Genomic DNA, 55,499 nt, shown 5'->3' with positions numbered 1-55,499 from the left:
TCGCCGATCACCGCGACGACGTTGCGCGTATCGCCTTTCAGGTCGCGCGCCACCGCCATGCCGAGGCCGGCGCTGATCGAGGTGGAGGAATGCGCCGCGCCGAAGGGATCGTATTCGCTCTCGCTCCGCCGCGTGAAGCCGGACAGGCCGCCTTCCGTGCGCAGCGTGCGGATGCGGTCGCGCCGCCCGGTCAGGATCTTGTGGGGATAGGCCTGATGGCCGACATCCCAGATCAGCCGGTCGCGCGGCGTCTCGAAGATCGCATGGATCGCGACGGTCAGCTCCACCACGCCGAGCGAGGCGCCGAGATGCCCGCCCGTCACCGACACCGCGTCGATCGTCTCCGCCCTCAGCTCCGCGGCCAACTGCTTGAGCTGCTCGGCGGAGAAATTGCGCAGGTCGGCCGGGATGCGGACGCGATCGAGAAGCGGCGTGGCGGGAGGTGCCATGGTCAACTCTTCCTTTGCACCGTGTAGGCGGCGAGCGCGCGCAGCAGATCCGCGCGCTCGCCGAAACTGTCGAGATGGTTGATGGCCTGTTCCACCAGGCGTTCCGCCTGCAGCCGCGCGCGCTCCACGCCCAGCAGCGAGACCAGCGTGGCCTTGCCGGCCTCGGCGTCCTTGCCGGTGCGCTTGCCGGTCTGTTCCGCGCTCGCGGTGGCATCCAGCAGGTCGTCGGCGATCTGGAAGGCGGCGCCGAGCTCGCGCCCATAGGCGGCGAGCGCTTGGCGCTGTGCGGACGGCGCCTTGCCGAGGATGGCGCCGGCCTCGGCCGAGAACTCGATCAGCCGCCCGGTCTTGAGCAACTGCAGCCGGCCGATGGCGGGCTCGTCCAGCGGTTGGTCCGATTCCTCCGCGAGCATGTCCAGCATCTGCCCGCCGCACATGCCCCGCGCGCCCGCGGCGCGCGCCAGGCAGCGCACCAGCTCGGCGCGCACGGCGGGATCGGAATGCGTGTCCTCCTCGGCCAGCACCTCGAAGGCGCGGGCCTGCAGCGCGTCGCCGGCCAGGATGGCGGTCGCCTCGTCGAAGGCGCGGTGCGCCGTCGGCTTGCCGCGGCGGAGATCGTCATCGTCCATCGCGGGCAGATCGTCATGCACCAGCGAATAGGCGTGCAGCATCTCGATCGCCGCCGCGACGCGCAGCGCCGCGGCGCGGGAGACGCCGAACTGCGCCGCGCCCTCCAACACCAGGAAGCCGCGCATGCGCTTGCCGCCGCCCATGGCGGCGTAGCGCATCGCCTCGAACAGGCGCGATTCCGCGCCCTCCGGCGGCGGCAGCAGGGTGTCCAGTGCCACCTCGACCTCCGCCGCGGCGGCGGGCAGGGCGGCCGAAAGGCCGTCGAGCGGGGCGAGTGTTTCTGACATCAGCCGGCGTCCCGCAATGTCGGGCCGCCGGGCGAATCGACAATGGCCTGGACCTTCTGTTCCGCTTCTGCGAGCAGCGCCTCGCAATGCCGGCGGAGGGCGGCGCCGCGCTCGTACTGCGCGACGGCCGTCTCCAGCCGGCCCTGGCCGGCCTCCAACTCGCGGACGATCCCCTCCAGTTCCTGCAAGGCTTCCTCGAAGGACAGCGTGTCAACCGGACGAGACGCTTCTGTGGTCGGAGTGTCAACCATTCTTGACATGATGCACCAATCCCGGCCGGTGGGCCATGAAAAACCGCAGGGCTGTCCGAGGGGAGGAGCCGCCGCAAAACAGCCTTGCGCCGCATACCGGGATAAGGGGCGCAGCTGGGGGCGGCAACCGGGCGTCAGGCCCGCATCAGCGCCCGCACATGCGCCGCGGCGGAACTCGCCAGCGCGTCCAGGTCGTAGCCGCCCTCCAGCAGGCTGACGAGCCGGCCTTCGCAGTGGCGGTCCGCCAGGCGGCACAGCTCCTCGCTGAGCCAGGCGAAATCGGCCTCGCGCACGCGCAATTGTGCCAGCGGGTCGCGCGCATGCGCGTCGAAGCCGGCGGAAATCACCAGCAATTCCGGTGCGAAGCGGTCCAGCGCGGGCAGCAGCGTGTCCTGCCATGCCGAGCGGAACGCCGCGCCATCGGCGCCGGGCGGCAACGGCGCGTTCACGATGTTGCCGACGCCGGTCTCGCTGGCGTCGCCCGTGCCCGGATAGCAGGGCGACTGGTGGGAGCTGGCGTAGAACAGGGTTGCGTCAGCCTCGAAGCAGGCCTGGGTGCCGTTGCCGTGATGCACGTCGAAATCCACCACGGCGATCCGCGTCAGGCCGTGCATCGCCTGGGCGTGGCGGGCGGCGACGGCGGCATTGGCGAAGAAGCAGAAGCCCATCGGCCGCGCCGGCTCGGCATGGTGGCCGGGCGGGCGCACCGCGCAGAAGACGCGGCGCACCTCGGCCCGGCACACCGCATCCACCCCGGCCACGGCCGCGCCCGCGGCGCGCAAGGCGGCCTCGGCGCTGCCCCAGTTCATGGCGGTATCGGCATCGAGCTGCACGATGTCGTCCGGCTCCGGTCGGATGCCGAGGATCGCGTCCACATACTGCGCCGGGTGCACACGGATCAGCTGCTCCACCGTCGCCTGCGGCGCCTCATCGCGGATGAGGTCCGAGAATTCCTCGCTGTCGAGCGCCCGCAGCACGGCGCGCAGCCGGTCCGGGCATTCCGGATGATGCGGCCCCATGTCGTGATGCAGGCAGGCGCGGTGGGAAAACAGCAGGACAGTCACGTCGGCTCCTCCCGCTTCTTCAGGGTGAAGCGGTAGACGCCCTTCTCCTCGCTGAAGGCGACCAGCGCATGCCCGGTCTCCTGCGTATAGGCCCGGAAATCCTTCACGCTGGCGGGGTCGGTGGCGAGCACGGTCAACCTTGCCCCGGCCGGAAGGCTGCGGAGCGCCTTGTTGGCCTTCAGCACCGGCAGCGGGCAGGTGAGCCCCTGCACGTCGAGCAGCGTATCTCCCATGCCGCGGAGTCCAGCACCGCCGACCCCGCGGGGCAAGGCGCTTGCCTGCCGGGTGCCGGCCGCGCGACTGTCGGGGCATGGATTGGCGCATCGGTGTGGATCTAGGCGGGACCAAGATCGAGGTCGCCGCGCTGGACTCGTCCGGCACGGTGCGGCTGCGCCGCCGCGTCGCCACGCCGCGCGACTATGCGGCCGGGATCGCCGCCATCGCCGGCCTTGTCGAGGGCGCGGAGGCCGAGCTCGGGGCGCGGGGCAGCCTCGGCATCGGCATCCCCGGCAGCGAGAACCCAGAGACCCGGCTGATCCGCGGCGCCAATTCCACCTGGCTGAACGGCAGGCCGCTCGGCGCCGACCTCGCCGCCCGCCTGGACCGTCCGGTGCGGCTGTCCAACGATGCGAACTGCCTTGCGATGAGCGAGGCGGCGGATGGCGCCGGCGCCGGCTTCGGCAGCGTCTTCGCGGTGATCCTTGGCACCGGTTGCGGCGGGGGTCTCGTGGTGAACGGGCGGCTGGTCGAAGGACGCAACCGTGTGGCGGGCGAATGGGGCCACAATCCGCTGCCCTGGATGACGGCAGCGGAACATCCCGGCCCGCGCTGCTGGTGCGGACAGCGCGGCTGTCTCGAGACGTTTCTTTCGGGACCGGGCCTCGCCGCCGATGCGGATGGTCCTGGCGCGCGCGACGCGAGCGCGCTGCCCGCCCGCGCCGCCGCCGGTGACGCGACGGCACGGGGCGCGCTGGACCGCCATGCGGACCGGCTCGCCCGGGCGCTGGCCGCCATCGTTAACATCGTCGATCCCGAGGTGATCGTGCTGGGTGGAGGCCTGTCCAACATGGTGCATCTCTATACGGTGCTGCCCGGGCTGATCCCCCGCCACGTCTTCTCCGACGCCTTCTCCACCCCGGTGCGGCAAGCCATGCATGGCGACAGTTCCGGCGTGCTGGGCGCCGCGCGGCTGTGGGACGGGGGCGGCTGATGGAACAGCTCATCAAGCTGATCGAGGCGCTGGCCTGGCCCGCCGTGGTGCTGTTCGTCGCCTGGCGCTTCCATGACGCGGTCGCGGCGCTGGTGAAGCCGGCCGATGCCGGCCAGACCACGGTGAAGGTTGGGCCGACCGGGGTGGAGATCACCCGCATCGCCAGCTCCGCCGCCGCCGCCGCCATCGCCGCTTCCGCCCAGCGGGCGGGCGAACCCGCTGCGGATGGCGCTGCGCAGGAGCAGATCGTGCGCAATATTGCCGGCGCCGCCGCAGCCGGGCTGGTGGCCAGCGGCACGGGCACCAAGGCGCTGCGCCTGCTCTGGGTGGACGACAACCCCGCCAACAACCGCCTGCTCGTCACCGCCTTCCGCGAACTGGGCATCGAGGTGACGGAACGGACCAGCACGGAAGCGGGGCTTGCGGCCCTGCGGGAGGCGCGGTTCGACCTGGTGATCACCGACATGGCGCGCCCGCCGGACGAGGAGGCCGGGCTGACCCTGCTGCGGGCGATCCGCGCCGAGCATCCCGCGCTGCCGGTGGTGATCCACGCCGCGCGCTGGGCGATGGCGCATCGCGGCGAGGAACGTGCCCTCGGCGCCGACCTCATCACCAGCAACGTGGACGAGGTCTACGCCTTCGTGCTGAAGGCCGCACGGCGGACCGGGTGAGCATGGCCGGGGCGGCAGCGGCGGGCGCGTTGTATTTCGCCGTGCTGTTCGGCCTGGGCTTCCTGCTCGGCCCGTTCCGCATCCTGGTGCTGGAGCCGCGCATCGGCGCGGTTGGCGCCATCCTGGTGGAGGCAGTGCCGATGCTCGGGGCCATGATCGTCGTCGCCCCCTGGGCCGCGCGGATGCTCGATGTCCCGCCCACCCCCGCCGCACGCTTGACGATGGGAATCGTCGCCCTGCTGCTGCTGGTGGCGGCGGAAAGCGCGCTGGACGCGCTGCTCGGTGGGCGCGCGTTCTGGGCGCAACGGGTGCGCACGCCGGATGGCCGCATCGGCCTGACGCTCATGGCGGCCTTCGCGCTGATGCCGCTGGTGCGGCGGCGCGCCTGACATGCCGGCGCTCTGCCGCGATTGCGATCACGCCGCCGCAGCCGCCTTCGCCGCATGCCCGGCCTGCGGCTCACGGCGCGTGGTGGCGCATGACGAATTGTTCGCCCTCTCGGTCGCGCATGTCGATTGCGATGCCTTCTACGCCTCGGTCGAGAAGCGCGACCGGCCGGAACTGCTGACGAAGCCGGTGATCGTCGGCGGCGGCAAGCGCGGCGTGGTCTCGGCGGCCTGCTACGTCGCGCGCACCCGCGGGGTGCGCAGTGCGATGCCGATGTTCAAGGCGCTGGCCGCCTGCCCGGACGCCGTGGTGATCAAGCCGGACATGGCGAAATACGTCGCCGCCGCACGCCAGGTGCGCGCGCTGATGGAGGCGCTGACGCCGCTGGTGCAGCCGCTGTCCATCGACGAAGCCGCGCTCGACCTCTCGGGCACCGCGACGCTGCACAAGGCGCCGCCGGCCGTCGTGCTCGCGCGCTTCGCGCGGCAGGTGGAGCGGGAGATCGGCATCACCGTATCGATCGGCCTGGCGCGCAACCGGCTGCTGGCGAAGCTCGCGGCCGAGCGCGACAAGCCGCGCGGCTTCGCCGTGCTGGGCAGCGAGGCGGCGGAGTGGCTCGCCGACAAGCCCGTCGGGCTGCTGCCCGGTGTCGGGCCTGCGCTCGCCCGGCGCCTGGAAGGGGCGGGCTTCACCCGGCTCGGCCAGCTTGCGCTGCTCGACCCGCGTGAGGCGGCCCGGCGCTTCGGCGAGGAAGGCCCGGGCCTGGTCGCACGTGCCCGCGGCGAGGATGCGCGGCGCGTCACACCGGATCGCGAGGCGAAGTCCATCTCGGCCGAAACCACCTTCGACACCGATCTGCGCACCCTGGCCGAGCTGGAACGCCCGCTGTGGAGGATGTGCGAGAAGCTGGCCCGCCGGCTGAAGGAGAAGGACCTCGCCGCCGGCGGCGTCGTGCTGAAGCTCAAGACCGCCGGCTTCGAGACGCGCAGCCGCCACGCTCGCCTGGCGCGCGCCACACGCCTGCCGGAGACGCTGTTCCGCGCGGTGCAGCCGCTGCTGGCGAAGGAGGCGACGGGCGCGGCGTTCCGCCTGATCGGCATCGGCGCGCAGCCGCTGGTGGCGGGCGACACCGCCGACCTGCCGGACCTGGCAGACCCCGATTCGGCGCGGCGGGCGGCGAAGTGGCAGGCGGTGGATGCGCTGCGTGCGCGCTTCGGCGCCGAAGCCGTGGTCAGCGGCCGCGGGCTGCCGAAGCGCGGGCCGGGCTCAGCTTAGGCCCGCGCAGGGATCGCCGCCGGCGCTGCCGCGCAGCGCGCCGAAGCCCGGCGCGGTGCCGCGGATCTGGTTGATCCAGCCGGAGGTGGCGACGCTGCGCGGCGTGGACGCCAGCACCGCCTCGGCACCTTCCGTGCAGCCGGTCAGCATCAGCGACAGCGCCAGGTTGCCGGTGATCACGGCGTTCTGCGGATCGGCCGCCTGCGCCGTGCGATAGGCGGCGCGCGCTTCCGCATGCCGGCCCAGCATGTCGAGCGCGATGCCGCGGCCGTTCAGCGACTTCGCATCAGCGCGCGACCAGCGCAGATGCTCGTCGAACAGCGCCAACGCCTGCTGCGGCTGACCGACTTCCAGCAGCACGCGCGCTTCGGTCTGCAGCAGCACCGGGTCGCGCGGGTTGCGGCGGCGCGCCTCGGCCAGCACGTCGCGGGCGCGCTCGGGGTCCCCGTTCTGCAGCAGCATCTTGCTGTAGCGCGCGGCGACCTCGGCGTCGTCGGGATGCTGCTGGTAGGCGCTCGCATAGACCTGCAGCGCCATGCCTGCATTGCCCCCGCGTTCCGCCGCGGCGGCGACGCGAAGCTGGCGCTCGACATCGGGGGAGGAGGCGGTGCGCTGCGCGCCGGCACAGCCCGAGAGCAGCAGCACGGCGATCAGCGGCGTGGCGAGGCGGCGCATCATTGCATGGCTCCGACGGCATCGAAGAGCTGGAGGATCGAAGGGCCGACCAGCACGAGGAACAGGGGCGGCAGGATGAACAGGATCAGCGGCAGCACCAGCAGCGCGGGCAGCCGCGCGGCCTTTTCCTCCATGCGGATCAGCCGTGCCTGGCGCTCATCGGCGGCGAGCGCGCGCAGCGCGGTGCCGAGCGGCGTGCCGTAGCGCATCGCCTGGGACAGCGTGGCGGCGACGCGGCGCAGGCCGTCCACCTCGGCGCGCTCCGCGAAGCGCTCCATGGCGGAGCTGCGGTCGGGCATCAGCCGCATCTCCTGCGAGAGCTGGGCGAATTCCAGCGACATCGCGGGGTTGGCGCGGCGCAGGTCGTTCGCCACGCGGTCGATGGCGCTTTCCAGGCCAAGGCCAGCTTCGGCGCAGACCACCAGGAGGTCCAGCGTATCGGCCATGCCGCGGTTCAGCGCGGCGACACGCCGCTTGCGCAGCTGCGAAAGGATCATGTTCGGCGCCAGCACGCCGACGCCGGCGCCGACCAGCAGCGGCAGCATCGGGCTGCCGCCGGAGCCGTTGGCCGCATGGTAGGCCATCGCGACCGCCGGGCCGGCCACCAGGAAGACCAGCTTCAACGCCACCAGCAGCGGCGCCGCCATCGTCGCGGGCACGCCGAGCGGCACCAGCGTGCGCTCCACCTGAACCCGGTCCTGCTGCGAAGCCATGAAGCGCACCAGGCCGCTGACATCGAGCAGGCGCAGCATGGAAGCGCCCATGCTGGCGAAGCTGCGCTTCGGCGCGGCCTCCGGCGTGACGCCGATGGCGGCGCGGCGCACGCGCTCGGCCATGCGGTGCTCGGTGAGCTCGTTGGCGGCCAGCGCGATCGCCACGATCGCAAGAAGGCCGGCCGCGATCAGCCCGGCGAGGAGCGGGCTCATCGGGTCTTCCGCTTCAGGCAGGCCAATGCCTTCAGCCGCCAGCGGCGCTGCGCCGCGCGCGTGGCGCGCAGCTGCGCGACGCCGAGATCGGCCTCGGGCACCAGGATCGCCGCCCGCGCGGCCCGGCCGGCGGCGGAAATGCGGGCGTCGTGGCGCTTGGTGACGGTGATCATTCCGAGGTGCTCCGCTTGATCATGGTCCGGATCACGAGCAGGCCCATGCTGAGCAGCACGACAGCCGTCGTGAGCAGGCTGTTGCCGCGGGAATCGACGAAGAGCGCGTCGAGATAGCCGGGCTTGATGAAGGAGACGGCGGTGCCGGCGAAGGGCGGCAGCGCCACCAGGATGCCGGCTGAGGCCTTGGCCTGCCCTGCCAGCGCCTGCGCCTTCGCCGCCATCGCCACGCGCTTGCGCACGATGTCGCCGATGTTGTCCAGCGCCTCCGCCAGGCTGCCGCCAGTCTGCGACTGCAGGCCGATGACCACCGAGAGGAAGGCGTATTCGCGCAGGTTGGTGCGCTCGTAGATGCCCCACAGCGCCTTGTCGAGCGGCGTGCCGATCGCCGTCTCGCCCAGCAGGCGCTGGAACTCGGCGCGTGTCGGGTCCGGCATCTCGCGCGCGACGCTGCGCACCGCCTCGCCGATCGGCAGGCCCGCGCGCACCGCGCGGACCATCAGCCCGATCGCGTCCGGAATCTGCCGGAACGCCTCGTCGCGATGCTTGCCGAGCTCCCACAGGAAGATCATGCGCAGCGTGCCGAGCGCGCCGACCAGGCCGAGGATCACCGCCGGGAAACCGCCGACCACCATGGTGCCGCCCCAGGCCGCCAGACCGCCCACGGTGCCGGCCAGCACCAGAACGATCGGGATGGGCATGCGCCGCATCGGCAGGACGCCCGGCGCGACGCCGACCCAGCCGGAGATCCGCATGCCGAAGCCGCCCCGCGCCACCGGTCGCGCGATCACCGATTGCTCGGCGACGGCGCGACGGAGTTGCGCGCGGCCGGACTGCAAGGCCAGCCGCTCCTTCAGCGTGCGGTCGTCGCGGTTGCTGAACAGCAGCGCGAGCCCGGCGAGCAGCAGCACCACGGCGCCGGCGGCGAACAGCGGGTTCATGCGACGATCTCCATCGCCTGAGCGAAGGCGCTGTCCAGGCCGAAGTAGCGCAGCTTGTTCATGAAGCCCGGCCGCACGCGGGAGGAGACCCAGCGGCCGATCAGGTTGCCCTGCGCGTCCTCGCTCTCGAACTCGTAGGTGAACAGGTCGTTCAGCGTGATCACGTCACCTTCCAGGCCGCAGACCTCGGTCACCTGCTGCACGCGGCGCTTGCCGTCGCGCATGCGCTCGAGCTGGACGATCACGTCCACCGCACTGACGATCTGCGTGCGGATGGCGCGCAGCGGCAGGCTGACGGTGCCCATCTGCACCATGTTCTCGATGCGGGTGATGCCGTCGCGCGCGTTGTTGGCGTGGATCGTGCAGAAGCTGCCGTCATGGCCGGTGTTCATGGCCTGCAGCATGTCGAAGGCCTCGGCGCCGCGCACCTCGCCGACGATGATGCGATCGGGGCGCATGCGCAGCGCATTCTTGATCAGGTCGCGCTGCGTGATCTCGCCGCGGCCTTCGAGGTTCATCGGGCGCGTCTCCAGCCGCACCACATGCGGCTGCTGCAGCTGCAGCTCCGCCGCGTCCTCGATGGTGACGATGCGCTCGCCATGGTCGATCATGCGGCTCATCGCGTTCATCATCGTGGTCTTGCCGGAGCCGGTGCCGCCGGAGACGACGATGTTCAGCCGGCAGCGGGAGGCGATCTCCAGCACCCGCGCGATCGGGTTGGAAAGGCTGCCGAGCTCGACCATGCCCTGCAGATCGACCTTGCGCTTGGAGAATTTGCGGATCGAGATGCAGGGGCCGTCCAGCGCCAGCGGCGGGAACACCACGTTCACGCGGCTGCCATCGGGCAGGCGGCAGTCCACCAGCGGGCTCGATTCGTCCACGCGCCGGCCGACGGTCGCGGCCATCTTCTGCGCGATCGAGGCGACATGCGATGCGCTGCGGAAGTTCAGCTTCACCTGCTGCAGCTTGCCGCGCTTCTCGATGAAGATGTTCTCCGGCCCGTTGATCATGATGTCGCTGATGCCGTCGTCGCGCAGCAGCTCCTCGATCGGGCCGAAGCCGAGCATGTCGTCCACCAGCTCCTGCGCCAGCAGGGCCTGGTCGGTGGCGGAGATCTCGATGCGCTGCGCGCCGGCGACCTCATGCACCAGGCGCTCGAGCTGCTCGCGCACGCGCGCCTGCGGCATCTCAACCGCGGCGCGCGGGTCGATCCGCTCCATCACCTGGGTGCGCAGCGCCTGCAGCGGCGCCGGCGTCTCCGCCGGTTTCGCGGCAGGGGCATGCGGCGCCGGCGGCGGCGCCTCCGCCTCGGGCGGCGGCAGCGGCACCGCGCGCAGCGCGGCCTCGGTACGGCGCCCGAAGGTCTTCATGCGCGGCGCAGCCAGCCGAACAGGCCGCCCCCGCCGCGGCGCCGCTCGGTCGCGGTGCCGGACACCTCGCGCACCAGTGGCGCCAGCGCGCGCTTCAGCGCGGGGGAGGCCGCGTTGGCCGGCTTGCCCAGGTTCAGCGCGCGCAGGATCTGCTTGGGCTGCCAGGGCAGCACGCAATCCGGCCGCCCACCGAGACCCTCCTCGACCAGCGGCAGGGTCAGTCCGCCGGGGATGCCGAGGCGGTTCAGCACCAGCAGCGGGTGTGCGCCCGCGCCCTGCGCCAGCACCAGCCGCTTCAGCGCCAGCGCATCGCGCACGCCGGCGACATCGGGGCCGAAGGTCACCAGAACCTGGCGCGACTGCGCCAGCACCGCCTTCTCCACCCCGCCGGGCGGCGAGCGCAGATCCACCACGATGGTGTTGAAGCGGTGCCGAAGCAGTTCCAGCAGCCGCTTGACGCTCTCGGCGCTCGCCATCGGCGCCGCGTCCATCGGCTCCTCCGCAGCGATCACCCGCACGCGGTCGCCGACCGGGATGGCCGCGCGTTCCAGGAACAGCGCGTCCACGCGGTCGGGATGCTCCAGCGCGATGCGCAGGCCGCTGCCCGGCTTCACGCCGAGCGAGAGGCCGATGGTGCCGCCGCGCAGATGCAGGTCCACCAGCGCGACATGGCTGCGCGTGATGCTGGAGATCTCGAGCGCCAGGTTCGCGGCGACGGTCGTCGCGCCCGACCCGCCGCGGGCATTCAGCACGGAGACCACGCGCCCGCCGCGGCTGCTGGTTTCGCGCTCCACCACCGCGCCGGCGATGGCTGGCCCGAACAGCCGTGCCACGTGGTCGCGGGTGAGAGGCTTGTAGATGTACTCATGCACGCCGAGGTCGTGCGTCAGGCGGCGATAGAGCGGCAGGTCGTCGCGGTCGCCCACCACCAGCACGCGCACATCCGGCTCGCAGACCGAGGCCAGCGCCTCGAGCTGCGGCGTGGGATCCTCCATGCCGGCGACGTCCACGATCAGCACCTTGGGCGTCGGCTCGCGCTCCATCGCGCGGATCGCCGCGGCCACCGCGCCGCGACGGACCTGCAAATCCTCCACCATGGCGCCGAGGCCGCCGCGCAGCGCCGCCTCGCTCTGCTCGTCGGAGAGAAAGGCGAGGACCTCGATGCGGTCCGTCGCGCCGGTCTCGTTGCTGCGCGTCGCGAGATTAGTTGCTGACATAGCTGCCCGATAGCGGCGGCAAGGCCGGTATCCCCCTCACTGGTTGCGCACCCGCATTCGCCCCGCCCTGGCCACCCGCGCTCAGCGGCCCGCCCAGCCTGGCCGCGGCCAGAGCCGCCGCCTCGCCGGTGGAGGGCACGGCGGGTGCGACGCCCTGGGTGAGCTGGGCGGGGTCGACCACCATGGCGCGCAGGTTGGCGTCGTTCGCGCCGGTGGCCTGCCAGGTGCCCGGCCGGGTGTACGGCTCGGGGTCTATGCAGCCGCCGGTGGCGAGCGCCAGCGGCAGCCAGAGAAGAAGCTTCGGCTTTCGCATGTGTCGTTCCACCTCACTCGAACCGGAAGCCGAGGCCCGGCGGGATCGGTGCGCCCGGCGGGATGGCAGAGACCTGCCGGCTGAACAGGATCCGCTCCAGGCTGGTCGCCGGGCGGAAATTGTCCGTCGGCGCGGTCAGCGCCTGCGGGTTCGAGACCGGCTGCACCAGATAGGGCGTCACGATGATCACCAGCTCCGTCTCGCGCCGCTGGAAGCGGTCGGAGCGGAACAGCGCGCCCAGCACGGGGATGTCGGTCAGGCCGTTGACGCCTTCGGTCTGCTGAGCCGTGTTCCGTTGCAGGAGGCCGGCGATCGCGAAGCTCTGCCCGCTGCCCAGCTCGATCGTCGTCTCGGCACGGCGCACCGCGAGGGCAGGGATGCGGATCGTGCCGTTGCCCAGCGGCAGGCTGATGGCGCCCTGGTCGGACAATTCGCTCACCTCCGGGCGCACGCGCAGCGTCAGGCGGTCGTTGCCCAGCACGATCGGCACGAAGGCCAGGCTCACGCCGAAGGTCTTGAACTCGATGGTGACGGTCGCCTGCCCGTTGGTGCCGCTGCCCGCGACCGGGATGGGGAACTCGCCGCCGGCCAGGAAGCTCGCCACCTCGCCCGACTGCGCCGTCAGGTTCGGCTCGGCCAGGATCGTCACCAAGTTGTCGGCCGCCAGCGCATCGACGATGCCGTTGATGTCGTTGGTGCCGTCGTTGAAGCCGAAGCCGAAGCGCTGCGGCGAGGCGCCGGCGACGCCCGAGCCGATGGAGCCGCCGATCACGCTGGCGATGGGGCCGGCGGCGACGCCGGTGGACAGGCCATAGGCCCAGTTCCCGGGGTTGCCGAGCGCATGCCAGTTGAAGCCGAATTGCCGCGTCAGGTCGCGCGAGATCTCGGCGACGCGCACCCGGATGTTCACCTGGATCGAGGAGAGCACGCCGATCTCGTTGATGATCTGCGTGTCGGGGTTCGCCATGCCGCGCGCGATCGCCTCGATGCGCCGTGCCTCGCCGGCATTGGAGACGGTGCCGGAGAGCACCAGCGTGCGGCCCGCGGCGCGCACCCGCACCGCGCCCGGCCCGCTCATCAGGGAACGGATCTGCGATTCGATCGCGCCGGCGTTCAGCGGGCGCGGCGGCGCCGGGCCATCGCGCTCGGCGCGTTCGCCCTGGGCACGTCCGCCATGGACGGTCACATCGAATTCGGCCACGGGGCGGCCGAGATCGTTGGTCGCGACGACGGTGGTCCGGCCGTTGTCCACCGCCATGATGAAGACGCTGGTGGGGGAGGAGGGCTGCACGCGCGCGATGCGCGGATCGGCCGCGATCACCGTGGTCGCCGCGCTGGGCAGCGTCAGCAGACGGCCTGTCCCGGCCTCGAGCCGGAGCGGCACGGGCGGCGGCGGCGCTGCCGGCGCGGGGTCGGCCGCGGTGCGGTCCTGCAGCGGGCGCATCGGCGCCTGGGCGAAATTGCGCGGCGGGATCGCGGGCGGGATCGTCGCCTGCACTGGCGTGGCGACCAGCGGCGCGATGCCGTCATGCAGGGAGAGGACGGCATGGCCGCCGAGGCGGGCGTGCTGCACGCCGGGGAGGCCGCCGGCGCGAAGGCCGGCCAGGCCCAGCGCCTCCGCTTGGACCGGAGCCAGCGCGAGCGCCAGAAGGGGCAGGGATACCAGCTTCACCGGAAGGTGACCTCCTGGGCGTCATTGCCCTGGATGACGCGCATCCGGGCGGGCGTGGGAATGGCGGAACTGCCGAGCGCGGTGGAGACGTCGCCGCCGAACACCGGCATCGCGGTGCGCAGGTCCTTCTCCTCGTCGAGCGCGGCGCGCACCGTGACGGCGAGGCGGCCGAGCTGCTCGGCCACGGCGACGCGCTCGGCCGCCTCGGGCGTGACTTCCAGCGTGACGGTGCGCGCCACGCGCTGCTGGCCGACCACGCTGGTCTGACCGCCCTGGGTGATCTGCTGGTCGATCGCGATCACGCGGATGCCGGTCAGCACCGTCTCGGCGATCACGCGGCGGGCGGCCGGCGCCTCGCTGGCGTTCATCGTCTGCACCAGCACCAGGTCCACGATGTCGCCGGGGGCGACCAGGCCGCCGGCGCCGGTGACGGCATCCACGCCTATGCTGATCGCACGATAGCCCTGGCGCAGAACCGCGGCGAGGAAGCCGCGCTCCCCCGGATGCATGATGTCGTCGCGGGTCAGCGGCGAGCCCGGCGGGACGAAGCGCCGCACCAGCGCGCCGCGGAAGTCGGAGATCGCGGAGGCGGTGGCCAGCAGCGAATCCACCGGCGGCGTCGGCACTTCGACAACCGCGATGTCCGCCTCGTTCAGCAGCGTGCCGGAACGCAGCGGCCGCGCCGCGGCAAGCACGCGCGCCACGACCTGCGGCGGCGGCGGCGCGGGCGCGGCGGAGGCTTCCGTCACGGGGGTGGCCTGGTGACCGCGCATGGCGATGCCACCGAGGCCGCCGGCGGCAAGCAGCAGAAGGACGATGGCCAGACGACGCCAGGTCATGGGGGCTATGCTCCGAGGCCAGCCGCGATGGTGCCGGCGGCGATGGCGAGGGCGTAGGGCAGGGGGCCACGGCGCGCGATGCGGTTCGCCTCCACCACGGCCACGCGCATGGGCAGCGCGGCATTGGGGCGGAGCGCGGGCCTCGGCATGAAGCGCGACATGACGAGATAGGCGACGCCGAGGGCACCTCCGGCGAGGCCGATGGCGAAGAGCAGGTCGGGCAGGGCGGAGGGGGCCGTTCCGACGGCCAGCGCAGCGATGAGCTTGACGTCGCCGCCGCCGATGAACCCCCGGGCATGCAGGATCAGGAAGCCGCAGCCGATGATGAAGGCCATGGCGAGGGAGGAAAGCGCCGCGGTCGGCCCTTCGGCGAGCCGCACGGCGATGCCCAGCGCGAGCAGGGCGAGGCTGCACCAGTCAGGGATGGTGCGCGTGGCGAGATCGGACCAGGCGGCGATGGCGAGGATGGCCGTGGTGGCGAGCAGCGCCGTGGTGGCGAGCATCATCGCGATCGTGTCCCGGCTGGGGGTGAGGGGAAGAAGGTGGAGCCGCGGCGGCGGCGGGCCGGCCGCCGCGGCTCCGGGCCTGGATCAGGCCGGGACCTTCGCCGAGATGCTGTCGAACACGTCGGTGAACAGCGTGCCGAGCGGGGTGGCCAGGGCGGCCACGGCCACCACGACGACGGCGCCGAGCACGCCGTACTCGATCGCGCTGATGCCGCGCTTGTCGCCGAGGAGACGCTGGGCGGAGACGATGATCAGGTCACGCATTGGGATCACTCCATTGAGGAACACGGTTGCAGGTCGGCGGACCCTGCGGAGAAGCCCGCCGGGCCGGATCGGCGTCCACACCGGTGATCCGGAGCAGCGCGTCCGGGGCAATCATTTATCCGTGGCGCGGAACGACGCAATCGTAAATCCGCTTGGTTGCGGCCATTCCTACAAAAACGAACAGCCTGTTTACAGAGACCCACGCATATGCCAAATGCAGGCCCGGCGTTGTCAAAACAGACCTCGATCCGGAATGCGACAGGAACTTTGTTGAGTTTCGGATTGTCTCCTACAGCCCTGCACATGGACTGACAGACGCGAACATTGTGCGCCAGTTTTACTACAATGTCGGCCAATGAAGGGCAGTTTGCCGGGAAGGGGCCGGAGCCGCCCGGGAGACCGTTCGAGAACACCGGGCGGGTCGGCTCCGCGGGTCTTTTCCGCCGCAGCGATGCAAAATTCCCTGCGGATGTTCAGCAGCCGCCATGCTCAAACGGTCTCTTGTGGCGGGGAGCGGCTGGAGGAGCCGCCGCGCAGGAACGCGATGCGGGCATCATCGCCCGGGACGCACCTGGTGTCGGGTTCGCGCGCCGGCGGCGCGATGGCGGCCTCCGAACGCGCAGGGCGTGAGCATGGCGCGATGTCATGGCGAGCCGGTCGCGGCGGCACGGCGAAGAGGCGGCCGGAAAAGCAAGACGCCCCGGCACGGGGTGCCAGGGCGTTGCAGGCGCGGCGCGGAAGGCGGTGTCCCTGTGGGGCGGGACGACCCGTCAGGTCGGGACCTTCGACAGCATGGTGTCGTAGACGTCGGTCAGCAGTGCATCCAGCGGACCGGTGAGACCCGCGACGGCGAGAACGGCAATGGCGGCAAGGATGGCATACTCGATCGCCTTGAGCCCCCGCCGGTCAGCGAGCATGCGCCGGAGCGGGAAGGCAGCCAGGCCGAGCATCGCGATCTCCTAGGCACGGGATGTCGGCGCAAAGCCCCTGGCGGTCGTGCCACTCGCCCCCGGGTCCCGGACGTCGATGCCAGCTGCCGCCGGCGGAAACGCCCGGAAGCTGGATAGGGTGAAGCGGCAAACGTTGCAAACACGAATACTGCGCGTCTGCGCCTATCCTACAAAATCGAACAGCAGAGGCCGCAGCCAACAACAATTGATGGCGATGTGCGGTGTCGTTACCGCGACGAACCATAACCGCTGCCCCGGCGGCCGGCAGGCCCGTTACGCGATCCGTCGTGCGGCGCGCCTGCCCGCGGAAAGTGCCGGTTTGCCGCCCGTTACGCCGCGTCGTATGCGATCTGCATGCGCCCGCGGCCGGGCGGGACACTTCCTGACAAGTTCGAACGCGCATCGTTCATCGGATGGCAGCATATCATTGGCCGACAAAGCGAGGCGTGTTGTCAGGCCTGTCATGATGTCGTCGATCTCCGGGATGCTTCTTCGTCGCCTTCGCGCACCCCATGCCGGGTTGCGGTCGGCGGCGTTCGCGCCGGCGACGGGCGCCCCGCAATGGCCCGCAGGTGCGCTTGCATGAAGCGCCTGGCCCGCATCCGCCGCCGCGCCGGCACCGCCTCGATCGAGCTCGCGCTCCTGGTGCCCGTGCTCGCCGCGGTTCTCGTCGGCATGTTCGACTGGGGCATGGCGATCGACCAGCGCCTGCGGCTGCAGAGCGCGGCGCGGGCCGGGGCGCAGCAGGCACTGCGCACGCCGGGCGACCGCACCGCCATCGCCGCCGCCGTGCTGGCCGCGGCGCCGGATTTCGCCGCCCTCTCGGTCACGCCAAGCCCGGTCTGGTGCGAATGCGCCAAGGCCGCGACAAGCTGCAGCACCGACTGCGACGGCGGCCTGTCCCGCTATGTCCGCGTCACCGTCAGCCACCCCTTCTCGCCGCTCACCCCGGCCGGGCCGACGAGCGTTTCCGCCAATGTCACGCTTCGGCTCGACTAGCGACGAGGAGCAGAGGCCGTGGCAGGATTCGAGCATCCGGGGATGGTGATGGAGCGGGAGGCGCCGGCGATGCCTGCGGGCGAGGATCACACGGCCGACCCCGGTCCCGCGCTGGATTCCGCGGCGGCGCTCGCGGGTGCGGTGGCGCACGACCTCGGCAACATGCTGACGGTCGTGCTGGGCAATGCCGAGCTGCTGGTGGAGGGCCTGGCCGACCGGCCGGATCTCCGCGAGCTCGCCGCCCTGATCCTCGGCGCCGCCCAGCGCGGCTCCGAGCTCAGCGGCCGGCTCGATCGCTTCGCCCGGCCCGTCCGCAAGGCCGAAACGCCGACCGACACGGCGGCGGTGCTGCGCGCCTTCGGCCGCCGCCTGGCCTACAGCCTGCCGCCGGGGATCACCTTCGACCTCGACGTGGAGCCCGACCTGCGCGGCATCGGCCTTGCCGAGCCGGCGCTGGTGGCCGCGCTCGACGAGCTGGTCGCCAATGCCCTGGCCTCCCTCCGCGACAAGGGGACGCTGCGCATCCGCGCAACGAACCTTTTTTCGTCGGATGAGCCTCCACGTGTCCTCATTGCCGTGGAGGATGATGGGCCGGGCATGGCGCCCGAGACCCTCAACCGTACGTTGGCGGTGCGCTTCACCGCCGGAGTCGCGGGACACAAGACCGCTATTGGACTTGCACTCTCCATGCGTGTAGCCATGGCCGCACGAGGACGACTGCTGGTTGCAAGCACGCGAGGCCATGGGGCCCGCGTGAGTCTGGATCTTCCGGCCTTATCATGAGGATGAGCGCGAATGACTCACCCTGACCCCTTGATCACGGACGCGTGTAATGCAAAGTTGCATTCGTTAACAGCAATGCACATGTTCGTAGCACCATGAGCACCTCCGGATCCGTCCTGGTCGTAGAAGATGACGCCCAGGTCGCCTCGACCATCGCCGGCGCCCTCGAGAGGGATGGCTGGCGGACCGAAACCGTGATGTCGCTCGCCGAGGCGCGCGAGAGGCTGGAAGCCAGCCGCCCGCGCATCCTCGTGGTGGACATCGGCCTGCCCGATGGCAGCGGCATGGCCTTCGTGCGCGAAGCGGCCGGCCAGCCCGATCTCGGCATCGTGGTGGTCACCGGCCGCTCCGAGGAGGTGGACCGCGTGGTCGGCCTCGAACTCGGCGCGGACGACTACGTGACCAAGCCTTTCTCGCTGCGCGAGATGACGGCTCGGGTGCGCGCGCTCTCCCGCCGCATGGACAATCGCGGCGCGGGGCCGGCGGCAACGCCGGCGGCGGCAGCCGATGCCGGCCCCTCGGGCTGGCAGATCGGCGACGTCATGCTCGATCCGCTGCGCCTGAAGGTCGTCGCGGCCGATGGCACCGAGGTGCGGCTGACGGGCGGCGAAGCCGGCCTGCTCAAGCTGCTGCTCGAGGCTCCCGACCGCACCGCGGAGCGCGAGACGATCGCCGAGCGGGTGCTCGGGCATCGGCTGATGCCGCACCAGCGCGGCGTGGACCAGCTCGCCTCGATGCTGCGGCGCAAGCTCGCCGCCGCATCGGAGCAGCGGATCCAGGTCCTGGCGCTGCGCGGGCGCGGCTATCGCCTGGTGGCCTGACCGGGGGCCGTCCAGCATGACCCGGCAGGCCATCGACTCTGCCAGCCGCCTGCCGGGAATCCTCGTGGTGGATGACGAGCGGCAGATCGTCGATCTGCTGACCCGCTACCTGACACAGCACGGCTTCCACGCGATCGGCTGCTACACGGCGGCCGAGGCAAGGGCCCAGGTGCGCGGCGATGCGCGGATCGCGGTGCTCGTCACCGATGTGCGGATGCCCGGCGAATCCGGTCCGGCCCTGGCCGAGGAACTGATCCAGGACCGCCCCGACGGGATCGCCCTGGAGGTCGTGCTGATCAGCGGCGCCGATCTCGAGGACACGCCGGGGCGACTGTCGCGGCAGGGATTCGAGCTCCTGCGCAAGCCCTTCCGGCCGAGCGAGCTTGTCGCGGCGGTCAGCCGTGCACTTGCCAGGAACGACCGCCGCCGTGGCGATCCCGGCGGCAGCGCGCCAGCCGCGCCGGCGGCGGAGCCCGCAGGCGGGCGGGAGCCGGAGCCGGGCTCGCCCGATGCGCTGCGCGCGCCCCTGATGCCGATCATCGCCGCCGCGGAGGCGCTGGTCGCCGCCGCCGCGCTCGACGAGGCGGAAACGCGCGAGCAGGCGCGCCGCATTCATGCCGCCGCGATGCGCCTGCTGGCGATGATCGGCGAAGCCGAGCCTCAGGAAGACCCCGCGAAGCGCGACAACCCCGCCTCGGTCCGCGCCACGCGCTGAGGCTGCGCGCCTATTCCACGTCGAGCGGGGCCGGACGGGTCGCGGCCGCAGCGAGGGCCCGGCCCACCGCGTCGCGGAAGCTGCGGATGTCATAGGGCTTGCGCAGGATATCGAGATCCGCCTGGCCGTCCTGGCGCTGGCCGAATTGCTGCTCGGAATAGCCGGAGGTGCAGATCACCGCGAGATTCGGCTGCAGCCGGGTCGCGGCCTCCGCCAGTTCCAGCCCATCCATCTCGCCGCCCAGCACCACATCCGTGAACAGCACGTCGAAGCGGAATCCCGAGCCGAGCAGTTCCAGCGCTTCGGCCGCGCCCTGCACTGCGACGGGCTGCATGCCGATCTGGCGGCACAGCCGCACCGCGGCCTTGCGCACATCCGGCTGGTCCTCGACCACCAGCACCTCCAGCCCCGGCGGCACGGCAGCCGGTGCATCGCCCGCGCCGGCCACCACCACCTCTGCCTTCACGCCATCCGCCACGACAGGCAGATACAGTGTGAAGCAGGTGCCCTTTCCCGGTTCGCTGGCGACGCTGACATGGCCGCCCGACTGCTTCGCGAAGCCCATCACCATGCTGAGGCCGAGCCCGGTTCCCTGGCCCGGCGATTTGGTGGTGAAGAAGGGCTCGAAGATCCGGGTCCTGATTTCCGGCGGCATGCCCGAGCCGCGGTCGGTCACCGCGATCATCGCGTAATGGCCGGCTGCCAGTTCCTCTTCCGGCGCGCCTTCTCCCGCTCGCACCGAGACCAGCCTTGTCTCCACCGCGATGGGACCGCCACCGGGCATGGCATCGCGCGCATTGACCAGCAGGTTCAGCAGCGCTGCCTCGAGCTGCGCCGGATCGGCCGAGACCTTGGGCGTCGGCGCCGTGCTGAGGCGGATCGGATAGCGCTCGCCCAGCGAGCGCTGGATCAGCTCCACCAGGCCGGGCAGCAACGCGCCGAGATCGAGCGGCTGCGGCCGGAGCGGCTGGCGGCGCGCATAGGACAGCAACTGGCTGGTCAGCCGCATGCCGCGTTCCAGCGCGCCGCGCGCAGCCTCGATCAGGTCGGGGGCGGTGCGGCCCTCATGCGCCTCATCCGCCGCCATCTCCAGGCTGACGGAGGCGACAGTCAGCAGGTTGTTGAAGTCATGCGCGATGCCGCCGGTGATCTGGCCGAGCGAATTGAGCCGGTCCGCCTGGCGCAGCGCGGCTTCCGCCTCCCGCTGGGCGGTGACGTCCTGCATGTAGCCCAGCACGGAATCCGGTCCGCCGGCGGGGTCGCTCTCCCAGCGCCCCTCGGCGCGGCAATGCACCAGGCGGCCATCCGGGCGACGCACGCGGAACTCGAAGGCCCCGGGCTGGCCGGTGCGGACGATGCGGCTCAGCGCGGCGCTGACGGTGGTGCGGTCCTCCGGCAGCACCAGCGAAAGCGCGGCGGGCCCGGCCGGCACCGGCGCGGAGGGGTCGGTGCCGAGGATTGCGTGCACCTCCTCCGACCAGGAGACCTGCTGCAGGTCGGCCTGCCAGCGCCAGGTGCCGAGCCGGGCGAGGCGCTGGGTCTGGCGCAATTCCACGGCCTGGCGCTGCAGCGCGGCGCGGGAGAGGCGCAAGTCGCGCTCGAATCGCGTGCGCGCGGTGACGTCCAGCGCGGCGACCAGCACCGCGCGGCGTCCCGCGAATTCGGTCAGGTGCAGGCTGACCTCGACGATCTTCTCCTCGCCCTGCGCGGTCAGATGGCGCCAGGGACCGGAGGCGCCGCGGGTGCGCCGCAGCTGGGCGGAGGCGGCGCGCGCGGCCGCGCGGTCCTCCTCCGGCCTGATGTCGAGAATTGTCATGCGCAGGAACTGCTCGCGCGACCAGCCATAGTCCTCGATCGCCGCGTCGTTCACGCTGAGGAAGGCCAGCGTCTCCTGGTCGTAGATCCACATCGGGATCGGGTTGCGCTCGAACAGGCTGCGGAAGGCGGCCTCGCTCTCCGCCAGGCGCTGTGTCGCCTCATGCTCGCGCGTGATGTCGCGCACCATGGAGACGAGATGCGTGCAGCGGCCGGAGGGATCGGTGACGGGCGCGATATGCAGGTCGACCCAGACCTGGCTGCCATCCTTGCGGCGGAAGGCGGCTTCCTGGCGCATGCGCTGCTTCTGGCGCAGCGCGTCGGCGATCGCGCTCCAATCCGCGCCATCCGCGCCCATGCCTTGCAGAAGCCGGGGCGAACGGCCGACCAGTTCGGTGGCGGAGAAGCCGGTCAGCGCCTCGAAGGCCGGGTTCACATGGACGATGCGGCCTTCGTCCGGCGTCGCCTCGGTGATCAGCACTGCCTCGGAACTGGCTTCGACCACGCGGCGGTGCAGCACCGTCCGCTCCTCGTCGCGCAGCATCTGCAGCAGCGGCCGCAGCGTGGCGGCGGCGTCGCGCACCAGGTCGAGCAGGTCGGGGCCGGGCGAGGGGCAGCCCAGCAGCAGGACGCAACGCTCATCGGCGATGCGCACGGGCGTGGCGACCAGCGTCATCGCCGTGAAGTCGGGCGCGGCGTGCAGCAGCGGATGGCGTTCGGCACCGGTGCCGCCGCTCTGCTCCAGCACGCGCTGCCGCCCGCCGACGATGGCGGCGCCGAGCAGCGTGTCGGCGATGGCGAGCGCGACCGCCCGCATGCCATCCAGAAGCTCCGTGCCGCCAAGGGCCGGCGCGGCATGGCCGCCGACGAGCTGCAGCGTCGCACCGTCCGCGCCGAGGCGATGCAGGGTGCAGAGCAGCCCGCCGGTGGCGGCGCAGAGCGCCTCCGCGGTCGCCTCCACCGCCGCCTCGTAGCCGGCTGCCTCCACCGCCAGGGCCTTCAGCCGGTCGGCGAGCAGGATCCAGGCCGCGCGCGCCGCATCGGCCTGGGTTTCCGGCGCGTCCTCCACCGCATCGGCGGCGAGCATGGCAAGGTCGCGCAGCGTGCCGGCCTCGTCCTCCGCCAGATCCCGGCGCGGCCGGCGGTCGAGCACGGTCAGCTCGCCGATCTGCCGGCCATCCGCGGTCACGATCGGTGCGCTGGCGCGGAATGCGAAGCCCTCAACCGCGACGGCGCCAGGGCTCTCGCCGGCGCGCAGGCCGATGGCGGCGCCGCGCGGCCCGAGTTCCGGATCGTCGAGGCGGAGCACTGCGGCCGGCGTGCCGAGCATGCGGGCGGCCATGCGCACGATGCGTTCCGCCGCCGCCTCGGGCGATTCCGACGGACTCGGCTGCGCTGGATCGGCCCCGCCGCCGCCCATTCCTCGACCCACCCCTCCCCCGGAAACGCCACCCGGGTGCCATGCCCTTGGAGTCGCTCGACGTGCGATCCTGCCGGGCGAACTCGCCTGCGACGCGAAACTAGCACGGCGGTTCGCGCAAGCGGAAGCGGCGCGGCGGGGGGACCGCACGCCGGCGTCGCACCGTGCCCCTTTCAGAGACCGCGAAGGGCGGAACAGACCTTTCCGACCTGGGCGTCGGTCAGCTCCGGGAACATCGGCAGGCTCATCACCTCGCCGGCGGCCCGGGCTGTCTCGGCGCAGCCGGCGGGGCCGAGCGGGGTGCGGCCGGCATAGGCCGGCTGCAGATGCACGGGCTGCGGGTAGTGGATCGCCGTCGCGATGCCCTCCGCCCGCAACCGCGCCATGACCGAAGCCCGGTCGGGCGTCCGCAGGACATACTGGTGGAAGACATGGCCGGCATCCGCGCGGCGCGCGGGCGGGGCCATGCTGCTATCGGCCAGCGCCGCGTCATAGGCGGCCGCGATCGCTTGGCGCCGGGCGATGCCGGCATCCAGCGCCGTCAGCTTCACGCGCAGGATCGCCGCCTGCAGCTCGTCCAGCCGGGAATTCACGCCGACATCGCTGCTGATGTAGCGCTCCTTCCAGCCATATTGCCGGATCGCGCCGATCCGGTCGGCCAGCGCGGCGTCGTCCGTGGTCAGCACGCCGGCATCGCCGAGCGCGCCAAGATTCTTGGTGGGGTACAGCGAATAGCACGCGACGTGGCCGAGATTGCCGACCTTCTTCCCGCCCAGCGTCGCGCCATGCGCCTGGGAGCAGTCCTCGATCACCGCCACGCCATGCGCCGCCGCCGCCTTCAGCATCGGCGCGAGGTCGCAGGCCTGGCCGTAGAGATGCACGGGGATGATGGCGCGGATCGGCGGCAGGCCCGGCGGCGGGTCGTCCAGCACGGCGACCAGCTCGTCGGGGTCCATCGTGTAGGTGTCGGGGTCGATGTCCACCAGCAGCGGGGTGGCCCCCACCATCTCGATCGCTGCCACCGTCGCGACCGCGGTGTGGGAGACGGTGACCACGGTGGCGCCCGGCCCGATGCCGAGCCCGCGCATGGCCAGCGTCAGCGCATCCGTGCCGTTGGCGCAGCCGATGGCGCGCGCGGCTCCCTGCCAGGCCGCGTATTCGCGCTCGAAGGCCTCGCCTTCCTTGCCGAGGATGTACCAGCCGGAGGCCAGCGCGCGCGCGACCGCGGCGTCGATCTCGGCCCGCTGCGCACGGTAGCCCGCGCCGGGATCGGCCTGCGGGACGGTGATGGTGGTGGCGTTCATCTCTGGCCTTTCCTCTCCCTCTCCCGCTCGCGGGGGCTCGCGGCACTGCCGCGAGGCCGAAGGCTGGTCGGGGTGGGGGTGGCGCGACCCGTCGCGGGGCCGCAGTTCCTACGCAACATACTCCGCCAGCCGCGGCCGGTACCACTCCAGCGACCGCCGCAGCCCCTCGTCCAGCTCGACGCGCGGCCACCAGCCGGTGGCGGCGCGGAAGGCGCGGTCGTCGGCGGCGAAGCTGCCGATGTCGATCGGCGCGCGGTCGGCCGGGAATTCCTTGATCTCGTAGCGCCCCTGCCCGCCATTGGCGGCGATCAGCCGGTCCGCCAGGTCCTTCAGCGACAGCGGCGGAGAGCCGCCGAGGTTGAACACATGCCCGCCCACCTGCGGCTCATGCGCATGCTGCGCGGCGCGCAGGAAGGCATCCACCACGTCGTCGAGATAGGCGAGGTCGCGCAGCTGCTCGCCGCCCCACACCTCGAACGCCTCGTTCTCCAGCACCTTGCGGATCCAGATCCCCAGGAAGGTCTGGCGCGCATCCCTGATGCGCAGCCGCGGGCCGTAGCAGTTCGTCAGGCGCAGCGAGACCACGGGCCGGTGATGCACGCGGTTCTCCAGCAGCCAATACTGCTCGCCCGCCCATTTCGAGACGCCGTTGGCATCGGGCGGATTGACGGTGTGCTTCTCGTCCACCGGCAGGTATTGCGGCCGGCCGTAGAATTGCCGCGTCGAGGCATGCACCACCACGGCCTTCGGCGCCGCCTCCCGCATCACGCCGATCAGCCGCACCTGCGCGACGGCGTTGATCGCGATGTCGGAGACGGGGTCGCGCTGGCCGCCCATGTGGCTTGTCTGCGCGGCCATGTTGAACAGCACGTCGATGCCCTGGCAGAGCGAATGCAGCTCCGCGTCGCGGATGTCGCCGCGCACCAGCATCACGTTGCTGCCTTCCAGGTTGAGCGGGCTGGCGCCGCCATCGGGCACCATCGCATCCAGCGCCACGACCCGCGCGCCCTGCGCCGCCAGCGCGTGGCAGATCCCGCTGCCCAGGAAGCCCGCGCCCCCCGTCACCAGCACGCGCTTGCCGCGCCAGTCGCCCTGCATCTCACTGCTTCCCCAGCCGCTCGCCGGCATAGCGCCGCTCGCGGATCGGTTTCCACCACGCTTCGTGATCCAGGTACCAGCGCAGGGTCCTCTCCAGCCCCGCCTCGAAACCATGCTGCGCGCGCCACCCCAGCGCCGCCTCGGCGCGCGAGGGGTCCATCGCGTAGCGGAAATCGTGGCCGGGGCGGTCCTTCACGAAGGTGATCAGCCGCTCCCGCGGGCCGGCCGGATCGGGGCGGAGCCGGTCCAGCACGGCGCAGATGGCCTTGACCACCTGCAGGTTGGTGCGTTCCTGCCGCGGCCCGATGCAATAGGTGCCGCCCGGTTGCGCGGCGCCGAGCGCCGCGGCGCAGAGCGCCTCTGCATGGTCGTCCACGAAGATCCAGTCGCGCACATTGGATCCGTCGCCATAGACGGGCAGCGCCTTGCCTTCCAGTGCGTTCAGCGAAACGAGCGGGATCAGCTTCTCCGGGAATTGCCAGGGGCCGTAATTGTTCGTGGTGTTCGTGACGAAGGTGGGCAGGCCGTAGGTGTGCTGCCAGGCCCGCACCAGATGGTCCGACGCCGCCTTGGACGCGGAATAGGGGCTGCGCGGATCGTAGGGAGTCGCCTCGTGGAAGGGCGGGTCGCCGTGATGCAGCGCGCCGAACACCTCATCCGTCGAGACGTGGTGGAACCTGAATTCTTCTTTCGCCTGGGCGTCGAGCGAGGACCAGTGCGCGCGCGCGGCCTCGAGCAGCACCTGGGTGCCGACGACATTGGTGCGGATGAACTCGGCGGGCCCGTCGATCGAGCGGTCCACATGGCTCTCGGCGGCGAGGTGCATCACCACCTGCGGCCGCCATTCCGCGAAGGCCGCGCGCATCGCCTCGGCGTCGCAGATATCGGCCCGCATATGCACGTGGCGCCGATGTCCGCGCGCCTCCTCCAGCGCGTCATGGCTGGCGGCGTAGGTCTCCTTGTCCACATTGACCACGACATGGTCGGTGCTGCGGATCAGGTGTCGGACGACGGCGGAGCCGATGAAGCCCAGGCCGCCGGTGATCAGGATGTGCATCGCGTGGTCCAGCCTCGCCCAGCCTATGCGGGCCGATTGCGGCGGAAGCGCGACCGGCCGGGGGCGGCGGGATGGTCGCTCATTCGCCCGGCGGAGAATGGCCCGTCCGATCCGTCCGGTCGAGACTTGCGGCGTCTTCGCGGCGGGTGCGTCGCGCCCGCAGGATCTCCGCGACGCCGAACAGCAGCAGCAACTGGCCGGCCACCACCTCCAGGCTCGCCAGCACGCGCACGCCGTCGTCGCGGGGCTGGATGTCGCCATAGCCGACGGTGGACAGCGTTGCGACGGAGAAGTGCAGCGAGTCCGAATAGGAAATGCGGATCGGCCCATTCGGCCCGTGGAACAGCGGATGCAGCGACAAGGCATCCGCGATGCGGTAGGCCGAGGCGAACCCGACCACCAGCAGCGCATACATCAGCAGGAAGGCGGCGGCCGGCACCAGGAGGTGGCGCGTCCGGTTGCCGATCTCCTCCATGATGACCGACACATCCACCAGCAGACGCACCACGTCCCGCACCGAGAGCGCGACCAGCAGTGCGATGCTCGCCATGGCCGCGAGCAAGGCCAGGCCCTGGCCGAGCGGCGCCAGCCGATTGATCGGCAGCGCGAAGCAAAGGATGCCGATCGCAGCCGAGAGCAACAGCCAGGTGCCGGTGTGGGACAGCTCGTCCAGTTCCCGCACGGTCTCGCGCTCGGCGATCCGTTCCAGCGCGTGGCGGCGCCACCAGGCCATCGCCAGGAAGGCGAGCACGGGCAGCAGGAAGGCCGGCGGGCGCGACCAGCCCGGCGCCTCGGGGAATTGCGCGCGCCCGAGCACCACGAAGAGGCTGGCATAGATCGCCAACCCGGCCGCGGTGCCGAAGGCGAAATGCAGCCCGCGCGGGAACAGCCAGTATAGCACGCCGAGGCCGAGCGCCGCCGCGCCGATGACCACAAAGGGGAACATCCTCCCCTCGTCGCCGACGCCCCAGGCGACGATGAAGGACAGGACGAGCGTGAAGCCGACCGCACGCAGCCAGGCCCGCAGTTGCGCGCCGGCCGGGCGATGCCGCCGCGCGCTCATCGCGGCGCGAGCGCCACCCCGGTGATCTCCACCTTCCACGCCGGATTGACCAGCGGCGCCTGGATCGTCATGCGGGCCGGCTTGTTCCCGGTGTCGAGCCAGGCATCCCAGGCCCGGTTCATCGCCGGCGCGTCGCGGATGTCGGCCAGCACCACCGTGATGCTGAGCAGGGCGCGCTTGTCCGTGCCTGCCTCGGCCAGCAGGGCATCGATCTGGCGCAGGATGTCCGCGGTCTGCCCCTCGGCGTCCAGGCTGGTGTCGTCGGCCACCTGGCCGGCGAGCCAGATCACCCCCCCTCCGACCACGGCGCCGGACAGACGCTCTTCCTCGGCGATTCGGCGAATGGTCATGCTTCCCTCCGGTTGATGCGGCCGGCTAAGTCTCGGCCCGCGTGGAGACTGACATGCGGGCGATCATCGACAAGGCCATCCTGTCCAGCCGCTGGATCCTGGCCGTGTTCTTCCTGGGGCTGGTCGTGGCGCTGGCCGCCTATGCGGTGCGCTTCCTCTATAAGCTCTGGACCTTCGCGACCGGCGTCCTGCGGGCGGAGGACACGCGCCTGCTGATCGACCTGCTGCACCTGCTCGATTCGGCGCTCGTCGCCTCGCTGGTGGTGACGGTCGCCATCGCCTCCTATGACAGCCTAGTTTCCCGCCTGGGCAGGCACGACGAGAGCGGCGAGACCTCCTGGGTGACGAACGTCGATCCCGGCAACCTGAAGATCAAGCTCTCGGTGGCGCTGATCGCGATCTCCTCAATCCATCTGCTGCAGATCTTCATGGAGGTGTCGAACTACGGCGACCGCGAGGTGGTCTGGGGCCTGGCGATCCACGCCATGTTCCTGACCGGCGCGCTGGTGCTGGTCGCGGTGGACCGCGTCTCGGCCGCCGGCAAGCGGTCGGGGAAGGGCTAGCGCGTCGCCCCGGCCGCCTCGGGCAGGTACCGCGCCGGGCGATCTCGCAGGGCTCGGCTGCGAAGGGAGCGGGGCTCCGACCCTCTCCCATCGGACAGGCCGCGTCAGGCGCAGGTCTCAGCTCGCCGTGAGGCGGAGCAGCGCGGCGGAGGCGAGGCGGGAGCTGGCGTCGTCGCTGCGGCTGGTCAGCGCCACAGGCACCCGCAGCCCCAGCACGATCCCCGCGCCTTCCGCCCCGCCGAGATGGGCAAGCTGCTTGGCCAGCATGTTCCCGCTCTCGATATCCGGCACGACCAGGATGTCGGCCCGGCCGGCGACGCTGCTGACGATGCCCTTGGCCTGCGCCGCCGCTTCGCTCACGGCATTGTCGAAGGCCAGCGGGCCGTCCAGCAGGCCGCCGGTGATCTGGCCGCGATCCGCCATCTTGCAGAGCGCCGCGGCATCCAGCGTGGAGACCATCTTGGGCGTCACCGTCTCCACCGCCGACAGCAGGGCCACCTTGGGCAGTTCGATGCCGATCGCGGCGGCAAGCCGGATGGCGTTGCGCACGATGTCGGCCTTCGCCTCCAGGTCGGGGGCGATGTTGACGGCGGCGTCGGTGATGATGAGCAGCCGGGGATAGAGCGGCGCATCCATCACGAAGGCATGGCTCACCCGGCGTTCCGTGCGCAGGCCGGCTTCCCGCCCCAGGGCGGCGCCCAGCAATTCGTCGGTGTGCAGGCTGCCCTTCATCAGCGCGGCGGCCCGGCCCTCCTTCACCAGCGCCACCGCGGCGTCGGCGCTGGCGTGGCTGTGCGGCGTGGAGAGGATCTCGAAGCCGTCCAGCTCCATCCCCGCCGCCTCCGCCGCCGCGCGGATCCGGGCTTCCGGCCCGACGAGAAGGGGCGTGATCAGCCCGTGCCGGGCCGCCAGCACTGCACCTTCCAGGCTGGCGGCATCGCAGGGATGGACGACCGCGGTCGCCACCGGGGGCATCGGCCGGCAACGCTCCAGCAGCAGGTTCATCATGCGGCGGGGCTGCATGCTGAAGGGCGCGTCGGAATCCGGCGCCGGAATCGCGGGCGGGACCACCTCCGCCGCCCCCTCCAGCACCGCGGCCCCGCCGGCATGGCGCACGGCGCATCGCAGCAGCAGCGCGCCGGGCCCCGCGGCCGGCCCGGCGACCTCCACCGCCAGCTCCAGCATGTCGCCCTCGGCCAGGGTGCCGGCATAGCGGAAATCCTCCCGCAGCAGCCGGGTGCCGGGGCCGGGGAAGCGGGTGACCACCAGGCGCGTCATCAGCGCGGCGGCGGCACGGCTGGTCAGCGCCAGGTCGGTCGAGCCGACCAGGGCGACGATCGGCGCAAGCTCGGCCGCGGTGACCCGATGCTGCAGCGCATGGCGCGCGCCGGGCGGGAAGGCGGGGGAGGTCTCCATCCGCGGAGACTGCGTAGCCCGCCGCGCCGCTGTCCACCCTGCAACGATGACGGACCTCAGCCGCGGCCGCGCAGCCAGGCGAGGGTGCCGGCGAGCCCCGCCAGGTCGGCCGCGAGCTTGTCCTTCCGGAAGGTCACCGCGTGGCCGAGCGCCTTTCCGGCGTGGTGGCCGAGGCGCCCGAAGCCTTCGCGCCGCGCCGCCGCCGGCCCGCCGCCATGCAGGGCGGTGAAGCGCAGACGGGACCAGGCCATGCAGCGTGCCTTCCGCCAGGTGGTCGCCAGCGAGGGCGGCGAGGACCGGCCGCCGGCATGCGCGACCCGCGCCGCTGGCTCCAGCAGCGCGCCGCCGGCGCGGGCGCACAGATCGTCGTCCTCATAGAAAAGGAAGAACCGCTCGTCGAAGCGCAGCCGGTCGGCGCTGCGAAGCAGCAGGCAGGCCCCGGAGGCGAAGGCGACACAGACCGGCCCCTCGGGCCAGGGCTCCCCATCCCGGTCCCGGGGCAGGAAGCGGCGGCGGGGCTGGGCGGCGTTCCAGGACCGGACGGGCCTTCCCTCCGCGTCGAGCAGAAGCGGGGCGACGATCCGCTGGGCCGGGAAGGCGTCGGCCGCGGCGACCAGGCGGGCGATGGCATCGCCGGACAGCCGGGAATCAGGATTGGCGAGCAGGACGAGCTCGGTCTCCGCCGCCTCCAGCCCGATATTGCAGGCCGCGCCGAAACCGAGGTTGCTGTCGTTGACGAGGATGCGGACATCCGGCCGGGCCGCCCGCGCCGCCTCAATCGTCTCATCAGGTGAGGCATTGTCCACCAGGATGACCGGCATTCCGGCCGGACAGGCAGCCAGGAAGCCCGGTATGGTGGAGGCGCTGCGCCAGGTGACGGTCACCACGGTGACGCGCGGCACGGGGGACATGGGGCCGCTTCGCACGGGCTGCCGCCGACGGCAAGGCGGCGTTCACAGGTCCGGGCGCAGGGTGGCGTCGAAAAATGCAGGGCGGCCCTGCCCAATAAATGGCTGCAAGACCGGGCCGGCTGCGCTACATGACTGCCTTTCCATGGCAAACCTTTGACGGAACTGACTGGACGATGGGTGTCGTGATCGGGGAGGTGGCACGGAAGCTCGGCTACCGCCCGGGAATGGCCTGCGCGGTGATCGGCAATCCGCCCGGCCTTACATTCGGCCTTCCGAGCGGGGCGACCGCGGCTGCCGAACTGATCCTGGCCTTCGCCGCCGACCGCGCGACGTTGCGTGCGATCGCGCCGCGGGCGCTCAACCTATATGGAATCGGCGCGCGGCTGTGGTTCGCCTATCCGAAGAAGACCGGCCCCGTCCGGTCCGACCTGGATCGGGACCATGGTTGGGACCCCGTGACCAGCGAGGGGCTGCTGCCGGTGACCCAGGTCGCTCTCGATGACACCTGGTCTGCGCTGCGCTTCCGCTTCCGCGAGGAAATCCCGAAGCTGATGCGCGCCGGCGCCTGAGCGCCGGTTCGCTTCCTTTCGGTTGGGTGTCCGGGCCGGCCTAGCGCCGGCGCCGGCCTTACTCGTTCAGGCCCTTTCCCGGATAGGGATGCGTTGCCATCCAGTGGCGCGCGATCTCGCTCCGCCGGGCGAACCACACCCCGCCCTTCGCCTCCATGTGGTCCAGCAGCCGCACCAGGCCCATGGCGCGCGCCGGGTGGCCGATGATGCGGCTGTGCAGGCCGATGGACATCATCCGCGGCTCGCCCTCGGCGCCTTCCTGCCAGAGCAGTTCGAAGGCGTCGCGGCAGAAGCCGAACCACTGATCGGCCGTGCCGTGCCCGGAATAGAAGCGCGTGTCGTTGGTGGTCAGCGAATAGGGGATGATCAGCCGCGGCCTGCCTTCCACCGTCATCCAGAAGGGCAGTTCGTCGGCGTAGTGGTCGCTGTCGTACAGGAAACAGTCATGCTCCATCAGCAGCCGGCGCGTGTTCACGCTCGGTGCGTAGCGGCAGTACCAGCCCGCCGGCGCCATGCCGAGCGTCTTTCGGAAGGACTCGACGGCGCGCGCGATGTGCTCGCGCTCCTCCGCCTCCTCCAGTTCGAAATGCTTCTCCCACCGCCAGCCATGGCCGCAGAGGTCGTGGCCGGAGTCGCGGATCGCGGCGGCGAGCGGCGGGTTGCGCTCCAGCGCGCGGGCGCAGGCGAACATGGTCATGGGGATGCCGCGCTCGGCGAAGATGCGCAGCACGCGCCAGGCGCCGACGCGGCTGCCGTATTCGAACAGCGTCTCCGCGCCCAGGTCGCGGCCGCCGGGAAGCGAGGCGCGGCCATGGCTCTCGCTGAGATGCGTCTCCGTGAAGCCGTCCCCGTCCTGCACGGAGTATTCCGAGCCTTCCTCGACATTCAGCACGAAATTGACCGCGATCTTCGCCCCGCCGGGCCATTGCGGATCGGGCCAGTCGCCGCCGTAGCCGATGAAGTCGCGCTTGGTTTCCCAGGGCATCGCGCCGCTCCCGCCGATTGACCACGCTGCGTGGCGGCCCATAGCTTGGTCGCGCTTCAGGATATCGGGCAAGACATGGCAGCGCGCGCGCGCAAGACGCTCCGACACTTCGATCCCGCGGCGCGCGGCGCGCTGGAGGGCGTGCGCGTGGTGGATCTCTCGCGCCTCGTCGCGGGCAATGTGCTGACCAAGGTGCTCGCCGATCACGGCGCCGAGGTGATCAAGGTGGAACCGCCTGCCGGCGACAGCCTGCGCGCCTGGAAGGTCAAGGGCGTCGAGACGAGCTGGAAGGCCTTCTGCCGCAACAAGCGCAGCCTATGCCTTGATCTGCGCGCGCCGGAGGGTGTGGAGATCGTCCGCCGCCTGGCGCAGGACGCCGCGATGCTGGTGGAAAGCTTCCGGCCCGGCGTGCTGGAGGCGATGGGCCTCGCGCCGAACGACCTGCTTGCGCTGAACCCGAAGCTGGTGATCATCCGCGTCTCCGGCTGGGGGCAGACGGGTCCGTATCGCCACAAGCCAGGCTTCGGCACGCTGGTGGAAGGCTATGCCGGCTTCGCCGCGCTGAACGGCTTTGGCGACCGCGAGCCGGTGCTGCCGCCGATGTTCATGGCCGACGCCTATGCCGGGCTGTACGGCGCGAGTGCGGCGATGATCGCGCTGCACCATGCGAACCGCACGGGCGAGGGCCAGGTGGTGGACCTTTCGCTGTTCGAGCCGATCTTCGCCGTGCTGGAGCCGCAGATGGCGAATTGGCGCCTGACCGGGCAGGTGAAGCCGCGCACCGGCAGCCGCAGCACCAACACCGCGCCGCGCAATGCCTATCGCACGAAGGATGGCCGCTGGCTGGGCCTGTCCACCTCCACCCAGGCGGTGTTCGTGCGGCTGATGCAGAGCATCGGCCGGCCGGAGCTGGCGGAGGATCCGCGCTTCCGCAGCAACCCCGACCGGTTGCGCCACATCGAGGAACTGGACGCGGTGGTGCGCGACGCCGTTGCCGACATGACGATCGAGGAAGCGCTGGAAAAGTTCGACCGCGACGGCGTGACGATCGGTCCGATCATGGATGTCCGCGACCTCGACGCCGACAGCTACATCGCGGAGCGCGAGGCGCTGATCGAGGTGCCGGACGACGAGATGCCCGACGGCGTGCTGCCCATGCATGGCGAGGTGCCGCGCCTGTCCCGCACGCCGGGCATCCTGCGCAACCCGGCGCCAACACTGGGCAACGACAACGCGGCGATCCTGGCGCCGCTGCTGGGCGAGGCGGAGTATGCGCGGCTCAGCGGCGCGGGGGTGATCAAGGGCTGACCGACAAGCCCTCTCCCCCCGTGGGTGGAGAGGGCTGTTCCGCGCCCCTATTGCACAGGCCTTATCGCGGTGGAGAAGGTGTAGCCGTCGCCGCGCGGCTGCAGCGTGAGGCCGCGCCGCACGCCATAGCTCGCGCGCAGCGAGAAGATCGGCAGGATGGCGTTGTCCTCGATCGCGATGCGCGTCGCGATCGCGTTCAACCGCTCGCGCTCCGCTTCGTCGAAGGTCTCGTCCACGCGTTCCAGCGCCGCGTCGAAGGCCGCGTTGGAATACCGCCCACGGTTCAGCGAGCCGTGTCCGCGCGCCGCGTTCCGCGTCCGCAGGATGGTCGCCATGCTCTCGCTGGCGACGCCGGTGGAGGAGGCGAAGATCGCCATGAAGGCGGTGAATTCCGGGTCCACGCCCTGGCTGCCATTGGCGCGCCGGAAGAAGACGGCCGCCGGCAGAGCGTCCACCGTCGTGCGGATGCCAACGGCAGAAAACATCTGGCCGACGGCCTGGCAGACGCGGCTGTCGCCGGCGAAGCGGTCATTGGTGCACTGGATCGTCAGGTTGAAGCCGTTGGGAAAGCCGGCTTCGGCCAGCAGCGCGCGGGCGCGTGCGGGATCGTGGGGCGGCACGGCGATATCGGGCACATGGCCGATGAAGCCGGGCGCCGCGAATTGCCCGATCGGGTCCGCGCCGCCCTCCATCCCGCGCTCCGCCAGTGCGGCGCGGTTGATCGCCAGGTTCATCGCCTGGCGGATGCGCGGATCGCGGATGGGGTTGCGCGCCAGCGGCTGGCCATCGGCGCCGGTGGCGAAGACCACCTGGTCGCGGAAGTGATCGAGATACATGTAGAGCGTGAACATGCCGGGGCCGCTGATCACCTGCGTCCGCTCGCTCTCCCGCAGGCGTGCGGCCAGCGAGGGCGGCACGTTGTCGATCACGTCCACGTCGCTCGCCAGCAGCGCGGCGACGCGCGCGCTGTCATTGGAGATGAAGCGGAAGGTCACGCGCTCCCACGGCTCCTGCGGGCGCCAATGCGATGCCGCGCGTTCCAGCACCACCTCCTGCCCCGGCGTGAAGCGCACCCAGCGATAGGGGCCGGTGCCGATGGCCGCGCGGCCGCCGTTGAAATCCGCTTCCGTCGCGCCCTCCGCCGCGCGGGCGGAGACGATGGCGATGACCGCGAGCTGGTTCGGCAGCAGCGGCGCCGGGCCGTTGGTGCGGATGACGACGGTGCGCGGATCCTTCGCCTCCGCCGCGGCGACGCTGCGGGTCTGCACGACGAAGGTGCGCAGCCCTGTGATGGCGCGGGCACGGCGGATGGAGAACACCACGTCATCGGCCGTCACCGGCGTGCCGTCGTGGAATGTCAGCCCCTCGCGCAGGGTGAATTCCCAGGTGGTGGGGTCCACCAGCCGCCAGGAGGAAGCGGCGCCCGGGATCGGCTTCAGGAAGGCATCCTGCAGCACCAGCGGCTCATAGACGTGAAGCTGGACGTTGCGATTGGGCGTGTAGTTGAGGTGCGGATCGCTGCCATCCACCGCCGCCTTGAAGCCGATGGTGAGTTGCTGCGCGGAAGCGGGCGTGGCGAGTGCGCCGAGGAGCGGAAGCGCGAGAAGCGCGTGGCGCAGGCGTGTCATCGATTGGCTTCCTTCCTGCTTGGCCGGGCGCGACCCTCCCCCGCATGCGGGGGAGGGAGGCAGCCGACTCACTCCGCCAGCGACATCCCCAGGGCCGGCTTTGCATCCGCCGGCAGCGGGCTGTGGTACGGCTTGCCGCCGGTGCGCGCGTGATGGTCGGCCTTGGCCTTGGCGATGAGATCCGGGTTCAGGATCGCATCCACCGCGGTGCCGGCCATGATCTTCGCGACATGCACCATGCCGGTATGCGCCGCATCCGTCTTGCCCTGCGCCACCACCTGCCAGGAATGGCCGGGCGTGCCGATGGCGTAGGTCGCGCCGCGCGCCTGCACCGTTGGCACCTTCCAGGAGACGTCGCCCACATCGGTGGAGCCGTTCATGCCCGCGCCCTTCGCGCCGAGCGGCACGATCGCGTCGCAGAGCGCCTTGCCGGTTTCCGGCGGCAGGCCCTGCCGGCGATAGGCGGAGCTGATGTCCTCCGGCCGCAGCGTCTTCTGGATCTCGGCGGCGAAGGCGCGGTCCTCCGCGGTGAAGGGCGGCGGGCCCAGGCGCTCGAAATTCGCGTGCATCGCCTGCTCCAGCGGCGTGTTGCCGAGCAGGTTGGAGACGGCGGAGATCACCTGCGTCGAGACCGTCGTCTCCGTCATCAGCGCGGCGCCATCGGCTATCTTGCGCACGCGCTCGACCAGGCCGGTCAGCTCCTCGAGGTTCCGCGCGCGGATCAGGTAGCGCACCTTTGTGCGGGACTGCACGACATTCGGCGCGATGCCGCCGGCGTCCAGATAGGCGTAGTGGATGCGGGCGTCGCTCGGCATGTGCTCGCGCATGTAGTTCACGCCGACATTCATCAACTCGATCGCGTCGAGCGCGGATCGGCCGAGATGCGGGCTGGACGCGGCATGCGCCGCGCGCCCCTGGAAGCTGAAGTCGATGCGCGTGTTGGCCAGGCTCACCGCCTCGTTCACGCCGGAGAAGGCGGCCGGATGCCAGGAGATCGCGATGTCCACGTCGTCGAAGGCGCCGGCGCGCACCATGAAGCCCTTGGCCGCGCCGCCTTCCTCCGCAGGGCAGCCATAGTAGCGCACGCGGCCCTTCAGGTTGTTCGCCTTCAGCCAATCCTTCACGGCGGCGGCGGCAAGCAGCGAGGCCGAGCCGAGCAGGTTGTGGCCGCAGCCATGCCCGCGCGTCTCGCCCGGCATCGGCTTCGGCTCGGCGATGCCGGCTTCCTGGCTGAGGCCCGGCAGCGCATCGTACTCGCCGAGGATCGCGATCACGGGGCCGCCTTCGCCGGCCTCGCCCATCACGGCGGTGGGGATGTCGGCCACGTTCTGCGTGATCCGGAAGCCCTCGCGTTCCAGCATGGAGACATGCTCCGCGCAGGAGCGGTGCTCGTCGTAGCAGAGCTCCGGCATGCCCCAGACGGTGTCGCTCAGCGCCGAATAGGGCTCGCGCCGCTCATCCACCAGCCGCCAGATCTGTTCATCGTTCCGCATCACGCGCGTCCTTCAAATCCTGCCGCCATTCACCGGCAGCACATGTCCCGTGATCAGTTTCGCATGGTCCGAGGCCAGGAACAGCACCCCGTCGGCAATATCGTCCGGCTCGCCCAGGCGCCGCAGCATGATGGTGCGCAGCACCGCCTCCCGCGCCTCCGGCGCACGGGCGTTCCATTCCGCAACCTTCTCCGGCGTGCTGGCCTGCACGCCCGGCGCGACGCTGTTCACGGTGATGCCGTGCGGGCCGAGTTCCACCGCAAGCTGCCTCGTGAGCCCGACCAGCGCATGCTTCGCCGCCGTATAGGCCTGGATGCCTGTGCGCGAGGGCTGGAGGCCCGCGCCGGAGGAGATTGTGATGATCCGCCCGCGCCCCGCCTTGCGCATGCCGCCCGCCGCCGCGCGGCAGAGCGCGAAGGCCGCGTTGAGGTTCACGGCGACGATCGCGTCCCAATCTCCGTCCGGCATCTCCTCGATGCGGTGGAAGGCGCGGCCGAGCGTGCCGCCGGCATTGTGCACCAGGATGTCCAGTGGCCCGCCGCCGGCTTCCTCGACCGCGCCGATCCAGGCAGTGGCCGCGGCGCGGTCGGCCAAGTCTACCACCGCGGTCGCGATCCCCGTTCCCGTAGCGGTCTCCGCCAGCCCCGCCGCGTCCACGTCGCAGGTGAAGACCCGCGCGCCGAGCGCGTGGAAGCGGCGCGCGATGGCGCGGCCGAAGCCGACCGCGCCGCCGCTGATCGCGACAAGCTTCCCGTCGAAGCGGATGTTCACGCGCCGAGCGCGGCCTTCGCCGCGTCCAGCGCGGCATTCGCCTCGCGCAGCGCATGCGCCACGCGGTTGCGGGCCCGCAGCGCGTCCACCGCCGCGTATTTCTCGGCGTCCGAGCCCGCTTCGGTAGCGGCGAGGTCGCGCAGCGGCTGCAGCGTCGCCCAGTTCGGCATCGGCAGCGCATGCGGATGCAGGAAGCGATCGCCCGCGGTGTAGTCCGCCGGCACCAGCGCGCGGGAGGCGCGCATCAGCGCGGCATTGGCCTTCGCCGCTGCCTCCGCCGACACCGCGCCGGCATGCTTCGCCACCGCCTCGGCCTTGGATTGCAGCGCCTTCGCCGCCTCGACCAGCGGCGCCACGGGGAAGCGGCCTTCCAGCTTCGCGGCGAATTGCGAGAATTCCTGCAGCAGCGCGGACGCCGTCGCTGCGTGGTCCAGCGGCACGACGGCTTCCGTCAGCAGCCGCCAGCACACCTGCAGCAGCACGCGCGTGTCGCGCACCAGGTTGGCCTCGTCCACCTTGTCGATCGTGTCGTGCGGCGTGTGCCACCACCAGCCCAGCGCGTTGCGCGCCTGCGCGTGCTTGGCCGGCTGCTCGCTGATCGAGCCCATCATGGAGGGCACGCCGATGCCGACGAAGCTGTCATCGGAACTGCGCGCCTTGCGCTTGCCCTTGTAGGTCTGGTTGGTGTGGGCCTGCACCGCTTCCGCCGCCAGGTGCTTCAGCTCCGTCATCGCGGCGGTGTTCTCCAGCACCGTCGCGCCGGCGCCGCCCAGGCTGTCCACGTTCACATGCGCGACGCAGCGGCGATCCAGCTCGTCCCAGTGGCTGTCGGCGTACCAGGCCGAGCCGGAATAGCGGCCGTGCGAATGGCCGGACCAGAAGCAGATGCGGAAGCCTCGCTTCAGCGAGGACCGGCGCTGCGCCACGAGGCGGCCGACCTCCATCATGCCGCAATTGGCCGAGCCATTGTCCATCACGCCGTAGTACCAGGTGTCGTAGTGGCCGGACATCAGAACGAACGGGCCGTCGGCGCCGTCCGGCCCGTCGATCTCGCATTCCAGGATCGGCGTCTTGCGCCAGCCCGTGTCCACCTCCGCGTGCAGCGTTACCTGCGGCTGCTTGCCTTGTGCCAGCGCGTCGCGGATCGCGCCGCCATCGGCGTTGTTCACGCTGCACACAACGGTGCGCGGCATGCCGTCCTTCGTGCTGGCGCCGGGGCTGCCCCAGACCGGGGAGATGCACATCTCGTGGATGTGCTCGTGGTGGCTGATGTGCAACTGCCCCGCGGCGCCCGCATTGGTCGCGCGCTGGGAAACGGCGGGCGTCGCCATTCCCTCCACCAGCACGATGCGGCCCTTCACATCCTTGCCGGTGAAATCGGCCTCGCCGCCATGCCCGACATAGACCGGCACGCCGGAAAGCCCGCCCGCCGGCGAGGGCTGCGAGAAGGATTGCGTGATGGCGGTGATCGCCCTGCCGTCCACCATGACGCTCGCCTTGCCCGGCAGGCTGATGAAGGCGTCGTGCAGCAGCAGGTTGGTGCGGAAGCCGTAATCCTTCATGCGCTTCTCGAGGAAGCCGAAGGCCTCGCGCTCCTCCGCGGTGCCCGAGAGCTTCACCCAGCGCGCGATCTCGCGCAGGCTCGCCATCATCTCGGGGCCGCTGACGGCGGCGGTGAGGGATTCGGGCAGGGCGTCGGTCATGGTCGTCTCTCCTCAGTCCACGCGGATGCCGGCGGTGCGGATCACGTTCCGCCAACGCGCGATGTCGGCAGCGACGCGCTGTGCATGCGTCGCGGGATCGCTGCCGACCGGCGTGAAGCCCAGATATTCCAGCCGCTGCGCGATGGCGGGATCTGTCACCGCTCCGGCGAAGCTTTGGGACAGCTTCAGCACCGCGGCCTCCGGCGTGCGCGCGGGCGCGTAGATGCCCCAGATCGAGGATGCCTCGATCCCATGCAGCCCCTGCTCGTCGAAGGTCGGCACGTCCGGCAGGCCGGGGTTGCGCTGCTCCCCGGTGACGGCGAGCGCGATCAGCCGCCCGGCCTCGACATGCGGCTTCGCCGCGGACATGCCGTTGAACATCAGCGGCACATGCCCGGCCACCACGTCGTTCGTCGCCGGCCCCGTGCCGCGATAGGGCACATGCACCAGCTCGATATTCGCCTGGATCTTCACAAGCTCCGCCGCCAGGTGCGGCCCCGTGCCGTTGCCGCCGGAGGCATAGCTGAGCTGTCCCGGCCGCGCGCGCGCCAGCGCCAGGAACTCCTGCAGCGTGCGCACGCCGAGCGAGGGATGCACCAGCAGCACGGAGGAGCCGCTGGCCAGCATCGTCACCGCGACGAAATCCTTCTCGGCATCGAAGGGCAGGCGCGGATGCAGGCCGGGATTGATGGTGAAGCTCGCATCCGTCATCAGCACCGTGTAGCCGTCGGGCTCCGCGCGCGCGACGATCTCCGTGCCGATCACGCCGCCCGCGCCGGGCCGTGTCTCGATCACCAGGTTCTGGCCAAGGCGACGGTTCACCAGCGGCTCGATCAGCCGTGCGAGGTTGTCCGTGCCGCCGCCAGGTGCGAAGGGGATGATCACGCGCACCGGGCGCTGCGGGAAGGGCTGCGCCTGGGCCAGCGCAGCCGCGCCGGGCAGCGCGAGCGTCGCCGAAAGCAGGGTGCGTCGTCGCAGCATCGTCATCGCCTCCGCGGAGCCAATCCTTCGCCGATGTCCCACCACAGCCCCGCCATCAGCCCGAGGCCCTCGCGCAGCAGTGGCGCCAGTGCATGCTCGTCCGGGCCGTGCTGGTTGCAGCCGGCGTAGCTGTTCGGGATCCAGATCACCGGCAGCCCCAGCTCCTCCTGGAACATGTCGGAGGGGTTCGAGCCGGAGGAATTCGGCACGATGTTCGGCGCCTGCCCGCTGCTGCGCTGCATGCTCTCCGCGACGAAACGCACCCAGGGATCGTCGGGATCGGTGCGGCTGGCGCCGAACATGTCCCGCTCCACCACGGGATCGATCCGCACGCTCTGGAAGCCGTGCCGGTCGAGATGGCGCCGCAGCGCGGGCACGATGTCGGCACCCTTGATGTCCGCGCAATGCCGCACCTGCAGCCGCGCACGCGCCTCGCCCTGGACCGCATTGGTCGGCGCATCCGGATGGCCGGTGATCGCGGCCAGCACGATCACGCTCGTCCACCCGAAGATCTTTTCGGCCTTCGTCAGACCGGGCTCGCCCCAGTCGGGGTCGCCTTCGGGCAGGCCGGGGATGTCCTCGAACACCAGTGCGTCGATGGCACGCTTCACGGCGGGCGGGATCGCCTCCGGCGTCCATCCCTCGACCTGGATGCGGCCCTTGCGGTCGACGATCGTCGCCATCGCCTGCGCCAGCACGAAGCCGGGATCGGTCAGCACGCCGCCCCAATGCCCGGAATGATGCGCGTGGTCGCGCAGATGCACGATGAGGTCGAAGGCGACGCCACCACGCGCGCCGAGCTTCATCTCCGGCATGAAGGTGGTCTGCCGCGGCCCGTCCAGGCCGATGAACACATCGGCAGCGAGCCGGTCCTTCTCCGCGCGCAGCAGGTCCCGCAACCCGGGCGAACCCTGTTCTTCCCCCGTCTCCACCAGCACCTTCGCGTTGAAGCCGAGGCGCCCGCGCTCCGCGGTCACCGCACGCAGCGCCTCGATGGCGATCAGATGCTGGCCCTTGTTGTCCACCGTGCCGCGGCCGTACCATTTGTCGCCGCGCACCGTCACCTGCCAGGGATCCAGCCCCTCGCTCCATTTCGGCGCCAGGCCGCGCACCACGTCGCCATGGCCATAGACCAGCACGGTCGGCAGCGCCGGGTCCTCGATGCGCGTGCCGACGAAGACCGGGCCGCGGCCCTTGCGGGGATTGTCCAGCACCGCGGGCGCGAAGCCCATGTCCTGCATCAGCGCGGGTATCGTCTCCGCGCAGTATTGCGTCAGCGCGGGCAGGCTGCCTTCGAGCTGACTTTCCGTGGGCACCGCGACCAGCGTGCGCAGCCGCGCGAGATAGTTGCCGTTGTCGAAGCCGTCCTGCGCCCGCGCAATGGCCCCGGCCCGTGACGCCGTCATGCCGCGTTCCCCACCAGCCCTGGCGATGCTCGCACGCATTCCCGCCCGCCGGGAAGGGGCCGGGCCTTGAAGATCGTCCCCGCGAAGCGTCAGCATCGCGCAGGCGGAGGATCGGGCCATGAGCAACGAGGGCGTCACGTATCGCATAGCGAGCTGGATTGCCGATGTTCCGCCTGCGCGAACGGCGCGGGCTTCGGCTCTGGCGGTGGAAGCCATGCAGGATGCGATCGGCTGCATCCTGGCCGGCAGCGCGGAGGAGACGCCGCGCCGCGTCGCCGCGGCTGTGCGCCGGTGGGGCGGCGGCGACGCGCATGTCGTCGGCGACGGGCTGGCGCTGCCCGCTCCCTGGGCCGCGCTGGTGAACGGCGCCGCGGCGCATGTGCTGGACTACGATGACACCTTCGGCCCGCTCTCGGGCCATGCCACCGCGGTCCTGGTGCCGGCGATCCTCGCGCTGGGCGAGGAGGTGGAGGCGAGCGGACCCGCGCTGCTGGATGCGCTGGTCGTCGGGCTGGAGGTGATGGCCTGCGTGGGCCGCGGCGTGAACCCGCGCCACTACGCGCTGGGCTGGCACGCCACCTCCACCATCGGCGCGGTCGGCGCCGCCGGCGCCTGCGCCAGGCTGCTGAAGCTGGATGCGCCGCGCACAGCGGACGCGCTCAGCCTCGGCGTCAGCATGGCGGCGGGCACGCGGATGCAACTCGGCGCCATGGCGAAGTCGGTGCATGCGGGGCTGGCGGCGAAGGCCGGCATCCTGGCGGCGACGCTGGCGGCCGAAGGCGTCGGCGGCGCGCGCGAGGCGCTGGCCGGCCCGTGGCGCTTTGCGGAAATCTTCGCCGGACGCCCGGCGCCCGAAGGCGCGATGGATCCGCCCTCGGGGGACGCCGCACTGGCGATCGAATCGCCGGGCCTGTCGCTGAAGGCCTATCCTACCTGCGCTGCGACGCATCTCTCGCTGGATGCGCTGCTCGCGCTGAAGGCGCGCGTGGGCTTCGCGGCGGAGGAGGTGGAGGCGATCGAGACCGAGCTGCCGATGGTGCTGCGCCGCAACCTGATGCACGAGAACCCCGAGACCGGCATGCAGGCGCGCTTCTCCATGCAGTACTGCCTTGCCACGGCGGCCGCGCAGGGCGCGCTCGGCGTTGCGGATTTCGAAGGCGAGGCGATCCACCGCGCCGCCTCGCGCGCGGTGATGCCGCGCGTGGCGATGCGCGGGTTGGAGGAGACCGAAGGCGCGCCGCCGCCCTCCACCAGCGTCACTGTCCGCCTGCGCGACGGCCGCGTGCTGACGGAGGCGCGCACGGAAAGACGCGGCTCCCCCGCGCTGCCGCTGAGCGCCGCGGAGCAGGCGGGCAAGTTCCGGGACTGCGCCGCGACGGTGCTGGCGCCCGCGGCGATCGACGCCGCGCTGGATGCCATCGCCGCGCTGCCGCAAGACGGCGACGCGCGCACGCTGGTGCGAGCGTTGCAGAGAGCCGGCTGACCGTATCGCTCCCTTCCCCGCCTTGCGGGGGAGGGTCGGGATGGGGGCGCGACAAACCTTGTCGCTCCCGGGCGTCCTACGCCCCCTCCAGCCCAGCCAGTCTCGCGCGCCGCACCGCCGTTAGGTGCCGCCGCATCGCCGCGCGTGCTGCCGCGGCATCGCCGGCGACGATGGCCGTCGCGATCGCCGCGTGCTCCGCCAGATTGTCGCGCCGCCGTTCCGGCGAGACGGCGAGGTCGGTCAGCCGGCTTGCCAGTGGCGCCGTCTGCCCGCGCCACAACTCGCCCACCATGCGGGCCAGCGCGGTGTTCGCCGCGGCCTCCGCGATGGCCAGGTGGAAGTCGCGATCCGTCTCCTCCTCCGGCCTGCCGGCGCGGCGTGCGGCGGCCATGCGCCCGAAGGCCTCGGCCACGGCGGCGCGGGATGGGGCATCGGCGCGTGCCGCGCGCGCGGCGCATTCGGGCTCCACCACCAGCCGCGCCTCCAGCACGTCGAAGGGGCCGGGCGCATCGCTCGGCGGCGCCGAAGGCTGCGGAGCACCGGCGCGCACATAGACGCCGGAGCCGCCGCGCACCTCCACCAGCCCCGCGATCTCCAGCGCGATCAGCGCCTCCCGCACGGAGGGGCGGCTGACATTCAGGCGCTGCGCCAGTTCACGCTCGGCGGGCAACCGATTACCGCGCGGCAGATCGCCACGCGCGATCATCGCGGCGATCTGCTCGGCGATGCGTCGGAACAGGCGGCGTGGCTCGATCGGTTCGAAGGGCATTTCTTCCGTCGCTGGTTGACAGGTGTTTGGCACCCGGACCAGCATCCTTCAACTGGTCAGGCCACTTTGCCACGGAACCGGGGGAGGAAGGAATGTCCGAACACCGTCATGAGGACGCCTGCGCGCGTCCCGGCCGTCGCGCGCTGCTGCTGGGAAGCCTGGGCACGCTGGCGCTGCCAGGTCTTGCGCAGGCCCAGGGCGATTGGCCCGCGCGCAACATCCGCATCGTCGTGCCCTTCGCGCCCGGCGGTTCCTCCGACGTCTCCGCGCGTCTCGTCGCCAATCATCTCGGCACGCGCCTCGGCCGGACCGTGGTGGTGGACAACAAGCCGGGCGCCGCCACCGTGATCGGCACGCAGGAAGTCGCGCGCAGCGCGCCCGATGGCTACACGCTGCTGCTGACGCCGCCGCCCTTCGCCATCGTCCCCTTCGCCTACGCCAACCTGCCCTTCAACTCGGAACGCGACTTCCGCCCCGTGGCGCTGCTGGTGCTGAGCCCGAATGCGCTGATGGTCAGCAGCGACGTGCCCGCGCGCAGCTTCGAGGAATTCGTCGCGCTGGCGAAATCCCGTCCGGGCGGGATGAACTATGCCTCGCCCGGCAACGGCTCCCTGCCGCATGTCGCCTTCGAACTGCTGAAGCTGCGCGCGGGCATCGACCTCGTGCATGTGCCCTATCGCGGCGGCGGGCCGGCCGTGGCGGATCTCGCCGCCGGCCGTGTGCAGGCGATGATCGCGAGCCCGCTGGAGGCCGCGGGCCAGGTGCAGGCGGGCCGCGTGCGGCCGCTGATGGTCGCCGGCGCGCCGCGCATCTCCGCCTGGCCGGAGGTGCCGACGGCGGATGAGGCGGGGCTCGCCGGCTTCTCGACGCCGGGATGGTTCGGCCTGACCGCGCCTTCCGGCGTGCCGGACGCCATCGTCCAGCGGCTGAACACGGAAATCCAGGCTGTGCTGCGCCTGCCGGAAGTCACGAGCCGGCTGGCCGACATGGGTGCCAGCGCGGCGCCCGGATCGCCCCAGGCCTTCGGCGAACTCATCGCCACGCAGCGCACGCAATGGGCGGAGGCAGTGCGCGCCGCGGGGATCCGCATCGAGTGACGAAGCGGCCCAACATCCTCTGGATCTGTACCGACCAGCAACGCTGGGACACGATCCACCGCCTGGGCAACGCGCATATCCGCACGCCCGCGCAGGATGGGCTGGCCGAGCGCGGCACCGCCTTCCTGCGCGCCTACACGCAGTCGCCGATCTGCACGCCATCGCGTGCCTCCATGCTGACCGGGCGCTATCCCGCCAGCCACCACGTCTACCGCAACGGCAACGCCTTCTTCCCGCCGAACGAGACGCTGGTGACGCGCATCCTGGCGGACCACGGCTATGATTGCGGGCTGGTGGGCAAGCTGCACCTCTCCGCCGCGAAGTACCACGAGAAGCGCACCGACGACGGCTATCGCGTGTTCCACTGGAACCACCATCCCACGCCGGATGCGGCGCGCGGCGACGCCTACGAACACTGGTTGCGGCACGAGAAGAAGGTGGACCCGCAGGCGCTCTATCGCGACAAGGGCGCCTTCGTCGGCGCGGGCGTGCCCGCCGAGTACCACCAATCCACCTGGTGCGCGGAGATGGCGACGCGCTTCATCACCGATCGGCGCGATGGCCCGTGGTGCCTCTCGCTGAACTTCTTCGACCCGCATGCGCCCTTCGACGCGCCGCCCGAGGCACTGGCGCGCGTGAATGCCGCCGCGCTGCCGCTGCCGCTGTGGCGTCCCTCCGACGCCGAGCGCTGGCGGGATTTCGAGCGCGTGGACCAGCAGCAGAAGAAGCCGGTGGACCCCACCATCCGCCGCAACGCCGCGCCTGCGCCACCACCCAAGGAGCGCGACCACGACAAGGTGGCGAGCCACGTGCCGGAGGATTACGACGCGCTGCAGGTCAAGGCGAACTACTACGCCATGATCGAGCACCTTGACGCGCAGGTCGCGCGCATCCTGGCCGCCCTGCGCGACAGCGGGCAGGAGGAGGACACGCTGGTCCTGTTCCACTCCGACCATGGCGAATTGCTGGGCGACCACGGCCTGGTGCTGAAGGGCTGCCGCTTCTTCGAAGGCCTGGTGCATGTGCCGATGCTGTGGCGCTGGCCGGGCCGCGTGCAGGCGGGGCTGGAGAGCGACGCGCTGGTCGAACTGGTGGACATCGCGCCGACGCTGCTGGAGGCCGCGGGCATCGCGGTGCCCTGGCAGATGCAGGGCCGGTCCCTGCTGCCGATCCTGGAGGGTCGCGCCGATCCGCATGTCCACAAGGCGCAGGTCGTCAGCGAGTTCAAGGACGCCATCGGCGGCCATCCCGACCATACGCATGGTTCGATGGTGTATGACGGGCGATGGAAGTCGGTGATCTATCACGGCCATCCCAAGGGCGAGATCTTCGATCACGCCAGCGATCCCGGCGAGTTCGAGAATCTCTGGGACGACGCGACGATCCGCGCCGAACGCCTGAAGGCGCATCTCGATGGCCTGGCGGCGACGATCAGCGCCGGCCCGCCGCGCAGCGCGCTCTATTGAGACACGAAGGACATTCCACGATGCGACGCAGGACATTCGGATTTCTGGCCGCCGCGCTCGCCGCGCCTTCCGTGGCGCGGGCCGCCTGGCCCGAGAAGCCGGTGACGGTGATCGTTCCCTACCCGCCCGGCGGCAACAACGACATCCTCGCGCGCCTGCTTGCGCCCACGGTCGAGAAGCAGATCGGCCAGCCGCTGGTGATCGAAAATCGCGGCGGCGGCGGCGGCACCATCGGCGCCGGCGCTGCGGCGCGTGCGCCGGCGGATGGGCATACGCTGCTGTTCGCGGATATCGGCATTCTCGCCATCGCGCCGCATCTCTTCGCGCGCCTGCCCTACGATCCGGATGCCTTCGCGCCGGTCGTGCGGCTGACGGAGGTTTCGCTGCTGGTCGGCGTGCCGAAGGACAGCCCGCATCGCACGGTGGCGGATCTCGTGGCCGCCGCGAAGGCGCGCCCGGATGCGCTGAATTTCGGCACGCCGGGGCCGGGCACGGCGGGGCATCTCGCCACGCAGATGCTGATGAGCTTGAGCGGCACGAAGATGACGCATGTGCCGTTCCGCGGCAGCGCGCCGGCAGCGCAGGAACTGATCGCGGGGCGCATCGACCTGCTGATCGACGGCACGCTGTTGCCGGCGGTGAACCAGGGCACGGTGCGTGCCATCGCGGTGACGGGCGCGCGCCGCAGCCCCTTCACGCCGGACCTGCCGACGGTCGCCGAAAGCGGCGTGCCCGGCTACGCCTTCACCTCCTGGCACGGCGTGGTGGCGCCGCGCGGCGTGCCGGCGGAAGCGGTGCAGAAGCTCAACACTGCCTTCAACGCGGCGCTGCGCGAGCCCGCGGTGCTGGAGCGCGCCCGGCAGCTTGGCCTGCCCTTCGCCGGCGGCAGCGCGGCGGATTTCGCCACCTGGATCCAGGCGGAGCGCCAGAAATTCGGGCCCCTGGTGCAGGCCAGCGGGGCGCGCGTGGAGTGAGCCTGCGCCCGAACTTTCTCTTCGTCACGGTGGACCAGTGGCCGGCCTCGCTCACCGGCTACGAGGGCCACCCCACCATCCTGACGCCGACACTGGACCAGCTTGCCCGCGTCGGCGTGCGCTATCCCCGCACCTATTCGGAATGCCCGATCTGCATTCCCGCGCGCCGCACCATGATGACGGGCACCACCGCGAAGCAGCATGGCGATCGCAGCTTCGACCCCGCGCTGCGCATGCCCGACCTGCCGACCCTGCCGGGCATCCTGCGCGCCGCCGGCTACCAGACCACCGCGGTCGGCAAGCTGCATGTCTATCCGCCGCGCGACCGCATCGGGTTCGAGGAGGTGCACCTGGCCGAGGAAGGCCGGCCGCATCTCGGCGGGCCGGACGACCACGACATCTACATCGCCGACCAGGGCTTTCCGGGCCGTGGCTTCGACCATGCGATGAACAACAACGACTATCTCTGGCGGCCCTGGCACCTGCCGGAACACTGCCATGTCACGAACTGGACGACGTGGCGGATGTGCCGGGAGATCAAGCGCCGCGATCCGACACGGCCGGGCTTCTGGCACCTGTCCTACACCGCGCCGCATCCGCCGTTGATTCCGCTGAACGCCTATCTCGACATCTACCGCGACGCCCATGCACCGCCGCCCGCGATGGGCGCCTGGGCGGAGGACGAGGCAGCGCAGCCCTATGCGCTGCGCGCGGTGCGCGACTTCTGGGCGCATGTGAAGCCGCACCATCACCGTCAGATCATGCAGGCCTTCATGGCGCTCTGCACGCATATCGACCACCAGCTTCGCCTGGTGATCGGCACGCTGCGGGAGGAAGGGCTGCTGGACGAGACCGTGATCCTGTTCACCGCGGATCACGGCGACATGCTCGGCGGCCACGGCCTTTGGGCGAAGCGGCTGTACTACGAGGACAGTGCGCGCGTGCCGACCCTGCTTGTCGGCCCCGCCGGCGATGACCGCACGAAGCCGGGCACGGTGGACAACCGCCTGGTCGGCCTGGCCGACGTGATGCCGACGCTGCTCGACTTCGCCGGCGTGGACTCACCCGCGCATGTCGAGGGCCTGTCGATGATCGGGAATGCCCGCCGCGACATCTTCCTCGGCGCGTGCCGCGAGGATGCGAACGCCACGCGCATGGCGACGGATGGCCGCTACAAGCTGCTCTGGTATCCCTGCGGCAACGTGCTCCAGCTCTTCGACCTGCAGGAGGATCCGCAGGAGCTGCACGACCGCGCCGCCGATCCGGCGCTGGCCGCGATGCGTGCGCGGCTGGAGCAGGCGCTGGTCGAGGGCGCCTGGGGCAGCGACCGCGACTGGGTGAAGGACGGCAGGCTGGTCGGCATGCCTGCGCGCGAGTTCCGCGGCGGGGTGAACCGCGGCCTCTCGGGCCAGCGCGGCCATCACTACCCGCCGCCACCGATCATGGATGCCAGCGTTGTCGTGGGGACACCGGGATGACACAGCATATCGGCCGCTCACGCGAGGAAAGCACGCCTGTCTGGCCGGCGCGCCACCACGCCCCGAAGGGCGCGCCGAACATCGTGGTCATCCTGATGGACGACATGGGCTTCTCCGATCCCGGCTGCTTCGGCGGCGAGATCGAGACGCCGAACATGGATCGCCTGGCGAAGGAAGGGCTGCGCTTCAACCACTACACCACGCATCCCATCTGCTCGCCGGCGCGCGCCGCGCTGCTGACCGGCATCAACGCGCATGCAGCCGGCACCGGCTGGCTGTCCAACAACGATGCCGGCTATCCCGGCTATCGCGGCGAGATCCCGCCGGATTGCGCGACGCTGCCGGAGACGCTGCGCGCCTCCGGCTACGCCACCTGCGCGGTGGGGAAGTGGCACAACACGCCGACCGCGGATTGCACGCCGGCGGGCGACAAGCGGTCCTGGCCGTGCCAGCGCGGCTTCGACCATTTCCACGGCTTCCTGGAAGGGGAGACGCATTTCTTCTTCCCGACCGCGCTGACCGCCGGCAACCAGGTGATCCCGGTCGAGGCCTACCCGCGCGACTATTACGCGACGGATGACTGGATGACGCAGTCGCTGCGCTGGGTGACGGACCTGCGCGCGCATTCGCCCGACAAGCCCTTCTTCCTCTACGTCGCGAACAACGCGCCGCACGCGCCGTTGCAGGCAAAGCCGGCCGATCTCGCGAAGTACCGCGGCCGCTACGACATCGGCTGGAGCGCGCTGCGCGAGGCGCGCCACAAGCGCCAGATCGCGATGGGGCTGATCCCGCCGGACACGAAGCTGCCCGCCTCCGATCCGCGCGTCGCCACATGGGAGAAGACCGACCCCGCCGACCGGGCGATGCTCGCGCGGCACATGGAATGCTACGCGGCGATGATCGACTGCGTGGACCAGAACATCGGCCGCCTGCTGGACTACCTCGACGAGATCGGGGAGCGCGAGAACACCATCATCCTCGTCACGTCCGACAACGGCGCGACGGATGCCGGCGGGCCGACGGGGATGTTCAACAACAACCGCCGCTACATGGGCCTCGCCCCGCCGCCGATCGAGGTGGAGCGCGCGACGGCGCACGACCTCGGCAGCCCGCGCAGCGCCAGCCTGTATCCCACGGGCTGGGGCGAGATGTGCAACGCGCCCTTCCCGTCCTTCAAGACCTACACCGGCGCGGGCGGAAGGCGCGTCTCCTTCATCCTGTCCTGGCCGCGGCGCATTCGGGACCCCGGCGCGATCCGGCAGCAATTCGTGCATGTCACCGACATCATGCCGACACTGCTCGACTGCGCCGCCGCGCCGCCGCTCGAGCGCGTGCATGACCGCACTGCCCGGCACATGGACGGGCGCAGCTTCGCCGCGCTGCTGCGCGAGCCCGCGTCCGCATCGCCCCGGCACGAGCAGTATTACGAATGCTGGTCCAACCGCGCCTATTACCGCGATGGCTGGCTGGTGCGCTCCATCCAGAAGCGTGGCGCCGAGATCGACTGGAACAACTGGACGCTGCACGACCTCACGCGCGATTTCTCCGAATCCACCGACCTCGCCGCGCAGAACCCAGAGAAGCTGAAGGAACTGGTCGAGGCCTTCGACACGGCAGCGTGGTCGAACCAGGTCTATCCGCTGGACAATCGCGACCGGCTCGACAAGTTCCGCGACCTCGCGCCGGAATACGCCGTGCGCGCCGACCAGCCGCGCCGCTTCCTGCCCGGTGCCGACACGGTGCACCGCTTCGACACCTTCCCGCTGATCAGCGACCGCGACTACGTCATCGCGGCGCGCGCCACCTATCGCAAGGGCGACCAGGGCATCCTCTGGGCGATCGGCGATCCGACGGGCGGGATGGTGATGTGGGTGGAAGGCGGAAGGCTGCACTTCCACTACAACGGCTTCGGCGAGACGACGGACCTGCCTTCCGTCCCGATGCCCGAAGGCGAGGCGACCATCGCCCTCGAATACCGCGCGCATGGCCAGCGCCGCGGCGAGGGACGGCTGGTCATCGACGGCGCGGAGGCGGTGCCCTTCACGCCGATGTCCCCGACTATGGTGTTCTACGGCGTCTTCGAAGGGCTGGATGTCGGTCTCGACCGCCGCGGCCCCGTGCTGTGGGACCTGTATGAGCGGCACGGCGCGTTCCCCTATTCCGGCCGCATCCGTGATGTCACCGTCACGCCCGGCCAACGCGCGCCGCGCTGAAACAAGCAAAGGGAGGACACGCCATGCTTCGCCGCCACTTCACCACGCTCGCCCTCGGGGCGCTGGCCACGCCGGCGCTCGCGCAGGGCGCGACGGCCTGGCCGACGCGGCCGGTGCGCTTCGTCGCGCCCACCGCGGCGGGCGGCGCGCTGGACATGGTGGCGCGGCTGCTGGCGCAGAAGCTGAGCGATCAGTTCGGCCAGTCCTTCCTGGTTGAGAATCGCGGGGGCGCCGCCGGCGTGCCGGGGATGGACACCGTCGCGAAGGCGCAGCCGGATGGCTACACGCTGCTCTTCGCCGCTGCGCCCATCGCGCTCAACACCGCGCTCGGCATGCGGCTGCCCTATGATGTCGGCCGCGACTTCGCGCCGGTGAGCCTGGTGGCGTCCATCCCGGCCCTCGCGGTGGTGCATCCGACGCGGCCGGAGCGCTCGCTGGCCGATGTCATCGCCGCCGGCAAGACGCCGGCCGGCTTCAACATGGCCGTGCCGAATGTCGGCGCGGTGACGCATCTGATGGCGGAGGTCCTGCGCGCGAAGAGCGGGCCGGGCTTCACCGTGGTGGCGTATCGCGGCGCCGGCCAGGCGATCCAGGATGCGCTCTCCGGCAATGTGCACGGCTTCTACGACGCGCTGGTGCCGACGGGTGCGCATGTGGTGGGCGGGCGCATGCGCGGCATCGCCATCGGCTCGCGCCAGCGCCATCCGATGCTGCCGGACGTCGCCACGGTCATCGAGCAGGGCATGCCCGAGCTGCTCGGCTCCGGCTTCTACGGCATCCTCGCGCCGGCCGGCACCGACCCCGCCATCCAGCGCAAGCTGCATGCCGGCATCGTCGCCGCGATGGGCGATGGGACGGAGCTGCGCACGCGCCTGATCGCCCAGGGCTACGAGGTGCATGCGAGCACCCCGGAGGAATACACCGCCTTCATCCAGAACGAGATCACGCGCTGGACGCCGGTGGTGCGCGCCGCCGGCATCAAGGTGGAATAGCGGGCGGAGCGGCTACCGCCCGTCCGGCAGCGCGGCGCCGCTCCAGGCGGCGATCCAGGCGGGCAGCGCGTCGGGCGGGATCGGCCGCCCGACGCCGAAGCCCTGTGCCAGGTCGCAGCCCGCGGCGGCGGCCGCGCGCCAAAGCAGCGGATCGGTCACGCCTTCCGCAACCACCGCGCGGCCCTCGGCATGGGAACGCCGCACCAGACGTTCCACCTGCGCGCGCGCGCGGCGCTCCGTCGGCAGCGCCGAGATCAGGCTGCGGTCCAGCTTGACGCCCGCGAAGGGCAGGCCCAGCAGCGGCGCGCGCGCATCATCCAGGCCGAGATCGTCCAGCAGCACGCGGAAGCCGGAGCCGTCCAGCCGCTGCAGCGCGCGGCGCAGCAGCGCGGTGTCGCGCACCGTGGTGCTTTCCGTCAGTTCGAGCAGCACGTCCTGCGGCCGCAGCCCGTGCAGCGCAATCAGCGCGCCCAGCCGGCTCGGCAGGTCGGCCTGCAGCAGCACCGCGAGCGGCACGTTGAAGGAGAGGCGGAGCGGCATGCGCCGGCGCGCCTGTGCCAGCCCCTCGATCGCGCAGCGTGCCACGGCCAGTGCAAGTTGGGAGGCAAGCCCCGCCTGCTCGGCCAGCGCGACGAAGGCGCCCGCGCCGAGCGCGACCCGCGGCCGTTCCCAGCGCGCCAGCGCCTCCACCATCACTGGGCGGCGGTCGGCCAGGCGGACGATCGGCTGGAAGCGCACCGTGATCTCGCCGCGCGCCAGTCCCGCTGCCAGGCTTCGCGCATCCGCCGCCGGCAGCGCACCATTGCTGCCATTGCGCGACAACGCCTTGGCGAGCTTGGCGCCTTCCGCAGGCACCGCGCGCAGGCCGTCCGGCGCCTTCTCCCCCGGGCGGGCGACAACCACCACCTCGGTGCCGCTGAAGCGGTCGCGGGCCGCGGAGAGCAGATCCGCTCCGGCGCGGCCGCCTTCCAGCACCAGATGACGCGGCGGCTCGCCCGGCCCGACCAGGCGGAACAGCGCCTCCGCGCCGGTCACGATCTGCACGGGGCGCGCGCCATGCAGCCGGCGAGCGGCATCGTGTGCGGCCGCGATCACCATAGGGTCGCTGGCCACCAGCACCAGGCAGGCGGTGTCCGGCAGGCTGCGGCGCGGGCGGCGGAGCATGGCTCAGCCCCCTGCCGTCGCGCGGCCGGCAGGCGCACGAGTCCGGCGCCCGCGGACGGGCGCGGCCGCAGGGGCCGGATGACGACGCATTCGTCTCAAAATGAAGGCAATCTCCGCCCGCTGTCACAGGAGCCTAGCGTGGTCATGTGCGGCGCGGAAGCCAAGGTTCTTCGCGCCAGCGCCGGCGCAATGCCTCATCCTGCCGGCGCAGCAGGGCGGACCAGGGCCCCGGGCCGAGAAAACGCGGCACCTGGCCGGACTCTGCGCATTGCGCCGCAAGGTCGGGGTCCGCGGCCAGCGCCTCCAGCCCGGCCACCAGCCAGTCGCGCCACGCCGCCGGCGCGTCCGGCGGCACCGCGAAGCCGCGCCGCGTGGCCCCGAGCAGTTCGAGACCCGCTTCCCGCAAGGTCGGCAGTTCCGGCAGCAGCGGCGACCGGCGGGAGGCGGCGATGCCCAGCGCGACCAGGCGGTTCTCCCGCAGATACTGGATCGCATCCGCCAGGGTCAGCGCGGCCGCCGCCACATGCCCGCCCGCTGCCGCCTGTCGCACCGCGGCAGCGGAGGGGAAGACCAGCGGCGCGAGGCCGGCGCTCTCGGCCAGCCGCATTCCCGCCATGTGCCCGGCCGTCCCTGGCGGCGGCGTGCCGAAGGAGACGCCCGTCGCCGCCCGCAGCGCTTCGAGATTGGCGACGCCGCCCGGCGCCGCCACCAGCACGACCGGTTCCTCGATCAGGGCGCCGAGCGGGGCGACAAGGTCCATGGGCGGCGGCAGGTTCGCCTCCACGGCGCGCGCCAGCAGAACGGGGGTCGTCAGCACGCCGATCATGCGGGCGCCGGCAGGCTGCTGCGCCAGTTCCGCCACGCCGGCCAGGCCACCGCGGCCTGGCAGGTTGCGCAGGCTGAGCTTCTGCCGCGGCCAGTGGCGTTCCAGGAAGGGCGCCACGAAACGCGCCCAGCGATCGGTGTTGGAGCCCACCGGCGCCGGTACCAGCAGCACCGCCGGCGGGTGCCGCTCTGCCCGGGCCAGGGCGGGCGCGACGCAGCAGGCCGCCAGCGCCAGCAGCCCCCGCCGCGGCGCGCCGCGCATCCCGGGGGCCGCCGCGCCGCTCATCCCGGCTGCGCCGCCGCGCTCCGCACCGGCTCGCCGCGCCGCAGCGACTTCGCGCCGGTGAACAGCACGATCGGCGCGGCGATGAAGGTGGAGGAGGCAGTGCCGATCGCGATGCCCGCCACCATCAACCAGGCGAAGCCCGACAGCGCGTCGCCGCCGAACAGCGCCAGCGGCAGGGCGCTGAGCAGCAGCGTCATCGAGGTGCCGATGGTGCGGTTCAGAGTCTCGTTGATCGAGAGGTCCACCAGTTCGCGCAGCGGCATCTGCTTGTACTTCCGCAGATTCTCCCGCATGCGGTCGAACACCACGACCTTGTCGTTGGCGTTGAAGCCGATGATGGTCAGGATCGCGGCCACGGTGGTCAGGTTGAACTCGATCCCCGTCACCACCATCAGGCCCACCACCTTCGTGGTGTCCAGCAGCAGCGTGGCGATGCCCGCGACGGCGAACTGCCATTCGAAGCGGAACCAGATGTAGAGCAGCATCGCCAGGAAGGAGAGGCCGAGGGCGATCAACCCGCCCATGAACAGCTCCGCCGAGACGCGGTTGCCCACCGCTTCCACCCGCAGCACACGGGTGCCGGGGGCCACCTGCTCGACCGCGCCGCGCACGGCCGCGACGGCGCGCTGCGTGCCGCCCTCGTCGCCCTGCACCGGCAGGCGCACCAGCACCGTGTCCGGCGCGCCGAATTCCTGCAGGCCCACATCGCCGAGATTGAGCGCCGACACGGCGGAGCGGAGCTGCCCCAGGTTGGCCGCTTCCGGCGTGCGAACCTCCATCACGATGCCGCCGCGGAAGTCGATCCCTTTCTCGAGGCCGGGATAGAAGGCCAGCGCGACCGAGGCGGTGGAGATGATCGCGGAGACCAGCACGCCGATCCGCGCGCCGCGCATGAAGGGAATGCGCGTGTTGTCCGGCACGATGCGGAACAGCGGCCTGCCCAGGCGCTGCAGCAGCGACAGCCCCGGCCGCTCCAGCACCGGCAACTCCTTCGGCCGCTTGGCGCGATACCACCAGGAGATGATCAGGCGCGTCACCACCGTGGCGGTCCACATCTGCACGATGGTGCCGACCGCGACCGTCACCGCGAAGCCGCGCACCGGGCCGCTGCCGAAGCCGTAGAGGCAGGCCATCGCGATCAGGTTCGTGAGGTTCGAGTCCATGATCGTGCCGGACGCCTTGGTGTAGCCGGCTTCCAGCGCGTTGATCGGACTTCGCCCGTTCTTCACTTCCTCGCGGATGCGCTCGTTGATCAGGATGTTTGCGTCGAGCGCGGTGCCCAGCGTCAGCACGATGCCGGCGATGCCCGGAAGGGTCAGCGTCGCGCCCATCACGGAGAGGATGCCGATCATGATCACGATGTTCGCGACAAGCGCGAGATTCGCGATCCAGCCGAAGAAGCCGTAGGCGAGGCCCATGTAGAGGAAAACGAAGAGCGTGCCGGCCGCGAGCGAGAGGATGCCCGCGCGGATCGCGTCCGCGCCGAGCTCCGGCCCGACGGTCCGTTCCTCCACCACCGTCAG

54 protein-coding genes (2 of these 54 cut by a window edge) are annotated in these 55,499 nt (G+C 71.3%); 18 read left to right on the top strand and 36 right to left on the bottom strand.

The window, feature by feature from the left end:
• From dxs to E4T13_RS13055, 5 genes are all read right to left on the bottom strand, one after another.
• Positions 1–449, bottom strand: partial view of a 1-deoxy-D-xylulose-5-phosphate synthase gene (dxs, locus tag E4T13_RS13075; RefSeq protein ID WP_137178738.1) — the beginning only. It extends 1,471 nt beyond the left edge of the window; only the first 449 of its 1,920 coding nucleotides appear in the window; it begins with the start codon at positions 447–449; the stop codon falls past the left edge of the window.
• A 2-nt stretch (positions 450–451) separates the two neighbouring features.
• The gene (locus E4T13_RS13070; protein WP_137178737.1) at positions 452–1,366 is read right to left on the bottom strand and encodes a polyprenyl synthetase family protein; all 915 of its coding nucleotides are present in this window, start codon (positions 1,364–1,366) and stop codon (positions 452–454) included.
• Entirely contained in the window at positions 1,366–1,617 is a 252-nt protein-coding gene (locus tag E4T13_RS13065) for an exodeoxyribonuclease VII small subunit (RefSeq protein ID WP_137178736.1), read from the bottom strand. Before E4T13_RS13065 ends, E4T13_RS13070 begins: the two co-directional genes overlap by 1 nt.
• 134 nt (positions 1,618–1,751) lie before the next feature.
• Positions 1,752–2,681: a histone deacetylase family protein gene (locus E4T13_RS13060; RefSeq protein WP_137178735.1), complete on the bottom strand. Its 930-nt coding sequence runs from the start codon at positions 2,679–2,681 to the stop codon at positions 1,752–1,754.
• On the bottom strand, positions 2,678–2,914 hold the full coding sequence (locus tag E4T13_RS13055) for a sulfurtransferase TusA family protein (RefSeq protein WP_137178734.1): 237 nt from the start codon (positions 2,912–2,914) through the stop codon (positions 2,678–2,680). The genes E4T13_RS13060 and E4T13_RS13055 overlap by 4 nt, the downstream gene beginning before the upstream one ends.
• A 77-nt stretch (positions 2,915–2,991) precedes the next feature.
• Here E4T13_RS13055 and E4T13_RS13050 point away from each other — a divergent pair, with 77 nt between their 5' ends.
• From E4T13_RS13050 to E4T13_RS13035, 4 genes are read left to right on the top strand one after another with little or no spacing between them, the layout of a single operon-like run.
• Complete coding sequence (locus E4T13_RS13050; RefSeq protein WP_137178733.1) at positions 2,992–3,891, top strand: ROK family protein; 900 nt, start codon at positions 2,992–2,994, stop codon at positions 3,889–3,891.
• Positions 3,891–4,562 carry a response regulator gene (locus E4T13_RS13045; protein WP_137178732.1) on the top strand — a complete coding sequence of 224 codons (672 nt, stop codon included), beginning with the start codon at positions 3,891–3,893 and terminating at the stop codon, positions 4,560–4,562. Before E4T13_RS13050 ends, E4T13_RS13045 begins: the two co-directional genes overlap by 1 nt.
• A gap of 2 nt (positions 4,563–4,564) precedes the next feature.
• Entirely contained in the window at positions 4,565–4,951 is a 387-nt protein-coding gene (locus E4T13_RS13040) for a hypothetical protein (RefSeq protein WP_137178731.1), read from the top strand.
• A gap of 1 nt (position 4,952) precedes the next feature.
• Positions 4,953–6,224 (top strand): DNA polymerase IV, encoded by a 1,272-nt coding sequence (locus tag E4T13_RS13035; RefSeq protein ID WP_137178730.1) that lies wholly within the window; start codon positions 4,953–4,955, stop codon positions 6,222–6,224.
• Here the strand turns inward: E4T13_RS13035 and E4T13_RS13030 are convergent.
• The 12 genes from E4T13_RS13030 to E4T13_RS12980 all read right to left on the bottom strand — a co-directional run bounded on the left by E4T13_RS13030 (position 6,216) and on the right by E4T13_RS12980 (position 16,070).
• Entirely contained in the window at positions 6,216–6,902 is a 687-nt protein-coding gene (locus E4T13_RS13030; protein WP_137178729.1) for a tetratricopeptide repeat protein, read from the bottom strand. The genes E4T13_RS13035 and E4T13_RS13030 overlap by 9 nt on opposite strands.
• A complete protein-coding gene (locus tag E4T13_RS13025; protein ID WP_137178728.1) occupies positions 6,899–7,825 on the bottom strand; it encodes a type II secretion system F family protein in 927 nt (308 codons plus the stop codon). Before E4T13_RS13025 ends, E4T13_RS13030 begins: the two co-directional genes overlap by 4 nt.
• The gene (locus E4T13_RS29905) at positions 7,822–7,998 is read right to left on the bottom strand and encodes a hypothetical protein (RefSeq protein ID WP_170984977.1); all 177 of its coding nucleotides are present in this window, start codon (positions 7,996–7,998) and stop codon (positions 7,822–7,824) included. The genes E4T13_RS13025 and E4T13_RS29905 overlap by 4 nt, the downstream gene beginning before the upstream one ends.
• Positions 7,995–8,939, bottom strand: a complete 945-nt coding sequence (locus E4T13_RS13020) for a type II secretion system F family protein (RefSeq protein WP_137178727.1) — start codon at positions 8,937–8,939, stop codon at positions 7,995–7,997. The genes E4T13_RS29905 and E4T13_RS13020 overlap by 4 nt, the downstream gene beginning before the upstream one ends.
• The gene (locus E4T13_RS13015; RefSeq protein ID WP_137178726.1) at positions 8,936–10,309 is read right to left on the bottom strand and encodes a CpaF family protein; all 1,374 of its coding nucleotides are present in this window, start codon (positions 10,307–10,309) and stop codon (positions 8,936–8,938) included. The genes E4T13_RS13020 and E4T13_RS13015 overlap by 4 nt, the downstream gene beginning before the upstream one ends.
• On the bottom strand, positions 10,306–11,526 hold the full coding sequence (locus tag E4T13_RS13010; protein WP_137178725.1) for a pilus assembly protein CpaE: 1,221 nt from the start codon (positions 11,524–11,526) through the stop codon (positions 10,306–10,308). Before E4T13_RS13010 ends, E4T13_RS13015 begins: the two co-directional genes overlap by 4 nt.
• Complete coding sequence (locus E4T13_RS13005; protein WP_137178724.1) at positions 11,513–11,839, bottom strand: hypothetical protein; 327 nt, start codon at positions 11,837–11,839, stop codon at positions 11,513–11,515. Before E4T13_RS13005 ends, E4T13_RS13010 begins: the two co-directional genes overlap by 14 nt.
• Positions 11,840–11,852: 13 nt before the next feature.
• Positions 11,853–13,511: a type II and III secretion system protein family protein gene (locus E4T13_RS13000; RefSeq protein ID WP_137178723.1), complete on the bottom strand. Its 1,659-nt coding sequence runs from the start codon at positions 13,509–13,511 to the stop codon at positions 11,853–11,855.
• Entirely contained in the window at positions 13,508–14,350 is an 843-nt protein-coding gene (cpaB, locus tag E4T13_RS12995) for a Flp pilus assembly protein CpaB (protein ID WP_137178722.1), read from the bottom strand. Before cpaB ends, E4T13_RS13000 begins: the two co-directional genes overlap by 4 nt.
• Before the next feature lie 5 nt (positions 14,351–14,355).
• Positions 14,356–14,856: a prepilin peptidase gene (locus E4T13_RS12990; protein ID WP_137178721.1), complete on the bottom strand. Its 501-nt coding sequence runs from the start codon at positions 14,854–14,856 to the stop codon at positions 14,356–14,358.
• Between the two features lie 84 nt (positions 14,857–14,940).
• Positions 14,941–15,120 (bottom strand): Flp family type IVb pilin, encoded by a 180-nt coding sequence (locus E4T13_RS12985; RefSeq protein WP_137178720.1) that lies wholly within the window; start codon positions 15,118–15,120, stop codon positions 14,941–14,943.
• A gap of 770 nt (positions 15,121–15,890) precedes the next feature.
• Positions 15,891–16,070 (bottom strand): Flp family type IVb pilin, encoded by a 180-nt coding sequence (locus tag E4T13_RS12980; protein ID WP_137178719.1) that lies wholly within the window; start codon positions 16,068–16,070, stop codon positions 15,891–15,893.
• 582 nt (positions 16,071–16,652) lie between these two features.
• On the opposite strand from E4T13_RS12980, the gene E4T13_RS29900 reads away from it, so the two are divergent.
• The 4 genes from E4T13_RS29900 to E4T13_RS12960 all read left to right on the top strand — a co-directional run bounded on the left by E4T13_RS29900 (position 16,653) and on the right by E4T13_RS12960 (position 19,388).
• On the top strand, positions 16,653–17,069 hold the full coding sequence (locus tag E4T13_RS29900) for a TadE/TadG family type IV pilus assembly protein (RefSeq protein ID WP_170984976.1): 417 nt from the start codon (positions 16,653–16,655) through the stop codon (positions 17,067–17,069).
• A gap of 42 nt (positions 17,070–17,111) precedes the next feature.
• Entirely contained in the window at positions 17,112–17,852 is a 741-nt protein-coding gene (locus E4T13_RS12970; RefSeq protein WP_137178717.1) for an ATP-binding protein, read from the top strand.
• A 95-nt stretch (positions 17,853–17,947) separates the two neighbouring features.
• Positions 17,948–18,673 (top strand): response regulator transcription factor, encoded by a 726-nt coding sequence (locus E4T13_RS12965; protein WP_137178716.1) that lies wholly within the window; start codon positions 17,948–17,950, stop codon positions 18,671–18,673.
• Positions 18,674–18,689: 16 nt separating this feature from the next.
• Positions 18,690–19,388 (top strand): response regulator, encoded by a 699-nt coding sequence (locus tag E4T13_RS12960; RefSeq protein ID WP_137178715.1) that lies wholly within the window; start codon positions 18,690–18,692, stop codon positions 19,386–19,388.
• Between the two features lie 10 nt (positions 19,389–19,398).
• Here the strand turns inward: E4T13_RS12960 and E4T13_RS12955 are convergent, their stop codons facing one another.
• The 6 genes from E4T13_RS12955 to E4T13_RS12930 form a co-directional block, all read right to left on the bottom strand.
• Entirely contained in the window at positions 19,399–22,545 is a 3,147-nt protein-coding gene (locus tag E4T13_RS12955) for a PAS domain S-box protein (protein WP_137178714.1), read from the bottom strand.
• Positions 22,546–22,796: 251 nt separating this feature from the next.
• Entirely contained in the window at positions 22,797–23,927 is a 1,131-nt protein-coding gene (locus E4T13_RS12950; protein ID WP_137178713.1) for a DegT/DnrJ/EryC1/StrS aminotransferase family protein, read from the bottom strand.
• 108 nt (positions 23,928–24,035) lie between these two features.
• Positions 24,036–25,025: an NAD(P)-dependent oxidoreductase gene (locus E4T13_RS12945; RefSeq protein WP_137178712.1), complete on the bottom strand. Its 990-nt coding sequence runs from the start codon at positions 25,023–25,025 to the stop codon at positions 24,036–24,038.
• Between the two features lies 1 nt (position 25,026).
• Positions 25,027–26,082 (bottom strand): dTDP-glucose 4,6-dehydratase, encoded by a 1,056-nt coding sequence (rfbB, locus tag E4T13_RS12940; RefSeq protein ID WP_137178711.1) that lies wholly within the window; start codon positions 26,080–26,082, stop codon positions 25,027–25,029.
• A 79-nt stretch (positions 26,083–26,161) separates the two neighbouring features.
• Positions 26,162–27,145, bottom strand: a complete 984-nt coding sequence (locus tag E4T13_RS12935) for a potassium channel family protein (protein WP_137178710.1) — start codon at positions 27,143–27,145, stop codon at positions 26,162–26,164.
• Entirely contained in the window at positions 27,142–27,495 is a 354-nt protein-coding gene (locus E4T13_RS12930) for a RidA family protein (protein WP_137178709.1), read from the bottom strand. Before E4T13_RS12930 ends, E4T13_RS12935 begins: the two co-directional genes overlap by 4 nt.
• A gap of 53 nt (positions 27,496–27,548) precedes the next feature.
• Between E4T13_RS12930 and E4T13_RS12925 the strand changes: the two genes are divergently transcribed.
• Positions 27,549–28,058, top strand: a complete 510-nt coding sequence (locus E4T13_RS12925) for a YqhA family protein (RefSeq protein ID WP_137178708.1) — start codon at positions 27,549–27,551, stop codon at positions 28,056–28,058.
• Positions 28,059–28,175: 117 nt separating this feature from the next.
• On the opposite strand, the gene E4T13_RS12920 is transcribed toward E4T13_RS12925, so the two are convergent.
• The gene (locus tag E4T13_RS12920; RefSeq protein WP_137178707.1) at positions 28,176–29,474 is read right to left on the bottom strand and encodes a bifunctional enoyl-CoA hydratase/phosphate acetyltransferase; all 1,299 of its coding nucleotides are present in this window, start codon (positions 29,472–29,474) and stop codon (positions 28,176–28,178) included.
• Positions 29,475–29,530: 56 nt separating this feature from the next.
• The gene (locus tag E4T13_RS12915) at positions 29,531–30,385 is read right to left on the bottom strand and encodes a glycosyltransferase (RefSeq protein ID WP_137178706.1); all 855 of its coding nucleotides are present in this window, start codon (positions 30,383–30,385) and stop codon (positions 29,531–29,533) included.
• A 173-nt stretch (positions 30,386–30,558) separates the two neighbouring features.
• Between E4T13_RS12915 and E4T13_RS12910 the strand changes: the two genes are divergently transcribed.
• Positions 30,559–30,954, top strand: coding sequence for a hypothetical protein (locus tag E4T13_RS12910; RefSeq protein ID WP_137178705.1), 396 nt, complete (start codon positions 30,559–30,561; stop codon positions 30,952–30,954).
• Positions 30,955–31,012: 58 nt separating this feature from the next.
• On the opposite strand, the gene E4T13_RS12905 is transcribed toward E4T13_RS12910, so the two are convergent.
• Positions 31,013–31,939, bottom strand: a complete 927-nt coding sequence (locus tag E4T13_RS12905) for a polysaccharide deacetylase family protein (protein ID WP_137178704.1) — start codon at positions 31,937–31,939, stop codon at positions 31,013–31,015.
• Positions 31,940–32,014: 75 nt separating this feature from the next.
• Between E4T13_RS12905 and E4T13_RS12900 the strand changes: the two genes are divergently transcribed.
• Positions 32,015–33,247, top strand: coding sequence for a CaiB/BaiF CoA-transferase family protein (locus E4T13_RS12900; RefSeq protein ID WP_137178703.1), 1,233 nt, complete (start codon positions 32,015–32,017; stop codon positions 33,245–33,247).
• 47 nt (positions 33,248–33,294) lie between these two features.
• Here the strand turns inward: E4T13_RS12900 and E4T13_RS12895 are convergent, their stop codons facing one another.
• The 6 genes from E4T13_RS12895 to E4T13_RS12870 all read right to left on the bottom strand — a co-directional run bounded on the left by E4T13_RS12895 (position 33,295) and on the right by E4T13_RS12870 (position 41,229).
• Positions 33,295–34,875, bottom strand: a complete 1,581-nt coding sequence (locus E4T13_RS12895) for an ABC transporter substrate-binding protein (protein ID WP_137178702.1) — start codon at positions 34,873–34,875, stop codon at positions 33,295–33,297.
• A gap of 68 nt (positions 34,876–34,943) precedes the next feature.
• Complete coding sequence (locus E4T13_RS12890; protein WP_137178701.1) at positions 34,944–36,368, bottom strand: M20 family metallopeptidase; 1,425 nt, start codon at positions 36,366–36,368, stop codon at positions 34,944–34,946.
• A 12-nt stretch (positions 36,369–36,380) separates the two neighbouring features.
• Positions 36,381–37,139, bottom strand: coding sequence for an SDR family NAD(P)-dependent oxidoreductase (locus tag E4T13_RS12885; RefSeq protein ID WP_137178700.1), 759 nt, complete (start codon positions 37,137–37,139; stop codon positions 36,381–36,383).
• Complete coding sequence (locus tag E4T13_RS12880; protein WP_137178699.1) at positions 37,136–38,842, bottom strand: M28 family peptidase; 1,707 nt, start codon at positions 38,840–38,842, stop codon at positions 37,136–37,138. Before E4T13_RS12880 ends, E4T13_RS12885 begins: the two co-directional genes overlap by 4 nt.
• Before the next feature lie 12 nt (positions 38,843–38,854).
• Positions 38,855–39,823, bottom strand: a complete 969-nt coding sequence (locus E4T13_RS12875) for a tripartite tricarboxylate transporter substrate binding protein (RefSeq protein ID WP_240791112.1) — start codon at positions 39,821–39,823, stop codon at positions 38,855–38,857.
• Positions 39,824–39,825: 2 nt separating this feature from the next.
• On the bottom strand, positions 39,826–41,229 hold the full coding sequence (locus E4T13_RS12870; RefSeq protein WP_137178697.1) for a M20/M25/M40 family metallo-hydrolase: 1,404 nt from the start codon (positions 41,227–41,229) through the stop codon (positions 39,826–39,828).
• 118 nt (positions 41,230–41,347) lie between these two features.
• Between E4T13_RS12870 and E4T13_RS12865 the strand changes: the two genes are divergently transcribed.
• On the top strand, positions 41,348–42,712 hold the full coding sequence (locus E4T13_RS12865; protein WP_137178696.1) for an MmgE/PrpD family protein: 1,365 nt from the start codon (positions 41,348–41,350) through the stop codon (positions 42,710–42,712).
• A gap of 76 nt (positions 42,713–42,788) precedes the next feature.
• On the opposite strand, the gene E4T13_RS12860 is transcribed toward E4T13_RS12865, so the two are convergent.
• On the bottom strand, positions 42,789–43,481 hold the full coding sequence (locus tag E4T13_RS12860) for an FCD domain-containing protein (protein ID WP_137178695.1): 693 nt from the start codon (positions 43,479–43,481) through the stop codon (positions 42,789–42,791).
• Between the two features lie 92 nt (positions 43,482–43,573).
• Between E4T13_RS12860 and E4T13_RS12855 the strand changes: the two genes are divergently transcribed.
• Genes E4T13_RS12855 through E4T13_RS12830 form a run of 6 tightly spaced genes read left to right on the top strand, consistent with a single transcriptional unit; the run spans position 43,574 to position 51,701 of the window.
• Entirely contained in the window at positions 43,574–44,578 is a 1,005-nt protein-coding gene (locus E4T13_RS12855) for a tripartite tricarboxylate transporter substrate binding protein (protein ID WP_137178694.1), read from the top strand.
• Positions 44,575–46,044: a sulfatase gene (locus E4T13_RS12850; RefSeq protein WP_170984975.1), complete on the top strand. Its 1,470-nt coding sequence runs from the start codon at positions 44,575–44,577 to the stop codon at positions 46,042–46,044. Before E4T13_RS12855 ends, E4T13_RS12850 begins: the two co-directional genes overlap by 4 nt.
• Before the next feature lie 20 nt (positions 46,045–46,064).
• A complete protein-coding gene (locus E4T13_RS12845) occupies positions 46,065–47,018 on the top strand; it encodes a tripartite tricarboxylate transporter substrate binding protein (protein ID WP_170984974.1) in 954 nt (317 codons plus the stop codon).
• Positions 47,015–48,496 (top strand): sulfatase-like hydrolase/transferase, encoded by a 1,482-nt coding sequence (locus E4T13_RS12840; RefSeq protein ID WP_137178691.1) that lies wholly within the window; start codon positions 47,015–47,017, stop codon positions 48,494–48,496. The genes E4T13_RS12845 and E4T13_RS12840 overlap by 4 nt, the downstream gene beginning before the upstream one ends.
• Positions 48,493–50,709, top strand: a complete 2,217-nt coding sequence (locus E4T13_RS12835) for an arylsulfatase (protein WP_137178690.1) — start codon at positions 48,493–48,495, stop codon at positions 50,707–50,709. The genes E4T13_RS12840 and E4T13_RS12835 overlap by 4 nt, the downstream gene beginning before the upstream one ends.
• 23 nt (positions 50,710–50,732) lie before the next feature.
• Positions 50,733–51,701, top strand: coding sequence for a tripartite tricarboxylate transporter substrate binding protein (locus E4T13_RS12830; RefSeq protein ID WP_137178689.1), 969 nt, complete (start codon positions 50,733–50,735; stop codon positions 51,699–51,701).
• Between the two features lie 12 nt (positions 51,702–51,713).
• Here E4T13_RS12830 and E4T13_RS12825 read toward each other — a convergent pair whose 3' ends face one another.
• The 3 genes from E4T13_RS12825 to secD all read right to left on the bottom strand — a co-directional run.
• Positions 51,714–52,865: an EAL domain-containing protein gene (locus E4T13_RS12825; RefSeq protein WP_137178688.1), complete on the bottom strand. Its 1,152-nt coding sequence runs from the start codon at positions 52,863–52,865 to the stop codon at positions 51,714–51,716.
• 142 nt (positions 52,866–53,007) lie between these two features.
• Positions 53,008–53,976: a tripartite tricarboxylate transporter substrate-binding protein gene (locus E4T13_RS12820; protein WP_137178687.1), complete on the bottom strand. Its 969-nt coding sequence runs from the start codon at positions 53,974–53,976 to the stop codon at positions 53,008–53,010.
• Positions 53,973–55,499 carry the 3' portion of a protein translocase subunit SecD gene (gene secD / locus E4T13_RS12815; protein ID WP_137178686.1) on the bottom strand. The gene runs 1,038 nt beyond the window's last position, so the window shows 1,527 of its 2,565 coding nt (coding positions 1,039–2,565); its start codon lies beyond the right edge, outside the window — the gene reads right to left on this strand; the stop codon is at positions 53,973–53,975. The genes E4T13_RS12820 and secD overlap by 4 nt, the downstream gene beginning before the upstream one ends.

Origin of the sequence: Roseomonas sp. AR75 (assembly GCF_005222815.1) — a bacterium.
In the GTDB taxonomy this organism is placed as follows: Bacteria; Pseudomonadota; Alphaproteobacteria; order Acetobacterales; family Acetobacteraceae; genus Falsiroseomonas.
This window is presented reverse-complemented; position numbering and strand designations above follow the sequence as displayed.

Bases quoted from the DNA above. Each gene is read 5' to 3' on its own strand.
- E4T13_RS13070 (WP_137178737.1), bottom strand. From the start codon at position 1,366: ATGTCAGAAACACTCGCCCCGCTCGACGGCCTTTCGGCCGCCCTGCCC.
- E4T13_RS13065 (WP_137178736.1), bottom strand. From the start codon at position 1,617: ATGGTTGACACTCCGACCACAGAAGCGTCTCGTCCGGTTGACACGCTG.
- E4T13_RS13055 (WP_137178734.1), bottom strand. From the start codon at position 2,914: ATGGGAGATACGCTGCTCGACGTGCAGGGGCTCACCTGCCCGCTGCCG.
- E4T13_RS13050 (WP_137178733.1), top strand. From the start codon at position 2,992: ATGGATTGGCGCATCGGTGTGGATCTAGGCGGGACCAAGATCGAGGTC.
- E4T13_RS13045 (WP_137178732.1), top strand. From the start codon at position 3,891: ATGGAACAGCTCATCAAGCTGATCGAGGCGCTGGCCTGGCCCGCCGTG.
- E4T13_RS13040 (WP_137178731.1), top strand. From the start codon at position 4,565: ATGGCCGGGGCGGCAGCGGCGGGCGCGTTGTATTTCGCCGTGCTGTTC.
- E4T13_RS13035 (WP_137178730.1), top strand. From the start codon at position 4,953: ATGCCGGCGCTCTGCCGCGATTGCGATCACGCCGCCGCAGCCGCCTTC.
- E4T13_RS13030 (WP_137178729.1), bottom strand. From the start codon at position 6,902: ATGATGCGCCGCCTCGCCACGCCGCTGATCGCCGTGCTGCTGCTCTCG.
- E4T13_RS13025 (WP_137178728.1), bottom strand. From the start codon at position 7,825: ATGAGCCCGCTCCTCGCCGGGCTGATCGCGGCCGGCCTTCTTGCGATC.
- E4T13_RS29905 (WP_170984977.1), bottom strand. From the start codon at position 7,998: ATGATCACCGTCACCAAGCGCCACGACGCCCGCATTTCCGCCGCCGGC.
- E4T13_RS13020 (WP_137178727.1), bottom strand. From the start codon at position 8,939: ATGAACCCGCTGTTCGCCGCCGGCGCCGTGGTGCTGCTGCTCGCCGGG.
- E4T13_RS13015 (WP_137178726.1), bottom strand. From the start codon at position 10,309: ATGAAGACCTTCGGGCGCCGTACCGAGGCCGCGCTGCGCGCGGTGCCG.
- E4T13_RS13010 (WP_137178725.1), bottom strand. From the start codon at position 11,526: ATGTCAGCAACTAATCTCGCGACGCGCAGCAACGAGACCGGCGCGACG.
- E4T13_RS13005 (WP_137178724.1), bottom strand. From the start codon at position 11,839: ATGCGAAAGCCGAAGCTTCTTCTCTGGCTGCCGCTGGCGCTCGCCACC.
- cpaB (WP_137178722.1), bottom strand. From the start codon at position 14,350: ATGACCTGGCGTCGTCTGGCCATCGTCCTTCTGCTGCTTGCCGCCGGC.
- E4T13_RS12990 (WP_137178721.1), bottom strand. From the start codon at position 14,856: ATGATGCTCGCCACCACGGCGCTGCTCGCCACCACGGCCATCCTCGCC.
- E4T13_RS12985 (WP_137178720.1), bottom strand. From the start codon at position 15,120: ATGCGTGACCTGATCATCGTCTCCGCCCAGCGTCTCCTCGGCGACAAG.
- E4T13_RS12980 (WP_137178719.1), bottom strand. From the start codon at position 16,070: ATGCTCGGCCTGGCTGCCTTCCCGCTCCGGCGCATGCTCGCTGACCGG.
- E4T13_RS29900 (WP_170984976.1), top strand. From the start codon at position 16,653: ATGAAGCGCCTGGCCCGCATCCGCCGCCGCGCCGGCACCGCCTCGATC.
- E4T13_RS12970 (WP_137178717.1), top strand. From the start codon at position 17,112: ATGGTGATGGAGCGGGAGGCGCCGGCGATGCCTGCGGGCGAGGATCAC.
- E4T13_RS12965 (WP_137178716.1), top strand. From the start codon at position 17,948: ATGAGCACCTCCGGATCCGTCCTGGTCGTAGAAGATGACGCCCAGGTC.
- E4T13_RS12960 (WP_137178715.1), top strand. From the start codon at position 18,690: ATGACCCGGCAGGCCATCGACTCTGCCAGCCGCCTGCCGGGAATCCTC.
- E4T13_RS12955 (WP_137178714.1), bottom strand. From the start codon at position 22,545: ATGGCCGCCCGCATGCTCGGCACGCCGGCCGCAGTGCTCCGCCTCGAC.
- E4T13_RS12950 (WP_137178713.1), bottom strand. From the start codon at position 23,927: ATGAACGCCACCACCATCACCGTCCCGCAGGCCGATCCCGGCGCGGGC.
- E4T13_RS12945 (WP_137178712.1), bottom strand. From the start codon at position 25,025: ATGCAGGGCGACTGGCGCGGCAAGCGCGTGCTGGTGACGGGGGGCGCG.
- rfbB (WP_137178711.1), bottom strand. From the start codon at position 26,082: ATGCACATCCTGATCACCGGCGGCCTGGGCTTCATCGGCTCCGCCGTC.
- E4T13_RS12935 (WP_137178710.1), bottom strand. From the start codon at position 27,145: ATGAGCGCGCGGCGGCATCGCCCGGCCGGCGCGCAACTGCGGGCCTGG.
- E4T13_RS12930 (WP_137178709.1), bottom strand. From the start codon at position 27,495: ATGACCATTCGCCGAATCGCCGAGGAAGAGCGTCTGTCCGGCGCCGTG.
- E4T13_RS12925 (WP_137178708.1), top strand. From the start codon at position 27,549: ATGCGGGCGATCATCGACAAGGCCATCCTGTCCAGCCGCTGGATCCTG.
- E4T13_RS12920 (WP_137178707.1), bottom strand. From the start codon at position 29,474: ATGGAGACCTCCCCCGCCTTCCCGCCCGGCGCGCGCCATGCGCTGCAG.
- E4T13_RS12915 (WP_137178706.1), bottom strand. From the start codon at position 30,385: ATGTCCCCCGTGCCGCGCGTCACCGTGGTGACCGTCACCTGGCGCAGC.
- E4T13_RS12910 (WP_137178705.1), top strand. From the start codon at position 30,559: ATGGGTGTCGTGATCGGGGAGGTGGCACGGAAGCTCGGCTACCGCCCG.
- E4T13_RS12905 (WP_137178704.1), bottom strand. From the start codon at position 31,939: ATGCCCTGGGAAACCAAGCGCGACTTCATCGGCTACGGCGGCGACTGG.
- E4T13_RS12900 (WP_137178703.1), top strand. From the start codon at position 32,015: ATGGCAGCGCGCGCGCGCAAGACGCTCCGACACTTCGATCCCGCGGCG.
- E4T13_RS12895 (WP_137178702.1), bottom strand. From the start codon at position 34,875: ATGACACGCCTGCGCCACGCGCTTCTCGCGCTTCCGCTCCTCGGCGCA.
- E4T13_RS12890 (WP_137178701.1), bottom strand. From the start codon at position 36,368: ATGCGGAACGATGAACAGATCTGGCGGCTGGTGGATGAGCGGCGCGAG.
- E4T13_RS12880 (WP_137178699.1), bottom strand. From the start codon at position 38,842: ATGACCGACGCCCTGCCCGAATCCCTCACCGCCGCCGTCAGCGGCCCC.
- E4T13_RS12875 (WP_240791112.1), bottom strand. From the start codon at position 39,823: ATGCTGCGACGACGCACCCTGCTTTCGGCGACGCTCGCGCTGCCCGGC.
- E4T13_RS12870 (WP_137178697.1), bottom strand. From the start codon at position 41,229: ATGACGGCGTCACGGGCCGGGGCCATTGCGCGGGCGCAGGACGGCTTC.
- E4T13_RS12865 (WP_137178696.1), top strand. From the start codon at position 41,348: ATGAGCAACGAGGGCGTCACGTATCGCATAGCGAGCTGGATTGCCGAT.
- E4T13_RS12860 (WP_137178695.1), bottom strand. From the start codon at position 43,481: ATGCCCTTCGAACCGATCGAGCCACGCCGCCTGTTCCGACGCATCGCC.
- E4T13_RS12855 (WP_137178694.1), top strand. From the start codon at position 43,574: ATGTCCGAACACCGTCATGAGGACGCCTGCGCGCGTCCCGGCCGTCGC.
- E4T13_RS12845 (WP_170984974.1), top strand. From the start codon at position 46,065: ATGCGACGCAGGACATTCGGATTTCTGGCCGCCGCGCTCGCCGCGCCT.
- E4T13_RS12835 (WP_137178690.1), top strand. From the start codon at position 48,493: ATGACACAGCATATCGGCCGCTCACGCGAGGAAAGCACGCCTGTCTGG.
- E4T13_RS12830 (WP_137178689.1), top strand. From the start codon at position 50,733: ATGCTTCGCCGCCACTTCACCACGCTCGCCCTCGGGGCGCTGGCCACG.
- E4T13_RS12825 (WP_137178688.1), bottom strand. From the start codon at position 52,865: ATGCTCCGCCGCCCGCGCCGCAGCCTGCCGGACACCGCCTGCCTGGTG.
- E4T13_RS12820 (WP_137178687.1), bottom strand. From the start codon at position 53,976: ATGAGCGGCGCGGCGGCCCCCGGGATGCGCGGCGCGCCGCGGCGGGGG.